Annotated in this window: 55 protein-coding genes (2 of these 55 cut by a window edge); 20 read left to right on the forward strand and 35 right to left on the reverse strand. The window is 71.9% G+C overall.

From position 1 onward, the window contains the following. Positions 1-668: the 5' end (the start) of a Na+/H+ antiporter gene (locus V5E28_RS07325; protein WP_336205627.1), read on the reverse strand. 901 nt of this gene lie to the left of the window's left edge; the window shows 668 of its 1,569 coding nt (coding positions 1-668); its start codon is at positions 666-668; its stop codon lies beyond the left edge, outside the window. Between the two features lie 91 nt (positions 669-759). Continuing rightward, positions 760-2,058, reverse strand: coding sequence for a hypothetical protein (locus V5E28_RS07330; protein ID WP_336205628.1), 1,299 nt, complete (start codon positions 2,056-2,058; stop codon positions 760-762). Between the two features lie 225 nt (positions 2,059-2,283). On the opposite strand from V5E28_RS07330, the gene V5E28_RS07335 reads away from it, so the two are divergent. Next, positions 2,284-4,275 (forward strand): ATP-dependent DNA helicase, encoded by a 1,992-nt coding sequence (locus tag V5E28_RS07335; RefSeq protein ID WP_442945784.1) that lies wholly within the window; start codon positions 2,284-2,286, stop codon positions 4,273-4,275. A gap of 12 nt (positions 4,276-4,287) precedes the next feature. Continuing rightward, positions 4,288-4,413, forward strand: coding sequence for a hypothetical protein (locus V5E28_RS07340; RefSeq protein WP_336205630.1), 126 nt, complete (start codon positions 4,288-4,290; stop codon positions 4,411-4,413). 89 nt (positions 4,414-4,502) lie between these two features. Here V5E28_RS07340 and V5E28_RS07345 read toward each other — a convergent pair whose 3' ends face one another. The 5 genes from V5E28_RS07345 to V5E28_RS07365 all read right to left on the reverse strand — a co-directional run bounded on the left by V5E28_RS07345 (position 4,503) and on the right by V5E28_RS07365 (position 8,841). Further along, positions 4,503-5,261, reverse strand: a complete 759-nt coding sequence (locus V5E28_RS07345) for an SGNH/GDSL hydrolase family protein (protein WP_336205631.1) — start codon at positions 5,259-5,261, stop codon at positions 4,503-4,505. A 133-nt stretch (positions 5,262-5,394) separates the two neighbouring features. Continuing rightward, positions 5,395-6,471: a 3-dehydroquinate synthase gene (gene aroB / locus V5E28_RS07350; RefSeq protein ID WP_336205632.1), complete on the reverse strand. Its 1,077-nt coding sequence runs from the start codon at positions 6,469-6,471 to the stop codon at positions 5,395-5,397. Further along, on the reverse strand, positions 6,468-6,983 hold the full coding sequence (locus V5E28_RS07355; RefSeq protein ID WP_336205633.1) for a shikimate kinase: 516 nt from the start codon (positions 6,981-6,983) through the stop codon (positions 6,468-6,470). Before V5E28_RS07355 ends, aroB begins: the two co-directional genes overlap by 4 nt. Next, positions 6,980-8,161 carry a chorismate synthase gene (aroC, locus tag V5E28_RS07360; protein ID WP_336205634.1) on the reverse strand — a complete coding sequence of 394 codons (1,182 nt, stop codon included), beginning with the start codon at positions 8,159-8,161 and terminating at the stop codon, positions 6,980-6,982. Before aroC ends, V5E28_RS07355 begins: the two co-directional genes overlap by 4 nt. A gap of 44 nt (positions 8,162-8,205) precedes the next feature. Continuing rightward, positions 8,206-8,841 (reverse strand): prepilin peptidase, encoded by a 636-nt coding sequence (locus V5E28_RS07365; protein ID WP_336205635.1) that lies wholly within the window; start codon positions 8,839-8,841, stop codon positions 8,206-8,208. A gap of 120 nt (positions 8,842-8,961) precedes the next feature. Here V5E28_RS07365 and V5E28_RS07370 point away from each other — a divergent pair, with 120 nt between their 5' ends. Next, positions 8,962-9,183: a hypothetical protein gene (locus V5E28_RS07370; RefSeq protein WP_336205636.1), complete on the forward strand. Its 222-nt coding sequence runs from the start codon at positions 8,962-8,964 to the stop codon at positions 9,181-9,183. Here the strand turns inward: V5E28_RS07370 and V5E28_RS07375 are convergent. Both V5E28_RS07375 and V5E28_RS07380 read right to left on the reverse strand, forming a co-directional pair. Continuing rightward, positions 9,176-9,709, reverse strand: a complete 534-nt coding sequence (locus V5E28_RS07375; RefSeq protein WP_336205637.1) for an SseB family protein — start codon at positions 9,707-9,709, stop codon at positions 9,176-9,178. The genes V5E28_RS07370 and V5E28_RS07375 overlap by 8 nt on opposite strands. A gap of 88 nt (positions 9,710-9,797) precedes the next feature. Continuing rightward, the gene (locus V5E28_RS07380) at positions 9,798-9,959 is read right to left on the reverse strand and encodes a hypothetical protein (RefSeq protein ID WP_336205638.1); all 162 of its coding nucleotides are present in this window, start codon (positions 9,957-9,959) and stop codon (positions 9,798-9,800) included. 135 nt (positions 9,960-10,094) lie between these two features. Here V5E28_RS07380 and V5E28_RS07385 point away from each other — a divergent pair, with 135 nt between their 5' ends. Both V5E28_RS07385 and V5E28_RS07390 read left to right on the forward strand, forming a co-directional pair. After that, positions 10,095-10,604: a DUF2243 domain-containing protein gene (locus tag V5E28_RS07385; protein WP_336205639.1), complete on the forward strand. Its 510-nt coding sequence runs from the start codon at positions 10,095-10,097 to the stop codon at positions 10,602-10,604. Beyond that, positions 10,601-11,365, forward strand: a complete 765-nt coding sequence (locus V5E28_RS07390; protein ID WP_336205640.1) for a cytochrome c oxidase assembly protein — start codon at positions 10,601-10,603, stop codon at positions 11,363-11,365. Before V5E28_RS07385 ends, V5E28_RS07390 begins: the two co-directional genes overlap by 4 nt. On the opposite strand, the gene V5E28_RS07395 is transcribed toward V5E28_RS07390, so the two are convergent. Further along, positions 11,333-12,418 (reverse strand): FUSC family protein, encoded by a 1,086-nt coding sequence (locus V5E28_RS07395; protein WP_336205641.1) that lies wholly within the window; start codon positions 12,416-12,418, stop codon positions 11,333-11,335. The two genes, V5E28_RS07390 and V5E28_RS07395, sit on opposite strands and share 33 nt — an antisense overlap. A gap of 150 nt (positions 12,419-12,568) precedes the next feature. Here V5E28_RS07395 and V5E28_RS07400 point away from each other — a divergent pair, with 150 nt between their 5' ends. Beyond that, positions 12,569-13,108, forward strand: a complete 540-nt coding sequence (locus V5E28_RS07400; protein WP_336205642.1) for a TetR/AcrR family transcriptional regulator — start codon at positions 12,569-12,571, stop codon at positions 13,106-13,108. A 7-nt stretch (positions 13,109-13,115) separates the two neighbouring features. Here the strand turns inward: V5E28_RS07400 and V5E28_RS07405 are convergent, their stop codons facing one another. After that, a complete protein-coding gene (locus V5E28_RS07405; protein WP_336205643.1) occupies positions 13,116-13,754 on the reverse strand; it encodes an alpha/beta fold hydrolase in 639 nt (212 codons plus the stop codon). A 157-nt stretch (positions 13,755-13,911) separates the two neighbouring features. Between V5E28_RS07405 and V5E28_RS07410 the strand changes: the two genes are divergently transcribed. Beyond that, on the forward strand, positions 13,912-15,021 hold the full coding sequence (locus V5E28_RS07410) for a ring-opening amidohydrolase (RefSeq protein ID WP_336205644.1): 1,110 nt from the start codon (positions 13,912-13,914) through the stop codon (positions 15,019-15,021). Here V5E28_RS07410 and V5E28_RS07415 read toward each other — a convergent pair. Continuing rightward, entirely contained in the window at positions 15,018-16,184 is a 1,167-nt protein-coding gene (locus V5E28_RS07415) for a pyridoxal phosphate-dependent aminotransferase (protein ID WP_336205645.1), read from the reverse strand. The two genes, V5E28_RS07410 and V5E28_RS07415, sit on opposite strands and share 4 nt — an antisense overlap. Before the next feature lie 51 nt (positions 16,185-16,235). Between V5E28_RS07415 and V5E28_RS07420 the strand changes: the two genes are divergently transcribed. From V5E28_RS07420 to V5E28_RS07435, 4 genes are read left to right on the forward strand one after another with little or no spacing between them, the layout of a single operon-like run. Further along, positions 16,236-17,216 (forward strand): DUF418 domain-containing protein, encoded by a 981-nt coding sequence (locus tag V5E28_RS07420; protein WP_336205646.1) that lies wholly within the window; start codon positions 16,236-16,238, stop codon positions 17,214-17,216. Beyond that, positions 17,176-17,967: a carbon-nitrogen hydrolase family protein gene (locus tag V5E28_RS07425; protein ID WP_336205647.1), complete on the forward strand. Its 792-nt coding sequence runs from the start codon at positions 17,176-17,178 to the stop codon at positions 17,965-17,967. The genes V5E28_RS07420 and V5E28_RS07425 overlap by 41 nt, the downstream gene beginning before the upstream one ends. A gap of 10 nt (positions 17,968-17,977) precedes the next feature. Further along, a complete protein-coding gene (locus V5E28_RS07430; RefSeq protein WP_336205648.1) occupies positions 17,978-18,424 on the forward strand; it encodes a hypothetical protein in 447 nt (148 codons plus the stop codon). After that, positions 18,421-18,813, forward strand: coding sequence for a hypothetical protein (locus tag V5E28_RS07435; RefSeq protein ID WP_336205649.1), 393 nt, complete (start codon positions 18,421-18,423; stop codon positions 18,811-18,813). The genes V5E28_RS07430 and V5E28_RS07435 overlap by 4 nt, the downstream gene beginning before the upstream one ends. Before the next feature lie 20 nt (positions 18,814-18,833). On the opposite strand, the gene V5E28_RS07440 is transcribed toward V5E28_RS07435, so the two are convergent. Both V5E28_RS07440 and V5E28_RS07445 read right to left on the reverse strand, forming a co-directional pair. Then, entirely contained in the window at positions 18,834-20,324 is a 1,491-nt protein-coding gene (locus V5E28_RS07440; protein WP_336205650.1) for a carboxyl transferase domain-containing protein, read from the reverse strand. A 70-nt stretch (positions 20,325-20,394) separates the two neighbouring features. Further along, a complete protein-coding gene (locus V5E28_RS07445) occupies positions 20,395-21,552 on the reverse strand; it encodes a CaiB/BaiF CoA transferase family protein (protein ID WP_336205651.1) in 1,158 nt (385 codons plus the stop codon). 71 nt (positions 21,553-21,623) lie between these two features. Here V5E28_RS07445 and V5E28_RS07450 point away from each other — a divergent pair, with 71 nt between their 5' ends. Next, a complete protein-coding gene (locus V5E28_RS07450) occupies positions 21,624-22,154 on the forward strand; it encodes a uridine kinase family protein (protein ID WP_336205652.1) in 531 nt (176 codons plus the stop codon). A 6-nt stretch (positions 22,155-22,160) separates the two neighbouring features. Here the strand turns inward: V5E28_RS07450 and V5E28_RS07455 are convergent, their stop codons facing one another. Next, positions 22,161-22,832, reverse strand: coding sequence for a histidine phosphatase family protein (locus V5E28_RS07455; protein WP_336205653.1), 672 nt, complete (start codon positions 22,830-22,832; stop codon positions 22,161-22,163). Between the two features lie 95 nt (positions 22,833-22,927). On the opposite strand from V5E28_RS07455, the gene V5E28_RS07460 reads away from it, so the two are divergent. Next, the gene (locus V5E28_RS07460; RefSeq protein WP_336205654.1) at positions 22,928-24,856 is read left to right on the forward strand and encodes a hypothetical protein; all 1,929 of its coding nucleotides are present in this window, start codon (positions 22,928-22,930) and stop codon (positions 24,854-24,856) included. On the opposite strand, the gene V5E28_RS07465 is transcribed toward V5E28_RS07460, so the two are convergent. The 6 genes from V5E28_RS07465 to V5E28_RS07490 form a co-directional block, all read right to left on the reverse strand. Next, complete coding sequence (locus V5E28_RS07465; RefSeq protein WP_336205655.1) at positions 24,838-26,850, reverse strand: outer membrane protein assembly factor BamB family protein; 2,013 nt, start codon at positions 26,848-26,850, stop codon at positions 24,838-24,840. The genes V5E28_RS07460 and V5E28_RS07465 overlap by 19 nt on opposite strands. Before the next feature lie 99 nt (positions 26,851-26,949). Then, positions 26,950-28,122, reverse strand: a complete 1,173-nt coding sequence (locus V5E28_RS07470) for a DegT/DnrJ/EryC1/StrS family aminotransferase (RefSeq protein ID WP_336205656.1) — start codon at positions 28,120-28,122, stop codon at positions 26,950-26,952. 32 nt (positions 28,123-28,154) lie between these two features. After that, positions 28,155-28,880 carry an amidohydrolase family protein gene (locus V5E28_RS07475; protein WP_336205657.1) on the reverse strand — a complete coding sequence of 242 codons (726 nt, stop codon included), beginning with the start codon at positions 28,878-28,880 and terminating at the stop codon, positions 28,155-28,157. Then, positions 28,877-29,596: an amidohydrolase family protein gene (locus V5E28_RS07480; protein WP_336205658.1), complete on the reverse strand. Its 720-nt coding sequence runs from the start codon at positions 29,594-29,596 to the stop codon at positions 28,877-28,879. The genes V5E28_RS07475 and V5E28_RS07480 overlap by 4 nt, the downstream gene beginning before the upstream one ends. A gap of 10 nt (positions 29,597-29,606) precedes the next feature. Further along, complete coding sequence (locus V5E28_RS07485; RefSeq protein ID WP_336205659.1) at positions 29,607-31,622, reverse strand: hypothetical protein; 2,016 nt, start codon at positions 31,620-31,622, stop codon at positions 29,607-29,609. A gap of 91 nt (positions 31,623-31,713) precedes the next feature. Next, positions 31,714-33,711 carry a hypothetical protein gene (locus V5E28_RS07490; RefSeq protein ID WP_336205660.1) on the reverse strand — a complete coding sequence of 666 codons (1,998 nt, stop codon included), beginning with the start codon at positions 33,709-33,711 and terminating at the stop codon, positions 31,714-31,716. 86 nt (positions 33,712-33,797) lie between these two features. On the opposite strand from V5E28_RS07490, the gene V5E28_RS07495 reads away from it, so the two are divergent. The 4 genes from V5E28_RS07495 (at position 33,798) to V5E28_RS07510 (ending at position 38,251) form a co-directional block, all read left to right on the forward strand. After that, positions 33,798-34,601: an amidohydrolase family protein gene (locus V5E28_RS07495; protein WP_336205661.1), complete on the forward strand. Its 804-nt coding sequence runs from the start codon at positions 33,798-33,800 to the stop codon at positions 34,599-34,601. Next, the gene (locus V5E28_RS07500; RefSeq protein WP_336205662.1) at positions 34,598-35,314 is read left to right on the forward strand and encodes an amidohydrolase family protein; all 717 of its coding nucleotides are present in this window, start codon (positions 34,598-34,600) and stop codon (positions 35,312-35,314) included. The genes V5E28_RS07495 and V5E28_RS07500 overlap by 4 nt, the downstream gene beginning before the upstream one ends. Before the next feature lie 55 nt (positions 35,315-35,369). After that, positions 35,370-37,316: a hypothetical protein gene (locus tag V5E28_RS07505; protein WP_336205663.1), complete on the forward strand. Its 1,947-nt coding sequence runs from the start codon at positions 35,370-35,372 to the stop codon at positions 37,314-37,316. A 71-nt stretch (positions 37,317-37,387) separates the two neighbouring features. Continuing rightward, positions 37,388-38,251 carry an NAD(P)-dependent oxidoreductase gene (locus tag V5E28_RS07510; RefSeq protein ID WP_336205664.1) on the forward strand — a complete coding sequence of 288 codons (864 nt, stop codon included), beginning with the start codon at positions 37,388-37,390 and terminating at the stop codon, positions 38,249-38,251. Between the two features lie 127 nt (positions 38,252-38,378). On the opposite strand, the gene V5E28_RS07515 is transcribed toward V5E28_RS07510, so the two are convergent. The 5 genes from V5E28_RS07515 to V5E28_RS07535 form a co-directional block, all read right to left on the reverse strand. Next, entirely contained in the window at positions 38,379-39,266 is an 888-nt protein-coding gene (locus tag V5E28_RS07515; RefSeq protein ID WP_336205665.1) for a dihydrodipicolinate synthase family protein, read from the reverse strand. A gap of 9 nt (positions 39,267-39,275) precedes the next feature. After that, complete coding sequence (locus V5E28_RS07520; protein ID WP_336205666.1) at positions 39,276-40,133, reverse strand: carbohydrate ABC transporter permease; 858 nt, start codon at positions 40,131-40,133, stop codon at positions 39,276-39,278. Beyond that, on the reverse strand, positions 40,130-40,996 hold the full coding sequence (locus tag V5E28_RS07525) for a carbohydrate ABC transporter permease (protein WP_336205667.1): 867 nt from the start codon (positions 40,994-40,996) through the stop codon (positions 40,130-40,132). The genes V5E28_RS07520 and V5E28_RS07525 overlap by 4 nt, the downstream gene beginning before the upstream one ends. A gap of 19 nt (positions 40,997-41,015) precedes the next feature. After that, positions 41,016-42,260, reverse strand: coding sequence for an extracellular solute-binding protein (locus tag V5E28_RS07530; RefSeq protein WP_336205668.1), 1,245 nt, complete (start codon positions 42,258-42,260; stop codon positions 41,016-41,018). Positions 42,261-42,346: 86 nt separating this feature from the next. Then, complete coding sequence (locus tag V5E28_RS07535) at positions 42,347-43,495, reverse strand: DegT/DnrJ/EryC1/StrS family aminotransferase (RefSeq protein ID WP_336205669.1); 1,149 nt, start codon at positions 43,493-43,495, stop codon at positions 42,347-42,349. A gap of 74 nt (positions 43,496-43,569) precedes the next feature. Between V5E28_RS07535 and V5E28_RS07540 the strand changes: the two genes are divergently transcribed. Continuing rightward, positions 43,570-44,775: a hypothetical protein gene (locus tag V5E28_RS07540; RefSeq protein WP_336205670.1), complete on the forward strand. Its 1,206-nt coding sequence runs from the start codon at positions 43,570-43,572 to the stop codon at positions 44,773-44,775. 164 nt (positions 44,776-44,939) lie between these two features. On the opposite strand, the gene V5E28_RS07545 is transcribed toward V5E28_RS07540, so the two are convergent. Continuing rightward, positions 44,940-45,995: a dihydrodipicolinate synthase family protein gene (locus V5E28_RS07545; protein ID WP_336205671.1), complete on the reverse strand. Its 1,056-nt coding sequence runs from the start codon at positions 45,993-45,995 to the stop codon at positions 44,940-44,942. 46 nt (positions 45,996-46,041) lie between these two features. Beyond that, entirely contained in the window at positions 46,042-47,049 is a 1,008-nt protein-coding gene (locus V5E28_RS07550; protein ID WP_336205672.1) for an NAD-dependent epimerase/dehydratase family protein, read from the reverse strand. 273 nt (positions 47,050-47,322) lie between these two features. On the opposite strand from V5E28_RS07550, the gene bla reads away from it, so the two are divergent. Then, positions 47,323-48,249 (forward strand): class A beta-lactamase, encoded by a 927-nt coding sequence (gene bla, locus V5E28_RS07555; RefSeq protein ID WP_336205673.1) that lies wholly within the window; start codon positions 47,323-47,325, stop codon positions 48,247-48,249. A 33-nt stretch (positions 48,250-48,282) separates the two neighbouring features. On the opposite strand, the gene V5E28_RS07560 is transcribed toward bla, so the two are convergent. The 4 genes from V5E28_RS07560 to V5E28_RS07575 form a co-directional block, all read right to left on the reverse strand. Next, complete coding sequence (locus V5E28_RS07560) at positions 48,283-49,167, reverse strand: Gfo/Idh/MocA family protein (protein ID WP_336205674.1); 885 nt, start codon at positions 49,165-49,167, stop codon at positions 48,283-48,285. Positions 49,168-49,313: 146 nt separating this feature from the next. Then, positions 49,314-51,128, reverse strand: a complete 1,815-nt coding sequence (locus tag V5E28_RS07565) for a hydantoinase B/oxoprolinase family protein (protein WP_336205675.1) — start codon at positions 51,126-51,128, stop codon at positions 49,314-49,316. Further along, on the reverse strand, positions 51,115-53,124 hold the full coding sequence (locus V5E28_RS07570; RefSeq protein WP_336205676.1) for a hydantoinase/oxoprolinase family protein: 2,010 nt from the start codon (positions 53,122-53,124) through the stop codon (positions 51,115-51,117). The genes V5E28_RS07565 and V5E28_RS07570 overlap by 14 nt, the downstream gene beginning before the upstream one ends. 6 nt (positions 53,125-53,130) lie before the next feature. Beyond that, on the reverse strand, positions 53,131-53,502 hold the full coding sequence (locus V5E28_RS07575; protein ID WP_336205677.1) for a hypothetical protein: 372 nt from the start codon (positions 53,500-53,502) through the stop codon (positions 53,131-53,133). Between the two features lie 75 nt (positions 53,503-53,577). Between V5E28_RS07575 and V5E28_RS07580 the strand changes: the two genes are divergently transcribed. Next, on the forward strand, positions 53,578-54,216 hold the full coding sequence (locus V5E28_RS07580; protein WP_336205678.1) for a thymidine kinase: 639 nt from the start codon (positions 53,578-53,580) through the stop codon (positions 54,214-54,216). Here V5E28_RS07580 and V5E28_RS07585 read toward each other — a convergent pair. The 3 genes from V5E28_RS07585 to V5E28_RS07595 all read right to left on the reverse strand — a co-directional run. Then, positions 54,213-54,881, reverse strand: a complete 669-nt coding sequence (locus tag V5E28_RS07585) for a DsbA family oxidoreductase (RefSeq protein ID WP_336205679.1) — start codon at positions 54,879-54,881, stop codon at positions 54,213-54,215. The genes V5E28_RS07580 and V5E28_RS07585 overlap by 4 nt on opposite strands. A gap of 64 nt (positions 54,882-54,945) precedes the next feature. Continuing rightward, the gene (locus tag V5E28_RS07590) at positions 54,946-55,842 is read right to left on the reverse strand and encodes a hypothetical protein (protein WP_336205680.1); all 897 of its coding nucleotides are present in this window, start codon (positions 55,840-55,842) and stop codon (positions 54,946-54,948) included. 243 nt (positions 55,843-56,085) lie between these two features. Next, on the reverse strand, positions 56,086-56,089 hold the end of the coding sequence (locus tag V5E28_RS07595) for an SRPBCC family protein (protein ID WP_336205681.1). Its footprint extends 665 nt past the window's final position; only the last 4 of its 669 coding nucleotides appear in the window; its start codon lies off the right edge, out of view; the stop codon is at positions 56,086-56,088.

Genomic DNA, 56,089 nt, shown 5'->3' on the forward strand with positions numbered 1-56,089 from the left:
GCGAACGGGATCAGCAGCATCAGCGTGTTCTCGACCAGCGAGTCGCGGGTGTGGCGGAACAGCCAGGCGAAGGCGAAGGCCAGCGCCAGCCCGATGGCCACGCCGCCGGCCGCCGCGACCAGGAACTCCCTGGCGCCTTCCCACAGATCGATCGAGCCGCCCACTGCCGCACCGATGGCCACCCGGTAGGCCGTCAGCGCGGTGGCGTCGTTGAACAGGCTCTCGCCGATCAGGATCGTCAGCGTCCGGCGCGGCAGCCCGAGTTTCCTGCCGACGGCGACGGCCGCCACCGCGTCGGGCGGCGCGATGATCGCCCCGAGCGCGAACGCCGCCGCCAGCGGCAGGTTGGGCAGCATCAGATGCACGACCAGCCCCACCACGGCGGTGGTGAAGAGCACCAGGCCGACCGACAGCAGCGCCACGGGCCGCCTGACGTCGCGCAGCCTCAGGTAGGAGCTGTCGAAGGCGGCCGAGTAGAGCAGCGGCGGCAGGAACACGAAGAGCACCAGCTCCGGATCCAGCGCCACCGGCGGCATCAGCGGCGACACCAGCAGTCCCGCGGCCACCAGCAGCAACGGGGCGGGCCAGTCCTTGCGCCGCGCCACCGCCGCGACCGCGATCGCGCCACCGGCGAGCAGCAACATTTGCAGGCCCGTAGTCGGATTCACCCGCGCTCCTCCACTCGTGCCGGGGAACCAGGCGGCTCCACGATGCGGCAAGTGTAGGAAACGCGGGCGATCTACGCCTAATGCCCGGAGATCACCACTCCCGGCGGTCGCTCCGATCGTCGTACTGCTGCTCGGGGCGCAGCCGCTCACCGGTGGAGAACATCGGGTCCCCCACGTACGGGCGGGTCATGTCGGGCTCTGACCGGTGGTACGGCTCGGCCTGCTGGCCCAGCGCGAGCAGCGGGTCGACCGGGTTGGGCGGGGTGCGGCCGTCCGCCGCGCCGTAGCGCTCCTGGCCGTACGTCGCGCTCTGCCCGTAGCCGGCGTCCTGGCCGGCGAAGGAGTCACGGAAGGGGTCATGGCGCCGGCCCGCTCCAGGGATGCCGTGCATCGGGGTGCCGAGCCCGGCCGCGGCCTGCCCGCCGGTCTGCGGGGGCGGCTGCTGCCCGTAGTGGTCCTGCCCGCCGTAGGAGTCACCCTGCCTGGACGGGTACGGCTCCGCCTGGCGGGCGGGGTAGGTCTCGGCGGGCTGGTAGGAGTCCGCGGGCTGGTAGGTCTCGGCGGGCTGGTAGCCGTCGGCAGCCGGGTACGGGTCGGGGGCCGGGTACGGGTCGGGGGCCGGGTACGGGTCGGCGGCCGGGTACGGGTCGGGGGCCTGCGAGGGGAAGCCGAGCGGGTCGGTCGCCAGAGGCGCCTGCCGCCGCCTGTCGCCGGGCATCTGGTAGACGGGCTCGCCCGTGCTCGCGCGCTGCTCCTCGGCGTACTGAGGTCCGGTGAACGGCGCGCCGGCGGGCTGCTGGACATAGTGCGGACCCGAGAGCGGGTCGCTGTAGCCGCTGTCGACGTACTGCGGCCCCGTGAAGGGCTCCGCGGGGCTCGGGTCGGCGTACTGGCCGCCGCCGTAGCGGTCGCCGCCGCCCTGGTCGGCGTACTGAGGACCGGAGAACGGCTGCCGCTGCGCCGCGGCCGTCCCGCGCGGCGGGGTCGTCTCGCTGTAGGAGGCCACCAGCTTGTCCTGGCGGGCCGGGGCGCCCCTGGCCACCAGGACGTCGTTGGGCGCCAGCGCGGCCGTGGGCCGCTCGTCGGGCGGCGGCTGCAGCGGATTCGGCGGCCGCTGATACTGGCCGGTGCCGGGGAAGACCTCGGTGCCGGGCTCTGGGGCGGGCACGACGGGCTGCTCGCCGGTGGCCTCGGCGAACCCCTCGTCGAGGGTGTCGAGCAACCGGCCGACATCGTCCATCGGCATGCGGAAGCTCGCGGTGCACATCTCTCCCCGCCACAGGCTGAGCACCAGGGTGCCCTCGTGCCAGGTGACCCGGAGGCACCGCTCCTGACCTCGGGCATCGAAGAAGACTTCGCCGAACGACGGCAACGGGACAACTTCCGACATGGCAGACATACTGCTTTAACCAGCCTTTATCCGTCCACTCAACCCCGGAAAACCCTACTTAATCGGACTTCCCATCCCCACCTATGACCCCCCTGGCCCCATACGCAAGATCGCTTGACCAGTTGGAGTTCCGATCGCCAGTGTGCCATGCGATCCGGCGGAGGGGTCCGGGAACGCCGGGATGCGTATGGACGATCACTCGGCGTTCGGCGCGGCGACCCCGGAATGCGGGTAGCGTTTACTGCCGTGCCGGACTCCCATCTCCCGACCGCGGACTCACTGCTCAGCATCGCCGTCGACGCTCTCGGAGGGAGCGAACGGCAGGGCCAGATCACCATGGTGAAGGCCGTCCAGCAGGCCATCGACGATGAGGAGCATCTGGCGGTCCAGGCGGGCACGGGCACCGGCAAGTCGCTGGCCTATCTCGTGCCGTCGATCCGGCACGCCATGGACACCGACACCCCCGTCGTGGTGTCGACGGCCACGATCGCGCTGCAGCGCCAGCTCGTCGACCGCGACCTGCCGAGGCTCTCCGAGGCGCTCGGCAAGGAGCTGCCGCACGAGCCGACCTTCGCCATCCTCAAGGGCCGCCGCAACTACCTGTGCCGCTACAAGGCGACCGCCGGCTGGCCCGAGGAGGACGAGCAGGACCAGCTCTTCGACCCGCGCGAGGTCAGCGCGACCGGGCGGATGGTGCAGCGCATCCAGGAGTGGGCGGAGGAGACCGAGACCGGCGACCGCGACGAGCTGGTGCCCGGCGTCTCCGAGCCGGCCTGGCGGCAGTTCTCGGTGAGCGCCCAGGAGTGCCTGGGCGCCAGCCGCTGCCCGAGCGGCCCGGAGTGCTTCGCCGAGCTGGCCAGGGCACGGGCCGGCGAGGTCGACGTGGTCGTCACCAACCACGCGCTGCTGGCGATCGACGCGATGGGTGATCTGCCGATCCTGCCCGAGCACGAGGTCGTGGTCGTCGACGAGGCGCACGAGCTCGTCGACCGGGTGACCTCGGTGGTGACCGGCGAGCTGTCGGAGAGCTCCGTCTCGCTCGCCGTGCGGCGCGTCGGCCGCCTGATCGACCAGCCCGTCGCCGACCAGCTCATGGAGGCCGGCGAGGACCTCAAGGCGCTGCTGGCCGCGGCCCCGCCCGGACGCGTCGACGAGCTGCCGGAGGTCCTCGGCCTGACGCTCGCGCTGGTGCGCGACAGCGCGGCCCGCTGCCTGACCGCGCTCGGGCCGCGTGGCGGCGACAAGGACGATCCCGACAAGGCGGGCCAGCGCAAGGCCGCGTTCACCGCCTTGGACGAGGTGCACGACACCGCGGTGCGCATGCTGGAGGCCTTCGGCCACGCCTCCGAGACCGACCGGTCCGAGGTCGTCTGGCTGGAGGGCGCCACCGACCGGCGCCCGCCGATGCTGCGCGTCGCCCCGCTCAACGTGGGCGGCATGCTGCGCGACAAGCTCTTCGGCGACCGCACCGTGGTCCTCACCTCGGCCACGCTGGCGCTCGGCGGCACGTTCGACGGCATGGCGCGGCAGTGGGGCCTCGGCGACAAGGGCTGGCAGGGCATGGACGTCGGCTCCCCCTTCGACCACCCGCGCGCCGGCATCCTCTACGTCGCCAAGCACCTTCCCCAGCCGGGCCGCGACGGCCTCCCGGAGGCCTACCTCGACGAGATCGCCGAGCTGATCGAGGCGGCCGGCGGCCGCACCCTCGGCCTGTTCTCCTCCATGCGGGCCGCCAAGGCCGCCACCGAGGCTCTGCGCGACCGCCTCAAGGTGCCCCTGCTCTGCCAGGGCGACGACTCCACCATGCTGCTGGTCAAGCAGTTCGCCGAGGACGACGAGACCTGCCTGTTCGGCACCCTGTCCCTCTGGCAGGGCGTGGACGTCCCCGGCCCCTCGCTGCGCCTGGTCATCATCGACCGCGTGCCCTTCCCCCGGCCCGACGACCCGCTCACCTCGGCGAGGCAGCGCCACGTGGCGGCCAAGGGCGGCAACGGGTTCATGACCGTGGCCGCCACCCACGCCGCCCTCCTCCTCGCCCAGGGCACCGGCCGTCTCCTGCGCTCCCAGGACGACAAGGGCGTCATCGCGGTCCTGGACCCCAGGCTGGCCACCGCCCGCTACAGCGGCTTCCTGCTGGGCTCCCTGCCGCCGTTCTGGCGCACCACCGACCCGGCCATCCCCCGCGCCGCGCTCAAACGGCTCGCTTCCGAGTCGTGAAACCCTCTCCCCGTGCGCGCTGACGACTTCGCCCTCTCCTACGACACGGCCAAGGGGGGACCGGCCGCCTGCATCCCGCGGGGCGTGGGCCCCAGGAGGGTGGCCGCGCGCCGTGACGGCGCCTGCCTCACCGGCTGAGGGGTGAGGTCGGGACCTTCCGCCCGGCCCCGTGTTCGGACGAGAGCCGTGGACGCGTGCGCCCACCCGCTCTCATGCCGGGCGGGTGGTCAGGAGTCCCAGTGGGAGAGCTCGGGGCGCTTGGGGGTCAGCCCGTCTCCTGAGGAGATGCCGCGGAGGCGGCGGCTCATCCAGGGCACCAGGTGCTCGCGCATCCACTGGGCGTCCTCGCGGCGCCTGGCGCGGGGGTCGACGGTCCTGTCCGGCCACACCTTGTGCCAGTCGTCGAACGGCACGCCCAGGACGTCGAGGACCCTGGCGGCCACCAGACGGTGACCGTCGGCGTTCATGTGAAGGCGATCCTCGCTCCAGGCGCGCCAGTCGCGCAGGCCCTGCATCGACCACTGGTCCACCAGGCGGCATCCGTACAGGTCGGCGATGGAGCGTACGTGCAGGTAGAAGGTCGCGAAGCGGCCGCGCAGCCGGCGCATCAACGGCATGTCGCGCGGGTCGACGCCGGTGAAGAGCAGCACGTCGGCGCCGCTGGAGCGCAGCTCGCGGACGGCCGCGGCCAGCGTCTTCGCCATCACGTCCGGGTCGGTGCCGGGACGCAGCAGGTCGTTGCCGCCGGCGCAGAGGCTGACCAGGTCGGGAGCCATCTGGGCGGCGAGCGGGACCTGCTCGGCGACGATCTGGTCGAGCAGCTTGCCGCGCACCGCGAGGTTGGCGTAGCGGAACGACGAGTCGTCCAGTGCGAGCCGTTCTGCGACCCGGTCGGCCCAGCCTCGGTAGTGGCCGTTGGTGCCGGGGTCGTTGAGACCTTCGGTGAAACTGTCACCGAGGGCCACGAAGGAGCCGTAATGCCTCATGACCTGCTGTTCATCTCCGCGTTCGGGTGCTGCGGCGTGGGCCACGACTGTAGTGGGTAACCCGCGCCGGCGCCCGCCGCCACCCCGACGGCGCGCGCCAACTCTTCGCGCGATCTCGACTCGAGACCGCGGCTCATCCGGTTACCGCCCGGTAGGCGGCTTCGAGGAGCTCCTCGGACGGGTCCTCCAGGCGGCCGGGCCTGGCAAGGCCGTCGAGGACGACGAAGCGCTGCTTGGCGCCCCGGTTCTTCTTGTCCAGGCGCATGTGGTCGCGCAGCTGCGACCAGGCCGACGGGTGGTAGGTGGTGGGCAGGCCGACCGCGGTCAGGATGGATCGGGTGCGGTCGACGAGGTCGGCCCCGACGCGGCCGTCGAGCCTGGACAGCTCCGCGGCGAACACCATGCCGATGGCGACGGCCTCGCCGTGGCGCATCTGGTAGCTCTCGGCCCGCTCGATGGCGTGGGCGAGCGTGTGGCCGTAGTTGAGGATCTCGCGCAGCCCCGCCTCGCGCAGGTCGGCGCCGACGACGTCGGCCTTGACCTGGATCTTGCGCTCGACGAGCTCCCGGGTGTGCCTGCCGTCGGGCCTGGTGGCGGCGTCGGGATCCTCCTCGATGAGCGTGAGGATCGTCGGGTCGGCGATGAAGCCGCCCTTGATGATCTCGGCGAGCCCGGCGACGTAGTCGGCGCGCGGCATGCTGGACAGCGTCGCCAGGTCGCACAGCACTCCGGCCGGGGGCAGGAAGGTGCCGACGAGGTTCTTGCCCTCGGGGGTGTCGATGCCGTTCTTGCCGCCGACGGCCGCGTCGACCATGGCGAGCAGCGTGGTGGGGACGAGCACGACCTGGACGCCGCGCAGCCAGGTGGCGGCGATGAAGCCGGCCAGGTCGGTGGTCGCTCCCCCGCCGACGCCGACGACGGCGTCGGAGCGGGTCACGCCGTAGCGGCCGAGCGCCGACCAGAGCTGCGCGGCCACCTCGACGGTCTTGGCCTGCTCGCCGTCGGGCACCGGCAGCGCCACCACGTCGTGGCCGGCGTCGGACAGGGCGGCGCAGATCGGGCGGGAGATCTCCGGCAGGCTCGCCGGGTGGATCACGGCGACGGTGCGCACGCCGGGCTTGAGCAGACCGGGCAGCTCGCCGAGCACGCCGGTGCCGACCACGACCTCGTAGGGGCTGTCGCCGCGCACGGCGATCCTCGTCGCGGTCACGCGCCCAGCCCCTTGACGATCTCGTCGGCCAGCTCTGCGGCCTCCCGCTTGTCGGTCACGATCGTGAGGACGGCCAGCCGCTCGTAGATGGGCCGCCGCTCCTCCATCAGCTTCTTCAGCTGGCTGCGCGGGTTGAGCACGAGCAGTGGCCTGGCGGAGTTGAGGCCGACCCTGGCGACCGCGTCGGCCAGGCCCACCTGCAGGTAGACGACGGTGTGGCCGGCGAGCAGGGCCTGCGTCTCCTCGTGCAGCACGGCGCCGCCGCCGAGCGACAGGACGCCGTCGTGCTCGCGCAGCGCCTGCCGCACGGCCGCGAGCTCCAGCTCGCGGAACCTGGCCTCGCCGTCCTCGATGAAGATGTCGCCGACGGGCTTGCCCGCGACGGCCTCCACGTCGGCGTCGGTGTCACGGAAGGTGACGCCGAGCCGCCCGGCGAGCAGGCGGCCGAGAGTGGTCTTGCCGGACCCGGGCGGGCCGATCAGGACGGCGACAGGCATCGGTCCGTCGGTCATTTGATCACCATCGATGAGAGGTAGCCGGACAGGTTACGGGCGACTTCCTCGACGGAGTCGCCACCGAACTTCTCGAGCGCCGCGTCGGCCAGCACCAGCGCGACCATGGCCTCGGCGACGACGCCGGCCGCCGGGACGGCGCACACGTCGGAGCGCTCGTGGTGTGCCTTGGCCGCCTCGCCGGTCTTGACGTCGATGGTGGCCAGTGCCCTGGGCACGGTCGAGATGGGCTTCATCGCGGCGGAGACGCGCAGGATCTCGCCGTTGGTCATGCCGCCCTCGACGCCGCCCGCTCGGTTGGTGATGCGCTTGACGCCGTCCTCGCTGGTGTACTCGATCTCGTCGTGGGCGCGCGAGCCGGGCCGGTGCGCGGTCTCGAAACCGTCGCCGACCGCCACGCCCTTGATCGCCTGGATGCCCATGAGGGCGCCGGCGAGGCGGGAGTCGAGGCGGCGGTCCCAGTGCGTGTAGCTGCCGAGGCCGGGCGGCAGGCCGAAGGCGAGCACCTCGACGACGCCGCCCAGCGTGTCACCGTCCTTGTGGGCCCGGTCGATCACCTCGACCATGGCGGCGCTGCCCGCGGCGTCGGCGCATCTGACGGGGTCGGCGTCGATCCTGGCCAGGTCGCCGGGCCCGGGCAGGTCCTCGGTGGGGGTACGGGCGCCGCCGATGGCGGTGACGTGGCTGACGATGTCGACGCCGAGCGCCTGCTTGAGGAAGCGCCTGGCGACCTCGCCGAGCGCGACGCGGGCGGCCGTCTCGCGGGCGCTGGCCCGGTCGAGCACCTGGCGGGCGTCGTCGAACCCGTATTTCTGCATCCCGGCCAGGTCCGCGTGGCCGGGGCGGGGGCGCGAGCGCGGGGCGTTGCGGGCCAGGCCCTCCAGCTCCTCCGGGTCGACCGGGTCGGCCGCCATGACCTTCTCCCACTTGGGCCACTCGGTGTTGCCGATGCGGACGGCGACCGGGCTGCCCATGGTGCGGCCGTGGCGGACTCCGCCGGAGATGGTGACCTGGTCCTGCTCGAACTTCATCCGGGCGCCGCGCCCATAGCCGAGGCGGCGACGGCGCAGGGCCTCGTCGATGGCGGCCGTGGTCACCTGGACCCCGGCGGGCAGGCCCTCGAGGATGGCAACGAGCTCGGGGCCGTGGGACTCTCCGGCGGTCAACCAGCGCAACATGCCTACAAGTCTTCCACGTGCGGCCTAGTGCGATGTCCGGCCGTTCACCTGCCGAGACAGAGCGCCGTGAGCGCGCCGAGCAGCATGAACGGCCCGAACGGGAACTGGCTGTGGCGCGTGCCCCGACGGGTGACCAGCAGGAGGACGGCGTAGAGGGCGCCGAGCAGCTGCCCGCCGAGCGCGGCGACGGTCCATGCCTGCCAGCTCAGCGCCGCGGCCGCCATGCCGATCAGCCCGGCGAGCTTGACGTCGCCGAGGCCCAGGTCGGCGGGCCTGACAAGCCAGAGCACGCCGTAGAGCGCGGCCAGGGCGAGCCCGCCGAGCAGCGCCCTGGGCAGCTCTCCGGTGGATAGCAGGGTGAGCGCGAGTATCGGGTACGACGGCAGGGTGATCACGTCGGGCAGGCGGGTGGTGCGCCAGTCGATGGCGGCCAGCGCGGTGCCGGCCAGCGCGAAGTACACGTACGGCAGACCCGCGCGCCACGCGACGAGCACGGTGACGGCGGCGGTGGCCAGCTCGAAGGCCGGCGGCCAGGCCGGGACGGGCACCGTGCGCAGGACGGAGCGGAGGGCGGCGCGGGCCTCGGCCCGCGTGTCGGCGGGGTCGGGGCCGAACGCGCCGGCCAGGGTCCTGACATAGCGGCCGGCGACGAGGCCGAGGACCGCCAGCAGTGCTAGCACGGGGCAGACTCTACGTGCGGCCCGGATGTGGCGCTATTGCGGCGACATACGCGCCCGACAGACACTTTCCGCGTGACCCGGGATAAATAGGCAAGGATTGCCGTTGTCATCGCGACGTTCGTGCTGGTTCCCGTGCTGCTGGAGATCCTGGCCTGGTACATCGAAGGCGAGGAGTACAGCGTCTCGCGCGCGCCGGCCATGGACCGCGTGCACCTGGCGCTGGTCTTCGAACGCTCGCTTGACGGGTTCGTCGCCGTGGTCGCCCCGGCGATCGTCACCGTCAACCTCGTCCACGCCCTGGCCAACAGGGCCGTCAACGCCTGGGAGCCGACGGTCAGGTGAGCCTTCTGGAGAACCAGCGCCGCTTCCTGACGGGCTCCATCCGGGCGACGGTGACGCCGGAGAGCCGATCGAGGTCGCCCGACTCGATCGCCGCCAGCGCCCGCAGCACCTCGCTCTCGATGACGAACGGCACCGGCCCGGCCACGTCCACCACCACGGCCGCCGCCTGCTCGGCGACGGCCGCCTGGCACACCTGCAGCGCGGTCGCCTGGATGGGCCGCGCGTCGGGACGCCACCTGGTCAGCGCGTCGGTGCCGGTGAAGGCGAGCACAGCCTGCCTGCCGTCCTGGCCGACGAGCTTGGGCAGCGCCATCTCGCTCTCCTTCTCCTGCCGCAGCCCGTGCGCGCCCACCTCGGACTCGGTCAGCATGGCCACGACGGGGACGAGCAGCCGGGCGCCGCTGAGCGCGCCGAGCACCTGGTCCGGGCCGGCCGTCCCGTCCTGGTAGGCGGCGAGCGCGGCGGTCACGGCGGGGGCGGCACCGCCGTCGTCGGCGGGGTCGAGAGGCTGGGGAATGCTCGGCACAACGCCCGAGACTACCCGCGCCCCACCCCGCCCCCTGTCACGGGCCGGAAGTGACGTCTGGATCCACGAGCCGGTGAGCCGTCCGCCGCTAGGTGAGGTCGTCCAGTTTCTTGCCTGATTCCCTCAGTGCCTGCTCCATCGCCGCGCGACCGGGTGTCCTGGGCTCCTCGACGGGCTCCTGGTCGTCGGCGTTCGCGTCCAGCAGGGGCTCGGTGTCGGTCTTGGGCCGGTTCTCGTCGGGCGTGCTCATCGTACGGCATCCTTCCTGGTCAGGGCTGTGATGACGTCCTTTACCCGACACTAACCGGGCAAACCACGCCTTGCCCGCGCCATTTGCCAGGGTGGTCGTGCCGTAGGTGACACCGGGCCGGAGAGGGGGCGCGTGATGACGACCGCGGCCGAGCGGGAGCAGCCCACACGACGGCGGATCGCGCTGCCCGGCGCGCTCCTGGGAGTGGGCCTCGGCGGGTTCGCCGACGGCGTCGTGCTGCACCAGATCCTGCGATGGCACCACGTGCTGTCCGGCGCCGGTCCCGCCACCGTCAACGCCGCGTCCGTGCCGCGGATGAACACGGTGTGGGACGGGCTCTTCCACGCGCTCGCCTGGCTGGCCACGCTGATCGGGCTGGGCCTGCTCTACTCGCGCGTCACCCGCTCGCGCGAGCGGCTGTGGTCCTCGCGGTCGCTGTGGGGCTGGATGCTCATCGGCTGGGGGCTGTTCACCCTGGTGGAGTGCGCCGTCGGCCGCCAGGTGCCCGGCATCCACCATGTGCGTACGGGGCCGGACCAGCTGTGGTGGGACGCGGGCTTCCTGCTGTTGGGCACCCTGCTGGTCGCCGGGGGGTGGCTGCTGCGACGTGGCGGTGCCGAGGCCGAACCGTGCCGCGAGCCATGACGCACGGGCACGGCGCCCACCCGGTGACGATGGCGGTCCTGGTGGCCGTCGCCCTGGTCGCCGCCGGCTACCTGGTGCTGGCCCTGCGGGAGCGGCGAGGGGCCAGAGGGTGGGGGCTCGGCCGGATCGCGGCGTTCCTGGCCGGCTGCGCCCTGCTGGTGGCCGCCCTGACGGGGCCGGTGGCGGCACTGGCCGCGACGGACTTCCGCGGGCACATGCTGCAGTACCTGCTCATCGGCATGCTGGCGCCGCTGGGCCTGGCGCTCGGGGCGCCGATCACGCTGCTGCTGCGCACGCTGCCTCCCGCCCATGGCCGGCGCATCACCGCGCTGCTGCGCCTGCGCGTCCTGCAGGTGCTGTCGAGCCCGGGCATGGCGCTGGTCTTCACCGTGGGCTCGCTGGTGCTGCTCTACTGCACGCCGCTGTACGGAGTGCTCGCCGGCAATCCGCTGTTGCACGTGCACGTGCTGCTGGCCGGTTACCTGTTCGCGTACGTGATCGCGGGCCCGGATCCGGCCCCGCACCGCCCGTCGGTGCCGACGCGGCTGGTCGTGCTGGGCGTGTTCGTCGCGGTGCACCTGACGCTGTCGCAGCTCATGTACGCGGGCGCCGGCCTGTACGTGCCCGCGCCCCCCGAGCAGCTGCATGGCGCGGGCGAGATCATGCGCTACGGCGGCAACGTGGCCGAGCTGCTCCTCGTGCTGGCCCTGGTCATCGGCTGGCGGCCGTCATCCGGGCGCCGGGCCGTCCACCGGGGGTAGGGCGGTCACGGTCTCCTCGTGACCGGCACCGGTGGCTCTGAGCAGGTCGACGACGATCGACCGCAGCTGGGCCACGATCACGCCGGCTGAGAAGCCGACCCGCTCGGGCCGCTGCCGGGTGGCCACGGCCAGCAGGGCCTGCCTGGCGAGGACGGGCTCCCGGCCGGCCCCCAGTTCGAGCTGGAGCAGCAGTGCCGCCTCCGACACCTCGCGCAGCGAGTCGGCCAGCGACGGCGGCGGCGGGTGTTCCTCCCCCAGCGCGGCCAGGGTGCGGCGGGCCAGCACCCGGGCGTTCCTGAGCGCGTGGTCCACCGGCTCGGCCGCCGTCTCGTACCTGGCCAGCCTGGCGCGGCGGTGCCAGTGCATCGGGGAGATCATGATGATCTCCTTGCTGGTCTCCAGCGCCCGCGCGAACTCCTCGACCGCGGACTGGGTGCCGCGCGCCTCCTCCAGGGCCGCGGCGGCCAGGTCGGCGTCGCGCTTCTCGATCGCCTCGGCGGCCTGCTCCAGCGCCGTGGACAGGGCGTCGAGCACTCCCGAGGCGTGCTTGGCGGCGAGCGTGAGCGGGCTGGCGGGCATCAGCGCCACCGCCGCGAGGCCCACGACGCCTCCGGTGAGCGCGTCGAGCATCCGGTCGAGCCCGCCCGAGTCGTCGCCCGGCAGCACCGCCACGACCAGCACGGCCGACGAGGCGACCTGCGCCACGAACAGCGCCCCGCTGTCCAGCAGCACGGCGGTGATCATCGCCAGCCCCACGACCAGGGCGATCTGCCAGGCGCCCGAGCCGATCCGGGTGACCAGGAGGTCGCCGACGCCGACGCCGACGCTGACGCCCACCACCAGCTCGGCCACCCGGCGCAGCCGCTGACCGAGGCCGATGCCGACACTGATGAGCACCGCGATCGGCGCGAAGAAGGGGCGCGCGTGGCCGAGCAGCTGCGTGGCGATCAGCCACGCCACCCCGGAGCCCACGGCGCACTGCGCGATCGAGGGAGCCACCAGCCCGAACGTCCCCAACCGCTCCCGCATGTGATCGCCGAGCTTCGTTCCCACACTTCCCACCTTGGCGGATCTTTATGACATTACGGTCACACCATCCATAGAGGACATACCGTCCGGTACTGCCATCTACCACGTTCAAGACCACTTCAATCGGAAACCACGTCGGCCTCCCGTACGAGATCGGGCCCTATTGTCTTGTCCGTGGAACCAAGGAGCCGTGAGGGCACGCGGCGGCGCATTCTCGACGCGGCTCGCCATCTGTTCGCCACCCACGGCTACGACGAGGTGACGATGCGGATGATCGCCGCGGAGGCGAGCGCCAACGTCGCGTTGATCAACCGCTACTTCGGCTCGAAACGGGAGCTGTTCGCCGAGGTGCTGGCGCTGCAGGGGCGCTTCCCCGGCGTGCTGGACGAGGGCGAGGAGCTGGCCGTGCGGCTGGCGGAGTACGTCGCCGACCGGCTCGGCGCCGAGTCCGACAGCCCGGTCCTGGCGACCCTGGCGCGTTCGGCGGCCAGCCCCGAGATCCGCGCCCTGACGCAGGACCGGATCAGGACCGCGATGCTGGAGCCGCTGACCGCCCGCCTCGGCGGCGCGGACGCCGAGCTGCGCGCCGCGATCGCCACGTCGATCGTCATCGGAGTCGGCCAGTTCCGCCAGATCTTCGGGCCTGTCACCCCGGCCACCCGCGAGCACGTGGTGGAGCGGCTGACCGCGGTGTTCCGCGCCTGCCTGGGCTAGTCGCGGGCTAGTCGCCCAGAAAGCCGTCCACCGCCTGCAGGAACGCCTTCCTGTCGGTGAGGTGGATCAGGTGCCCGACCTCGATGGTGACCAGCTTGGCCCCCGGGATGCGCTCGGCAAGGAGCTCGGCGCGGAACGGGCTCGCGCTCCCGCCCGACAGCACCAGGGTCGGCGCCGAGATGCCGGCCAGGCCCGCCGACCAGGCCGGGTCGGGGTGCAGGAACTGCCGCTCGGTGTCGTGCACCATCCGCCAGTCGAAGCCGGTGGAGCCGTCCTCCACGACGGGCGCGCGGTCCGGCATGGGGTCCGGCGTGACGGCGTCCTCCAGCACCAGCCGCTCGACGAGCTCGGGGTGCCTCATGGCCAGGTGGTAGGCGACCATGCCGCCCAGCGAGTGACCCACCAGCGTGGCCCGCTCGATGTCGAGCTGGACGAGGAGGGCGGCGATGTCGTCGGCCATGGCCGGGATCGGATACTCGCCCGGATAGCCGCTGGCGCCGTGGCCGCGCAGGTCGGGCGCGATCACGTGATGGCGGGCGGCGAAGTGCTGGGTGAAGCCGTTCCAGTCGTTGTGATCGGCGGTCCGGCCGTGCAGCAGCACCAGCGCCGGCGCGGCAGGATCCCCTTCCTCACGAAAGGTGAGCATGATCCCATTAACGACTGCTTTGCGAATCACACCGTGACCCTACTGCCGTGACCGCCCACGTTGGCACACATTGCCGGTGAAAGCTCGTTCGGAGCGTCAGTAGCGTGAAGCCGGGTATGCCGATCAAGGCCAGCCAGCAGGTGTGAAGGGGCGAGCGATGCCGGATCCGATTGAAGTGCGCAAGGTGCCGATCGAGAGCGTCACGGACGCCTCCGGGCTGGAGCGGCTCATCGACGACGGGGTGATCGAGGCCCATCGGGTGCTCGCCGTCGTCGGCAAGACCGAGGGCAACGGCGGCGTGAACGACTACACCCGCATCCTGGCCGACCGCGCCTTCCGCGACGTGCTGGCGGCCAAGGGGCATCCCGCGCCCGAGACCGTGCCCCTGGTGTGGTCGGGCGGCACCGACGGCGTGCTGAGCCCGCACGCCACCGTCTTCGCCACGCTGGACCCCGCGCAGGCGGTCGCGTCGGACGAGCCGCGCGTGTCGGTCGGGGTCGCGATGAGCGAGGTGATCCTGCCCGAGGACATCGGACGGCCCGCCATGGTGGAGAAGGTCGCCGCCGGGGTGCGCGAGGCCATGAAGATCGCCGGCATCGACGACCCGCGCGACGTCCACTACGTCCAGACCAAGACGCCCCTGCTCACGCTGTCCACCATCACCGACGCCAAGAGCCGCGGTCAGGACACCGCCATCGAGGAGACCGGCCCCTCGATGGACCTGTCGAACTCGACCACCGCCCTCGGCGTCGCGGTGGCACTCGGCGAGATCGACATGCCGGGCGCGGACCAGATCCACAAGGACCTGACGCTGTACTCGTCGGTGGCGTCCTGCTCCTCGGGGGTCGAGCTGGACCGGGCGCAGATCGTCCTGGTGGGCAACGTGCGCGGCATCGGCGGCCGCTACCGCATCGGCCACGGCGTCATGCGCGACGCCCTGGACGCCGACGGCATCTGGGAGGCGATCCGCGACGCGGGCCTGCCGCTGCCGGACCGCCCGCACCACTCCGACCTGGGCGGCCGCCTGGTGAACGTCTTCATGAAGTGCGAGGCGGACCCGTCGGGCCGGGTCAGAGGCCGGCGCAACATCATGCTCGACGACTCCGACGTGCACTGGCACCGCCAGATCAAGGCCACCGTGGGCGGCGTCGCGGCGGCCGTCACCGGCGACCCGGCGGTGTTCGTCTCCGTGGCCGCCGTCCACCAGGGCCCCTCGGGCGGCGGCCCGGTGGCGGCGATCGCCGACCTGTCGGAGGACGACGGCTAGACCGACAGGCGCTTGAGGCGGGTCACCGCCTCCTCGATCACCTCGTCCTTCTTGCAGAAGGCGAACCTGACGAAGTGGCCGCCGCGCTCGGGACGCTCGTAGAAGACCTGCGTGGGGATGGCGACCACACCCGCGAGCTCAGGCAGCCGGTGGGCGAACTCCAGCCCGTCGGTGAAGCCGAGCGGGCGGATGTCGGTCTGCACGAAGTAGGTGCCGGCGGGTTCGAACACCTCGAAGCCCGCCGCCGTCAGCCCCTCCATCAACCGGTCGCGCTTGTCCTGCAGCGAGGCGCGCAGCGCGGCGACCCACTCCTTCTCGTGCCGCAGGCCGTAGGCGACCGCGACCTGCCAGGGCGCGCCCGCGGTGAAGGTGAGGAACTGCTTGACCGACTGCACGGCCGTGACCAGCGGAGCGGGAGCGCACACCCAGCCCGTCTTCCAGCCGGTGACCGAGAACGTCTTGCCCGCCGAGGAGATCATCACCGTGCGCTCGCGCATGCCCGGCAGCGTGGCCAGCGGGATGTGCTCGACGCCGCCGAAGGTGAGGTGCTCGTACACCTCGTCCGTGATCGCGATCAGCCCGTGCTCCTGGCAGAGCTCGGCGATGAGCGTCAGCTCGTCGCGGGTGAAGACCGTGCCGGTGGGGTTGTGCGGGGAGTTGACCAGGATCACCCGCGTCCGGGGGGTGATCGCGGCACGCAGCTCGTCCGGGTCGAAGGTGAAGCGGCCGGCGACCGGGCGCAGCGTCACACCGACGAGGCGGGCCTGCGCCAGCGCGATCGAGGCGGCGTAGGAGTCGTAGTAGGGCTCGAAGGCGACCACCTCGTCGCCCGGCTCGCACAGAGCGAGCACGGAGGCGGCGATCGCCTCGGTGGCGCCCACCGTGACCAGGATCTCGCCCGCCGGGTCGTAGTCGAGCCCGTAGCGCTCGGCCCGGTGCTCCGACACCGCCTGCCGCAACTCCATGACACCGGGCCCCGGAGGGTACTGGTTGGCGCCCGACCTGATCGCGTGCACGGCCCGGTCCAGCATCGCGGCCGGTCCGTCGGTGTCAGGGAAACCCTGGCCCAGATTGATCGCTCCGGTCCGGGTGGCAAGGGCGCTCATTTCCGCGAAGATCGTCGTGCCGAAGGAGCGCATCCGGGAGACAAGTGGTTCCGTCACGAGCCCCACACTAGTAGTCCTGGCCCGTGATCTTCGGGCCGCGGTCGTAAGGTGGTTGCCCTGGGCACTGGGACGCGCATTCGTGAGCTCGACGCTCTCCGCGGCTTCGCGGTGGGCGGGATCATGCTGGTCAACACCTGGCAGCACGCCGTCCACGAGCCGGCCACCGGCATCGACTGGGTGATCGACAACCTCTTCCAGAGCCGCTTCTACCCGATCTTCTCGCTGCTGTTCGGCATCAGCTTCGTGCTGTTCCTGGAGCGGGCGGACCGGCGGGTGCTGCTGCGGCGGCTGTTCTGGCTGCTGCTGTTCGGGCTGATCCAGCACACCTGGTACACGGGCGAGGTGCTGACCGACTACGCCTTCTTCGGCGCGCTGGTGCTCGTGCCCGCCTCGTTCCTGCCCGGCGGCGTCCCGGTGCTCGTCCTCGGCCTGGCGCTGCTCGGCTGGAGCATCGCGCATGACGGCGGGTTCCTGCGCTTCGAGGGCGCGCTCTCGATCGTCCCCACCGGCCCCCTGCTCATCCCCGCCGCCTTCCTGATCGGCATGGGGCTCATGCGGCTGCGGCCGCCCAGGCGGCTGCTGGCGCCCGCGTTCACGGTGAGCGCGCCGGCCGCCGCGCTGCTGTTCGCCGTCTGGACCTCCACCGGCGACTGGACGGTCTACCTGGCGAGCGCGGTGGTCTCGGCCGCCGCCTACTCCACCGGCCTGCTGCTGGTGCTGCGCCCGTGGCTGTCGGCCGTGCTGGAGCCGCTGGGCAAGATGGCGCTGACCAACTACGTGTCCGGCACGGTGGTCATCGTCCTGGCCGACCCGCTGATCGACGCCGACCGCACCCGCTGGTCGGTGCTCACCGTGGCGGCCCTCACCGTGGCCGCGCAGGTGCTCTTCAGCAGGTGGTGGCTGGGGCGCTACCGCTATGGCCCGCTCGAGTGGGTCTGGCGCTGCCTGACCTGGTTTCGGTACGTGCCGAACCGGTTAGAGTCGGGCCGTGACGAGAATCGCCCTCTGCCAGATCCCGGTGTCACCTGACCCAGCGGTCAACCTGACAAGGGTCCGCGAAGCCCTGGCCAGAGCCGAAGGCGCCGACCTCGCGATCTTCCCCGAGGCGACGCTCACCCGCTACGGCAGGCGCATCACCGAGCTGGCCGAGCCGCTCGACGGGCCGTTCGTCTCCGGCCTGGCCGAGGCGGCCAGGCGGCACGGCCTCGCGGTGATCGCCGGAGTGTTCGAGCCGGGCGAGGACCGGGTGCACAACACCGCCGTCGCCATCGACGCCGGCGGCGACATCAAGGCGGCATACCGTAAGATCCATCTGTTCGACTCCTTCGGCGCCAAGGAGTCCGAGCTGGTCGCCCCCGGCGCTGAGCCCACGGTGGTGGAGCTCGCCGGGCTCAGGGTCGGGCTGGTCACCTGCTACGACATCCGCTTCCCGGAGCTGACCAGGGCACTGGTCGACCGGGGCGCCGAGCTGTTCGCCGTCATCGCCGCCTGGGGCTCCGGCCCGCTCAAGGAGGACCACTGGGTCACGCTGGTGCGAGCCAGAGCGCTGGAGAACACGATGTGGACCGCGGCCGTCGGCCAGGCCCCCAATCCGGCCGAGTCCACGGACGGGTTCGGGGTGGGCCGCAGCATGCTGGTCGATCCGCTGGGGGTGGTCAGAGCCGACCTCGGCACCTCACCCGGCGTGCAGGTCGTGCGGCTCGAGCCGGAGGCGACCGTCTCGGCCAGGGCGACCCTGCCCTGCCTCGAACATCGGGTTCTCGGCGTCAACCGATCGTAAAGTGGGAATCATGAGCGGAACGCAGATGCAGAAGGTGGTCCCGCCGCGTCTGCTGGTGCCGTACCTGTCGGGCAAGCGCACCGTCATATCCGGATACGTCTACCGAATGCAGGACTGCGCCAGGCTGACCACGCCGGAACAGCTCTACCTCGGGCTGGACTTATCGTTCGAAGGCTCGGAGCTGACCGGCGAGGTGCCCGAGCTCTACGTCATGCGCTGGCACGCCCGCGACGTCGACACCTACGCCGTGCCGTACGGCCCGCACATGGGGGGCGACTGGAGCGACACTCCGCCGTTCGCCGGCAACGGGTTCACCACCTCGCGCGAGCACGTGGTGCCGCAGTTCCACACCATCCCGATGCCGATCCCGGCGGGGGCGCAGATCGTGCACATCACGGGCGAGGGCGAGCGGCCGTTCGCCGACTACGACGGGCTGACCTGGCGGCCCGCGGCATGAACGACGAGATCACACCGATCGCCTCGGGCTTCGTCGCCCGCTTCGGCGAGCGCACGCTGCCCGCCGCGCTCGGCCCCGACGACCAGGTGGTGCTCTTCAGCGAGGAGGAGCTGGAGGGCTTCGAGGCCGCGTCCGGCTACTGGCGGCGCACGGCCGCCCGGCCGGAGCTGGAGTGGCTCGTGCTGATCCGCACGGTCGGCGCGTTCGGCGGCGAGCCCTGCATCGTGCTCGACGAGGACGAGGACGGCCTGCACATCGCCTACACCGGCCACAGCGGGATGAAGGCGGAGGCACTCGGCTACTGGATGGTCGACCACGGCGCCTACGAGGTCGTGGTGCCGCGCGAGGAGGTCTTCTCGATCCGGGTCGAGCGGATCCCCGTCCCCTGACCCACCGGCGCCCGCCCGGCCTAGCCGCCCAGGTGGCGGTAGCGGGCCAGGCGGGCCGCCAGGCGATCCGCCGGGCTGTGCGTCCCCAGGCCGGCGATCTCGTACTCCAGTGCCCGCCCCACGCGCTCGCAGAACGCCCGCTGCTCGTAGGCGGCGTCGGGCAGCTCCGGGATGACCCGGTCGACGATGCCGTCGCGGCGCAGGTCGGTGGCGCGGATGCGCTGCGCCTGGGCGATCTCGGGGGCGAAGTCCACGCTGCGGTAGAGGATCGCCGAAGCGCCCTCGGGCGGCAGCGGCGAGAGCCACGCGTGCTGCGCGCTCAGCACCCGGTCGGCGGGCAGCAGGGCCAGCGCTGCCCCACCGGCGCCCTCGCCGAGCAGCAGGCAGACCGTCGGCGCGTCGAGCGTGACCAGCTCGGCCAGGCAGCGGGCGATCTCCCCGGACAGCCCGCCCTCCTCGGCGGACTTCGACAGCGCCGCGCCCGCCGTGTCGATCATCGTGACCAGAGGCAGCCCCAGGTCGGCGGCGAGCCGCATGCCGCGCCTCGCCACCCGCAGTCCGGCGGGGCCCAGCGGCGAGTTGGCCCGCTGTCTGCGCCGGTCCTGGCCGAGCACCACGGCGGGCGCCGTGCCGAACCTGGCCAGCGCCAGCAGCAGGCCGGGCTCGTTCTCGCCCGCGCCGCTGCCGCTGAGCGGCGTCACGTCGGTGGCGGCCAGCTTGAGCAGGGTCCGCACGCCCGGCCGGTCGTCGCGGCGCGAGCGGGTGATCGCCTCCCACGCCTCGACCGGCCGCAGATCCTCCTCGGGCGCCTGGCCGGCCTCGACCCGGTCGCCGCCCGCGGCCAGCACGGACAGGGCGCCGATCGCGACCTCGCGCGCGTCGTCCGCCGCCACCACCGCGTCGATCAGCCCATGCTCGAACAGGTTCTCCGCCACCTGCACGTGCTCCGGGAACGGGTAGCCGTGCAGCGACTCGAACACCCTCGGCCCCAGGAACCCGATGAGCGCTCCGGGCTCGGCCGCCGTCACGTGGCCGAGCGACCCCCACGACGCGAACACCCCGCCGGTGGTCGGATGCCGCAGGTAGACCACGTACGGCAGGCCGGCGGCCCGGTGCGCCTGCACGGCCACCGTGATTTTGATCATCTGCACGAAGGCGAGCGCGCCCTCCTGCATCCTGGTGCCGCCCGAGGCGGGCGCGGCCAGCAGCGGCAGCCGCTCGCGGGTGGCCCGCTCGATCGCGGAGACGATCCGCTCCGCCGCCGCCAGCCCGATCGACCCGGCCATGAAGGAGAACTCGGACGCCACCACGGCCACCTTGCGCCCGCCGAGCAGGCCCTCACCGGTGATCACGGCCTCGTCGTAGCCGGACTTGACCCGGGCCGCGGCCAGCTCCTCGGCATAGGAGGAGCCCGGCTCGGCCGGGTCGGCGGGCGGCGCGTCCCATGATTTCCACGAGCCTCCGTCGAGGACCGTCTCGATCAGCGTGCGCGCGTCCGGACGGCTCACCATCGCTCCCTCTCGTCCACCGGTGATGCAATGTTGACGCACGAGCCGCCCCGCCGGTGCCACGGAATCCCGATCACCGCTCTCGCTCTTCGAGCCAGCCGAGCACGGCCTCGCCGTCCTGGTCGAGCGTGGGCGGCGCGGTGTGCTCGACGCCGGTGAGGCCGTCGAAGCGCAGCGGCGGCCCGGGCAGCTCGATCCTGCCGAGCACCGGATGGTCCACCTCGACCAGCAGCCCCTGCGAGCGGGTCTGCTCCCAGGCGTAGACCTCGTCGAGCGAGCGGATGGCGCCCGCCGGCACCCCTGCCTCCGCCAGCCTGGCCAGCCAGTGAGCCCGGTCGTGGGCGGCCAAGGCCTTCTCCATGTCGGCGATCAGCTCATCCCGGTGCGCGAATCTCTCCCTGTTGATCGCATATTTCGCTATATGTGGGTCAATGTCGAGTAGCGTGGCGACCTTCTTCCACTGGCCCTCGTTCGCGGCCGCGATCTGCAGCATGCCGTCCGCGCACCGGAAGGCGCCGTAGGGGGCGATCGAGGCGTGGTGGTTGCCGCCGGCGCCCGGCACCTGCCCGCCCACCGTCCAGGCGGTGCCGTGGTAGGAGTGCACGCCGGTGACCGCCGCCAGCAGGGACGTCCGCACCACCCGCCCCCTGCCCGTGTGCTCGCGCTCGTACAGGGCCGCGGCCACGCCGTACGCGCCGTGGATGCCCGCGAGCAGGTCGGCCACCGAGGCGCCCACCCGGTAGGGCTCGTCGCGGGACGGCCCGGTCAGCGACATCAGCCCCGCCTCGCCCTGGGCGATCTGGTCATACCCGGGCCGGCCGCCCTCGGGCCCGTCGTGGCCGAACCCGGTGATCGACAGGATGACCAGCCGGGGGTTCAGCTCGTGCAGCCGCTCGACCGGAAAGCCGAGCCGGTCGAGCACGCCCGTGCGGAAGTTCTCGACCAGCACGTCGCTCTGCCGCACCAGCCGCTCGATGAGCTGCTTGCCCTCGGCGGACTTCAGGTCGACGGCGATGGACTGCTTGTTGCGATTGGCCGCCAGGAAATAAGTCGATATTTCGTGATCTGGGCCTACGAACGGCGGCCCCCACCCCCGTGACTCGTCTCCCCCGTCCGGATGCTCCACCTTGATGACCCGCGCGCCCAGATCCCCGAGCATCTGCGCGGCGTGCGGGCCCGCGAGGGCCCTGGACAGGTCGAGCACCACGATGTCACCCAGCGGTCCGCGCAAGATCGACCTCCAGCCTGGTTCCGAACCGCCATTCTTTCAGCCACCCCATCCCAGTCCCCTACCCTGGGCCGGTGATTTCCCTGGCCCGTCGCATCCGGGCGCTCCCGCCCTCCTGTGGCCCGGTGCGCCTGGTGGCCGTCGACGGCCCCGCGGGCTCCGGCAAGACGACCCTCGCGGGCCGGCTCGCGGCCGCCCTGGACTGCCAGGTGATCCACAGCGACGACTTCCCCGTACCCTGGGACGAAGGCCCCGCCACCTGGTTCGCCGCCCTCGACCGGCAGGTCCTGCAGCCCCTGGGGCAGGGCCGCCCCGGCGCCTTCCGCCGCTACGACTGGGTACGCGCCGCGTACGCCGAACGAGTCGTGGTCCCTCTCGCCCCGGCGCTCATCGTCGAAGGCGTCGGCACGGCCCGCGCGTCGGCGGCGCCCCTGCTGGCGTACACCATCTGGGTCGAGGCCCCCGAGGACCTCCGCCTGCGGCGCGTGCTCGCCCGTGACGGCGCCGAGCTGGAGCCGCGGTGGCGCGCCTGGTTCGACGCCGAGCGGGCCTGGTTCGACGCCGACGGCACCCGCGCCAGAGCGGACGAGGTCATCACCACCTGAGGCGTCTCAGAGGTGGTGGATGGCGTTGAAGTGCAGGAGCCGCAGCCGGCCCGCCACGGTGTGCCAGGTGGAGACCGAGGCGTTCAGGATCGGCGCGAACTCCTCCAGAGCCGCCAGGTCGGCGTCCGGCGTGTCGGCGATCACGTGCCGCAGGACCAGCACCACCGCGTCGTGGGCGACGATCAGCACGCGGCGGCCGTCCGCCCGCTCGCGCAGGTCGGTGAGCAGGTCGCGCAGGCGGACCGCCACGTCGCCGAAGGACTCGCCCCGCGGCGGCCGGTAGCGGTATTCGCCCTCCGCCCGCCAGCGCTCCAGCTCGTGGGGGAAGCGCTGCGCGATGGCGGCCTCGTTGTAGGCGCTCAGCAGCCCCCACCCCCGGTCCCGCAGGCGCTCGTCCACCGTGACCGGGAGCGGATCGGCGCCCCAGGACCGCTGGGCGATCGCCCAGGTGTCGAGGGCGCGCAGGTAGGGGGAGCACCAGACGAGCTCGGGCGCCTCGTCGGCCGGGAGCGCCGCCAGGAGCCCGCCGAACGCCGCCGCCTGCTCGCGGCCGAGCTCGGTCAGCGTCACCTCGTCGTCGCCGCGCTCGTAGACCAGCGGGTCGGTGCCCGCCTGCCGGTAGGCGAGGTTCGCCTCACTCTCGCCGTGTCGCACGGCGACGATCCGCACCGGGCCCATGGGGCACATCTTGTCACGGCACGGCTTTCGATATTACGGTCAAGGCCGTTATAGCAAATCCACAGGAGGCGCTTGTGCGTATTCTCTTGGCGGCCATGCTCGCTGCCTTAGCCATCGCTACACAGGCCCAGGCCGAATCCAAGGCAGCCCCGCCGACCGGATGCGGGTTCCAGAATCTCGGCACGCTGCCGCTCACCGGCGCCACCACGGCGGGCACCGCACTCGACGGCGACCGCGTGTACTCGGTCACCTCCAGCGCGTCCGGTCCCGCCATGCTCGCCATCAGGAACGCCTCCGACGCCACCCTGATCGCCGAGAAGCCGCTGCCGCTCGCGCTCGGCTCCTGGGCCGTGACCGTGGCCCCGGACCACTCCGTCTACGTCGGCAGCTACAACGCCACGGCCGGAGCCATGGGCAGGCTGTTCCGCTACGACCCGGCGAGCGGCCAGGTGAGCGAGCTGGGCATCGCGGTGCCCGGCGAGACGTTCGTGTGGACGGTGGCCGCCAGCCCCGACGGCTCCGCCGTCTACGGGGGCACCTCCCCCAACGGGCGGCTGTTCCGCTACGACACCGCCAGCGGGCGGATCGACGACCTGGGCAGCCCGGTGCCGGGCGAGCAGTACCTTCGCGACCTGGCCGTCGGCCCCGACGGGACCGTCTACGCGGGCCTCGGCGCGCAGGGCATGAAGGTCGCCGTGCTGAAGCCGGACGGCACCCTCATCAAGGTGATCGACCCGCCGGTGAGCGGAAACGGGTACGCCTACGATCTCGACGTCGTCGGCCGGCACCTGCTGGTGCGCTTCACCACCTCGACCGGGACCAACCCGATGGGCGTGTACGACCTGGCGAAGAAGTCATGGAAGGGCGTGGTCGACGACGTCGACAGCCTCACCGTGGGCGGGGGCCGGCACGGGCACGCGGTCTACCTGGTCCAGGGGGACGAGCTCGCAGAACATGACCTCAACACCGGCAAGACCACGAAACTGGGGTTCAGCGACCTCGGAGGCGGCGCCGCCAGGCCGCTCGGCTGGATCGGCACCAAACTCGTCGGCACCTCCTCCACCGGCCGCATCTGGCACTACGACCGCAAGACCGCCAAGGGCACCCTCTTCGAATCCACGGTGACCGGCCAGCCCGTCAGCATCCGATCCATGGGTGTCGGCCCAGACGGCCGCATCTACGCCGGCGGCTTCTTCACCGGCGGCCTGGCCGCCTACGATCCCGGCACCGGCGAGTCCCAGTTCTGGCCGAACGTCGGCCAGAGCGAAGGCATCGTCACCCACAAGGGCAAGCTCTACCTCGGCGTCTACCCGGGCGCCCGCATCTACGAGTTCGACGGCACCGCCCCCAAGGAGCTGCTCAACCTCACCGACCAGGAGCAGGACCGGCCGTTCGCGATGGTGTCGGCAGGCGACCTGCTGGCGTTCGGCACCGTGCCCAAGTCCGGCGTCCTCGGCGGCGCCCTCGGCCTGTACGACCCCGCCACCGGCGAAGCGGTGATCAAGCGCGACCTGATCCCCGGCCAGAGCATCATCGGCCTGGCCTACAAGGACGGGGTCCTCTACGGCACGACCTCGGCGTTCGGCGGCACCAGCACCCCGCAGGGCGAGGCGCAGGCCTTCGCGTACGACATCGCCACCGGCACCCTCAAGTGGCAGACCACCCCCGTCGCCGGCGACCTGGCGCTCGGCTCGATCACCTTCGACGGCGACGGCAAGCTGTGGGGCCTGAGCCCCGACACCCTGTACGAGCTGGACCCCGCCACCGGCCAGACCCTGCGCCAGGTCAAGCACCAGACCTACCCGTGGTCCACGGCGACCCAGGTCTGGCTCGACACCAACATCGAGCTCGGCCGCGACGGCCAGCTCTACGGCAAGGTGCAGGGCAAGGCGTACAGGATCGACCGGGCGACGATGAAGCTCACGCTCATCGCCCGCCCGATCTCGATCCTGCTCGAAGGCCCTGACGAGCACATGTACCTGTCACGCTTCGAGAACTTCTACACCTACCGCCTCTGCGGCTGATACCTGAACAGCTTCGGGCCTTCCGCGAAGTAGACGTCACCGGACCCGTGCACCGCGAGGTGGTGCACGGGTCCCTGCTTCACCACGACCGCGGCTTCCGTTCTCGGGCTGATCGTGAACACCTCCTTGCCGGCGTGCGCGCCGTACAGGAGCCTGTCCTTGGGGTTGAAGGCGAGCTGGCCGCTCGCGCCGGCGTTCGCGGACAACGTGACGCGGGAGACCACCTTGCGGGCCGCGACGTTCACGCCGAACACCTCGCCGCCCGCGACACCCCACAGGCGCCCGCGGTCGTCGAAGGTCAGCGCGGGGATGGCGGGCTTGCCCGGGGCGGGGACGAACTCCCACAGCAACCGGTTGTCCTTGACCGACCAGGCGAACAGCTTGGCCTCCGGCTGCGTCGGCGGGGTGGCCGACTGGCCGCTGTAGATGGACGTGCCGCCGTAGAGGACACCGTCGCGGTAGGCGAGCGACACGATGCTCTGGTCCTGGACGACGTTCCGCTGGGAGTGCTTCAGCTTGCCCGTGGCGGGATCCCAGACGGCCAGGACGCCGCCGAGCTGCCCGAGGTCGGGCATGGTGCCGGTCGCCACGTACCGGCCCGCCGAGACCAGGGCGCGCGGCCTGATCTGCTTGTCGGCGGCCAGGTCGAAGAGCCTGACGGGGTTGGGCTCGGGTCCCGGCTCGGGGCTGGGCGAGTATTCAGGGCTGTTCCACGGCAGCTCGGGATCGTAGGCATAGACGCGGGCCTCGGGGTAGGCGCCGACGTAGAGCTTGCCGCGATGCGTGGTCATGGCCTCGGACTGGGAGAAGGTGTGGAACTCCTCGACGCTCCCGGTCTTCGCGTCGAGCGCCGCGAAGCCGCCGTTGAGGAAGCCCCCGGTGTAGACGCGGCCGTCGGGGCCGCCGGAGATGGCGGTGATGTCGATCGGCTCGCCCCTGATCCCGGTCTGGACGAACGCCTTCGCCCCGGTCTGCGGGTTGTAGCGGAACATCAGGCCGCGCCAGAGCAGCCCGACCAGGCTCTTGCCGGGGTAGTCGGGCAGGCCGAGCTCCGCCCAGCCGATGCCGCGGGTGTTGGCCACCCGTCCGGTGACGGGCACGCCGGTGGGGGTGACGGCACGGGTACGCGGATCGTAGCTGACGAGCTCCCCCGCCTTTACAAAGTAGACCTTGCCCTGCTCGTCGGGCGGGGACACGTCGAGTCCGTGCGCCGCGTCGAGCGCGTCCACCCACTGGCCGGCGGCGATGTCCCAGACGTGCAGCGGTCCCGGGAACGCGCTGCTGAACCTGACGAACACGAAGCCCTCGGCCACGTTGACGTCGTAGGCCCACTTGTCCTTCACGTCCAGGCCGGACGGAGTGGGCAGCTGCTTGACGGTGCCGTCGGCGGCGTCCACCTCGAAGAGGGCCGCGGGGTTCTCGGTGCCCGCGTAGATCTTGCCGTCGGCGTAGGCGATGCTGCGGACGTAGGAGTGGGTCGCCGAGAGCTTGCCGTAGTCACGCACCCCGGTGGCGGGGTCGTAGCCGAACAGGCGGCCGCCCGGGGAGGTGCCGCCGTAGACGGTCGCGCCCTCGCCCGCGGCCACGGTCCAGATGAAGTTCTCCGAGGCGAGCGGCCGGCCGAGGTCGGCGACGCCCGACTCCCGCGTCCACCGGTAGAGGTGGCCGTCGCCGTAGGTGCCCGCGTAGACGCTGCCGTCGGGGGTCGCGTCCACCGCCCACGCGCCGGCGGCGCCGGGCAGGTCGAACCGGGCCACCTCGGCGCCGGTGGCCGGGTCGACCGCGTTGAGATGGGCCGGAGCACCGGACGAGGCGCCCCAGAGCACGGGGGCGCCGTCCGGGCCGGGGGCGACGGTGCCGCCGAGGAGCAGCACGTCCTGGAGCGGCACGCCGAGATCGGTCAGCTTGCCGCCCGCCGCGTGCGCGGGGGCCACCGGTCCGAGCAGCGCGAGGGCGGTCACGCCGGCGACAAGCGCCCGTTTTATTAAGGTCATGACCGAAACTTAGAAATCAATGCGCCGGTCGTCAATAGGGCATTTACGGTTAGGGCCGAAATCGTTGCAGACGGGTGGACGAGCAGGGAGGATCTGAGATCAGGGACGGAAGGCCAGCACTTTGGCCAGGGCCTCGGCGATGTCGGCGGCGCGGGCCGGGTCGTCCATGAGCATCGACTGGCGCACCCAGACCACGCTCCTGGCGGCCGCCTCGGACGCGGGGCACGGCTCGGCCCGGGCCCCCTCGGCGGTGAGCGCGGACATCGTGCCGAGCGGCGGGTAGCCGGCGTCGATCGGCACCCCTTCCGCGGCCATCGCGGCGAGCAGGAGGTCGCGGTCCACGGGCGCGTTGACGCGCAGCATGAGCAGGTGGCGGGAGTCGCGGGTGGTGCCCGGCGGCTGTGGCACCAGCGTCACCGCCCCCGCGTCGGGCAGGTGGGCGAGCTCGCGCTCCAGGGCGTCGCAGAAGGCGTTCCTGCGGTCGATCTCGTCGTCCAGCCGGTCCAGCCAGGGCAGCAGGAGCGCCGCCTGGATCTCGGTGAGGCGCAGGTTCCAGCCGACCGACGGGTGGCCGTACCACTGGCCGCCGAGTCTGCGGCCGAGGTTGCACACCGACCAGATCGCCTCGTGGGCCGCCTCGTCCCGGCAGACGATCAGGCCGCCCTCCCCGGCGGTCATCGCCTTGCTCGCCTGGAAGCTGTAGACGCCCGCGTCGCCCAGGCCGCCGACGGGCCGGCCTTGGTAGGTGGCGCCGTGCGCCTGGGCGGCGTCCTCCACGACCGCGAGGCCGTGCCGGGCGGCCAGGGCGTTCAGCGGATCCATGTCCGCGGCGCTGCCCGCCAGGTGGACCGGCATGACGGCGGCCGTCCTGCCGGTGACGGCCTGCCCGACGGCCTGCGGCGACAGGTGCAGATCGCCCGGGTCCACGTCCACGATCACCGGGACGGCTCCGGCAAGCAGGACCGCCGTGGCCGAGGCGACGAAGGTGTAGGCGGGGATGATCACCTCGTCGCCGCGGCCGACGCCCAGTCCCTTGAGCGCGGCGAACAGGCCCAGCGTCGCGTTCCCGACCGCGATCCCGTACGGCACACCGGACGTGCGGGCGAACGCGGCGGTCAGGTCCGCGACCACGCGGCCCCCCTGGGTGGCGCCCCAGAGCCCGCTTTCCAGCACGCCGGTGACGAGCTCGCGCTGCGCGGCGTCGAGAGGTGGCGGCCAGGTGGGCCACGGGGTGGAACGGACCGGGGTGCCGCCATGGAGGGCGAGTGTCACGGGAACGTCCTTCCGCCCGCCTGGGCGGCGGGCTAGCTGATCGGAGCGGGGAGGTTGAGCAGACGGGCCAGGTTGCCGCCCTGGACGAGGGCGCGGTCGGCGTCGGTGAGCGGGGCCAGGGCGATGCGGCCGTAGCCGGTTCGCAGGTCGAGGAAGCACGCGTCCGAGCCGAACACCACGCGCTCGGCCCCGGCCAGCGCCACCAGGCGGGCGATCCAGCGGCCGGTCATCTTGGAACCGCACACGTCCAGGTGGACGTTCGGGTGAGCCTCGACGGTCCGGACCGCGCGGGCGAAGCCGTTCGGCCACAGGCCGGTGTGTCCCAGGAGGAGCGGCACGCCGGGGTGGCGGGCCGCGACGGCGGCGAACTGGGCGGGGTCGCTCCAGGGCGAGTCCGTCTGGCCGTGGGCGAGCACGGGCAGCCCGAGCTCCCAGACCGGTTCGTAGGCCGGGTCGTCGAGGCGGCACTCGTGCACGTCGGGGTGGAGTTTGACGCCCCACACGCCGTCGCGGGTGAGCGGGGTGCGGTGGTGCGGGTTGTAGACCTGCCAGACGCCGAACCGGCCGGGGAAGCGCTCGGCGATCTCCATGGCGAGCCGGTTGCCGCGCACCGCGTCGGGCCCGACGGCGAGCAGGTGGCTGATGCCCATGGCGGTGACGCCGATCCGGTCCATGGTGGCGAGGAGCCCCTCGGCGGTCGGGTCGGGGATGAGGAAGTCCGGCCAGGTGCCGACATGGCCGTGCGCGTCGAGAATCACAGGGAACTGTCCGAAAGGTCGAGCAGCCGGTCCAGAGAGCCGGCCGCGATCGCGTCCACCTCGGCCGCGGTCAGGTCGAGGTGGTCGAGGAGGAAGCGCGGCCCGCAGTCGTCGCCCACCGGGGCGCCGGTGCCGAACACCAGCCGCTCCGCGCCGAACCGCTCCGCCAGCCATTCGACGCCGCCCTGGGTGTTCACGGTGCCGATCTCGGCCATGACCTTGGGCGCTTCGGCCATCAGCTCGGCCAGCGCGCGCAGCCTGCGGTAGCCGGTGTTGAGCAGCAGGATCCGCTGCTCCGGCAGCCGCTCGGCGAGGGTGCGGAGCTGGGCGGGCGTGGCCTCGTCGAGGTCGACGGCGATCGGGAGGCCCACCTCGGCCAGCCAGCGCAGGGCGATCGGGCCGGTCAGGTCGAAGCGGTGCCGCTGCGGGCAGAGCCTGATCAGTCGCACCCCCCAGTCCAGGACCTCCCCCGGCGCGTACGGGACGGACGCCCCCGGCACGCCCGGCACCACGACGGGCACCGGCACGAGCCGGGGGTCGTCCAGCGCGAGGAGGGCGTCGTTGCCCGCCTGCGGGTCGGAGTAGAGGCTGAGAGTGTGGGTCACGCAGGCTCGCCCGATGCCCAGCCGGTCCATGTCGGCCCTGGGGTCCACCGGCAGGTCGTCGAACGGCACGGGACCGACCAGCCGGTGAGCGTCCACCACTAGTTTCGGCACAGACCGAAACCTAACCATCTCCGGCGGTGGCGGTCAAGGGCGGGCAGCCCGGGTCCAGCCTGATCCTGGCCAGGTCCCGGCCCACCAGCGCCCAGGCGTTCCAGGAGCCGGGCTCGAAGTGGAGCTGCGGGTTGGTGTGCCATTCGTCGCCCAGGCCGGTGGCCAGCGGCCTGGCCCCGCCCTCGACGTCCGCGCCCAGCTCGTAGGCGTTGCCGCCGCCCCGGAACACCGAGGTGAAGACCCTGCCCCGGTGCACGGTCAGCTCACCGTACCCGGACAGCATGCCCTGCTGGACGACCTGCCGCGTCGCCAGGTCCATGGCCATCCAGGCCCCGGACTCGCGCTTGTAGGAGGCGTACAGCAGGCCGTCGTGCACCTTGATGTCCTGGAACGTGCGGTGACCCGGCAGCGGGTCCACCTCCCAGAGCACCTTGCGGGTCTTCAGGTCGAAGGCGGCGATCGAGGCGGACGTCCTGGTGGGCGTGACGCCTCCCCCGCCGAGCACGTCGCCGCCCAGGTAGACGACGCCGCTCTCGCTGTCCAGCGACAGGCTCATCAGGCTCTGGCCGGTGATGACGTCCAGGTACACGTCCATCTCGCCGGTGTCGGGGTCCACCACGGACAGGGCGCCCTTGAGCTTGCCCGACAGCGGGGCGGTGGCGACCAGGAGCTTGTCGGTACGCGGGTCGTACTCGATGTCCCACGGCCGCTGCTGGTCCTGGCCGAGGTAGCCGAGGGTGCGCACCTCGTCGGTGCGGAGGTCGACGGAGACGATCCCACCGGTGGGATACATGGCGGCGTAGATCTTGTTCCCGCGCCGCACCATGTCCTTGGGCTCACCCGGCACCCGGATCCTGCGTTTCACTCCGGTGCGCAGGTCGCGGATCTCCATCGAGAAGTGGCCGCCGACGTAGACGGCGCGGTTGGGGACGAGCAGCATGCTCTGCGGCCGCTCGGCGCCCTGCGGCAGGCCGGCGTCGATCAGGTCGACGAACTCCGACGTGCCGGCGGCCGGGTCCAGCCACCAGACGCCGCCGCTGCCCGCGAAGGCGAGCAGGGTGCCGTCGTCCAGCACGTGGAGCAGCCTGGTCTCGTCGCCGCGCGAGGGCGGGCCGATGACCTTCGTCAGGCTGGTGTCGCCGGTCCGGTAGCGGTACACGGTGCCGTCGGGGCGGGAGGCGGCGTAGACGGTGCCGTCGCTCGTGGGCGTCAGGGCGTCCAGGAGGCCGGAGTCGACGCGGACGCGCCTCAGGTCCGTGCCGTCCTTGCGCACGTCGATCAGCTCACCGCCGCTGGCGGCCAGCACGCGGTCGCCGTTGACGGCGACCACCCCGATGCTGGCGCTGCCGGCGGCGAGCTCCTGTACGGCGCCGCTCACGCGGTCGACGCGCATGAGCCGGTACTTCTCCAGCAGGCCCGCGTAGACGTACCGGGCGTCGGCCGCGACCGCGCGCACATAGTGCTCGCCCTGGACGAGCACGTCGTACCTGCGGACGGCGCCGGTGCCCGGCACGTACTCCCACACCCGGCCGTCAGGAGAGGTGCCCACGTAGAGCGTGCCGTCGGGGGCCGCCGCGAGGGACCAGACGAAGCCGCCGTTCTTGCCGAAGGAGTGCAGATGCTTCACCTCGCCGGTGGCGATGTCGAAGCTGTAGAGGTCGGGCACCGGGTAGGTGCCGACGTACACCTTGCCACCGGCCACCGCGACGGCCCAGCCGCCCTCGGACTCGCCCTCAGTCGGGACGTCGGGCAGCGTGACGCTCCTGACGACCCTGCGCGTGGCCAGGTCGAACTCGGCGAGCACCGGCGGCTTCGGGCCACGGGTGACGACATACGCCCGCCCTTCGTGGACGGCGGCGCCGACGACGGCCCCGGTCACCGACGCCGGGCCGTACGTCCGCACCGCCGGTCCCGGACAGCGGCCCGGCACGGTACCGGACACGGGCGCCTGCGCGGCCCCGGCGGCAGGGGCCGCGACGAGCGCGGGTAACAGTCCCGCTATCACGACCAGAAGAGCTCGGATCATGGGAGACCTCTCGTTTCCTCGCTGCTCGATCGCGGCCCCGACCGGCCGGCGTCCCTGGCGAGTTCCGGTACAGACCGGAACTCGGGTTGTCTCAGGAGGTGGCGGTGAAGGGCGGGCAGCCCGGGTCCAGCCTGATCCTGGCCAGGTCCCGGCCCACCAGCGCCCAGGCGTTCCAGGAGCCGGGCTCGAAGTGGAGCTGCGGGTTGGTGTACCACTCGTCGCCCAGGCCGGCCGCCAGCAGCCTGGTCCCGCCCTCGACGTCCGCGCCCAGCTCGTAGGCGTTGCCGCCGCCGTAGAAGGTGGAGGCGAACACCCTGTCCCGGTGCACGGTCAGCTCGCCGTACCCGGACAGCGTGCCCTGCTGGACGACCTGCCGGGTCCGCAGGTCCATGGCGATCCAGACGCCCGAATTGCGCTTGTACACGCCGTACAGCAGGCCGTCATGCACCTTGATGTCCTGGAACGTGCGGTGAGCGGGCATCGGGTCCGCCTGCCACAGCACCTTGCGGGACTTCAGGTCGAAGGCGGCCACCGACGCGGCCGTCTTCGTCGGCGGCGTCCCTCCGCCGCCCAGCACGTCGCCGCCCAGGTAGACGACGCCGCTCTTGCTGTCCAGCGACAGGCTCATCAGGCTCTGGTCGGGGATGACGTCCACGTACACGTCCATCTTCCCGGTGTCCGGGTCCACCACCGACAGGGCGCCCTTGAGGTTGGCGCCGAGCGGCGCGCTGGCGACCAGCAGCTTGTCGGTACGCGGGTCGTACTCGATGTCCCACGGCCGCTGCTGGCCGTGGCCCAGGTAACCGAGACTGCGGACCTGGTCGGTGCGGATGTCGATGGAGACGATCTGGCCGCTCGGGTAGATGGCCGCGTAGATCTTGTTCCCGCGCCGGACGAGGTCCTTGGGCTCGCCTGACAGGCGGAACCTGCGCTTGTCGCCCGTGCGCAGGTCGCGCACCTCCATGGAGAAGTGGCCGCCGACGTAGAGCGCCCTGTTGGGGACGAGCAGCATGCTCTGCGGCCGCTCGGAGCCGGGGGTGAGACCGGCCTCGATCAGGTCGAGGAACTCCGACTCGCCGGTGCGCAGGTCCAGCCACCACATGCCGCCGCTGCCGGAGAAGCCGACCAGGGTGTTCTCGTCCTGCAGGTGGAGCCGCCGGGTCTCGTCGTCCTGCGACGGCGGGTCGGCGACCTTGGTCAGGGCCGTGTCGCCGGTGCGGTAGCGGTGGACGGCGCCGTCGGGGCGCGAGGTGGCGTAGACCGTGCCGTCCGCGGCGACGGTCAGCATGTCGAGGCTGCCCGTCTCCAGGGCGACGGTCCTGGCGTCGGTGCCGTCGTCGCGCACGTCGATCAGCGTCGCGCCGCTGACCGCCAGCACCCGGTCGCCGTGGTCGGCGACGACGCCGATGCCCGTCGGGCCGGTGGCGAGGTCCAGCTTCTCCCCGGTCGCGCGGTCGATGCGGACGAGCTTGCCCTTGTCCAGCAGGCCCGCGTAGACGTACTGGGCGTCGGCCGCGATCGCTCTGACGTAGCGCTCGCCGGCCGCCAGCACCCCGAAGTTCCGCACGGCGCCCGTGCCGGGCAGGTACTCCCAGACCCTGCCGTCCGGGTAGGTGCCCGCGTAGACGGCGCCGTCGGGGGCCGCCGCGAGGGACCAGACGAAGCCGCCGTTCTTGCCGAAGGAGTGCAGGTGCTTCACCTCGCCGGTGGCGATGTCGAAGCTGTAGAGATCGGGCACGGGGTAGGTGCCGACGTACACCTTGCCACCGGCCACCGTGGTGGCCCAGCCGCCCTCGGGCTCGCCGGTGGCGGCCGCGTCGGGCAGCGTGACGCTCCTGACGACCTTGCGCGTGGCCAGGTCGATGTCGGCGAGGACGGGCGGCTTGAGCCCGCGGGTGACGACGTACGCGTGGCCCTCGTGCACGGCGGCGCCGACGATGGCCCCGGTCACCGACGCCGGGCCGTACGTCCGCACCGCCGGTCCGGTGCAGCGACCCGGCACGGAAGCGGCCTGCGCGGCTCCGGCGGCAGGGGCGGCGACGAGGGCGGGTAACAACGCCGCCAGGACGACCAGCAGGGATCGGAGCATGCGCGGGACCTCACGTTCATTGCTGCATGGTTTTGGCCCAGACCGTAACCAAATGAGCATCACTAGTCAATGGCATGATGTCGCGCATGACTATTAAGGAGGGGACCGGATTGGCTTTCGACGCCTGGAGTCTGATCGGCGGGCTGGAGGTGGCCCTGGACGTGGACGTGCTGGTCGGCGTCTATCCGGACCGGGACGGCCCGCCCGGCACGCCGGAGTCGGTGGGGGCCCTGCTCGCCGGGCACCGCACCCGCGCGGGGGCGGTGGCGAGCCTTCGCGCGGCCCTGTTCGACGTGCGCACCGGCAACGACGAGGTGCTCGCCCTGGCGGGCGGCGGCGTGCCGGCGGGACCGGGCGACGAGGCGCTCGCCGGGCCCGGCTGGGTGCCCGTCGGGGCGGTGGACCTGCGTGACCCCCTCAGGGCCGGCAGGGAGCTCGACCGGCTGGCCGGTGCCGGAGTCAAGGCCGTGCGCCTGTTCCCCGACGAGCAGGGCGTGGAGCCCGGTTTCCCCTCTGTCCGGCATGTCGCCCGGCAGGCGGCGCGCCTCGGGCTGGTGGTCCTCACCGGCGGGGACGTACGCAGGTTCTGGCAGCCCTTCGCCGGCCTCGGGGCTCGGGTCGTCTTCCTCGACACGCACTTCTACCACCTGGGCGACTTCATCGTGGCGGCCGCCGACGAGCCCGGGTTCCACACCTCCACCCGCCTGCTCAACTCCCCCGACGCACTGGAGATCGTGTCGGCCGAACTGGGTGCCGAGCGGCTGCTGCACGGCTCGCGCGCCCCGCACTACGAGCCGCTGGTGCCGCTGCTGAGGCTGGCCACCAGCGGGCTGACACCTGACGAGATCGCCGCCGTGGCCGGGGGCAACGCGAGGAGGCTGCTGTCGTGATCATCGATGTGCACGCGCACTGGGGCCCGTGGTTCTTCACCATGGACGTGGCCGCGGCGAACCTCGCCACCATGGACCGCTACGGCATCGACCGGGCGATCGTCTCGGCGACCGAGGCCGTCATCTACGACGCCCCGGCGGGCAACCGCGCCCTGGCGAAGGTGCTGGAGGAGCAGGACAGGCTGTACGGATACATCACGATCAACCCCCGACGGCCGCGCGAGGCCGAGCGGGACCTGCGCGAGCTCCTTCCCTCCGGCAGGTGGGTCGGCGTGAAGATCCACACCGACTACAGCGGCTCCCCCGTCACCTCGCCGCGGCTGCGCGACGCGCTGGCCATGGCCGCCGAGGCGGGCTTGCCCGCGCTCGTCCATACCTGGGGCGCCTCGGTGCTCGACCTGGCCCAGGTCTGCCTGGACACACCCGGCCTGCGGGTGATCGCCGGGCACATGGGCGCCGACGGGTTCGAGCACGCCATCGAGGCCGCGAACGCCTGCGACCGCCTCTACCTCGAACCCTGCTGGTCGCACGCCCCGGCGGGGCGCATCGCCAGGGTGGTCGCGGCCGTGGACGACAGGCAGCTCCTGTTCGGCACGGACGCCACCCTGATCGACCCGTCGTCGGCCTTCGGCGCGGTCGCCGCGGCCGGCCTCACCGGCGAGACCGCCGAGCGGGTCGCCTGGCGGAACGCGGCCGCACTCTTCGCGATCTAGACATTACGGCCCCGTCCGTTATAGCGTGCGGCGAAACTTAACCAGGGAGCCGCACATGATCCCCCGCCGTCGATTCCTGCAGGCGGCCGCCGCCACCACGGTGGCCGCCTCACTCCCCGCCACCGCCGCCCAGGCGGCCACCACCACCGTCCCCGCCGAGGGAACGCTCACCGACCTGGGCCCCGCCAGCGTCGCCAGCCCGCTGGGCAACGCCGAGTTCGTGGGCGGCATCCTTTATGCCGGATCCCGCGGCCTGTCGCCCAACGTCGTCGGCGCGTACGACCTGGCCAAAGATTCGGTCACGGCCCATTTCGACATCCCCACGGGCATCGGCGTCTGGGCGATGTGCAAGACGGGCACCGACGTCTACGTCGGCACGCACTCCAAGTCCGACCTGTACAAGCTCGACACGCTCACCGGCACCGTCACCAAGGTCGCCTCCTATCCGGACCACTTCATCTGGACCCTGGCCGCCTCCCCCGACGGCAAGATCTATCTGGGCACCTCCGAGCCGGGGAAGGTCAAGGAGTACGACCCGGCCACCGGCGCCAGCCGCGACCTGGGCGAGGCCGCCCCCGGCGAGGCCTACGTCCGCAGCATCCAGGCCGACGACACGCACGTCTACGCCGGCGTCGGCGCCAACGCCCACCTCATCGCGATCGACCGGGCGACCGGCGAGAAGAAGGAGCTGCTGCCCGCCGCCCTCGCCGACCGCGACTGGGTGTCGAGCATGCACATCTCGGACACGCACATCGCGGGCGGCATGAACTCGCTGGCCGAACTGGTCGTCATGGAGAAGGCCGACCCGGCGGGCTACAAGGTCGTCAAGGCGACGGCCCCCGGCGAGAAGTACATCGTCTCGGTGCTCATCCACGACGGCTACGTCTACTTCGCCGGCCGCCCCTCCGGCACCTTCTACCGCTACAGCCTGGCCTCGGGCGAGCTCGAAGTCCTGGGCGTGCCGTACTTCGAGGCCGCCACCCACCGGATCCTCGCCCACGAGGGCCGCATCTACGGCGTGCAGGACAATGCGGTGTTCGTCTACGACCCGGCGACCGGCGCGCTGGAATACCGCAACCTGGTGCAGCGCGGGTTCAATGCCGCGCCCGAGGAGCCGATGTCCGTCCACAGCGACGGCAAGATCGTCTACGTGGGCGGCAAGAGCGGCGCAGACATCCACGACCTGGCCACCGGCAAGGTCACCCGGCTCGGCATCCCCGGCGAGCCGAAGACCATGATCACCGTCAAGGGCACCACCTACCTCGGCGTCTACACCCAGGCGGCGCTCTACTCCCACCGCGCGGGCGACGCCGAGCCCAAGCTTCTGGCCCGCGCGGGCAACGACCAGGACCGCCCGCGCGACCTGGCCTACGACGCCAGGACCGGCCTGATCGTGATGCCGTCCCAGCCCGAGCCCGGCGAGATGAACGGCGCCCTGTCCTTCTACTCCCCCCGCACCGGCTCCTTCGTCACCCAGCGCCCCGTCGTCGAACGCCAGACCGTCTACTCGGTGGTCACCAGGCACGGCACCGCCTTCCTCGGCACCCTCACCCAGGAGGGCCTCGGCCTGCCGCCGGTCACGACGACCGCCCGGCTGGCCGCCTACGACCTGGCCAAGCGGAAGCTGCTGTGGGAGCTCGAGCCCGTCGCCGGCGCCCGCTACATCAGCGCGCTCGCGCTCGGCCCGATCACCCTGTACGGCATGACGAACACGGGCGTGGTGTTCGAGTTCGACCTGCTGCGCAAGAAGGTGGCCAGGACGCTCAAGGTCGGCGCGAAGGGCGGCGATCTGTTCGTCCTCGGCCGGGTGGCCTACTGCACCGACGGCGACAAGGTCTACAAGATCGACCTGGTCTCGTTCACCGCGAAGCCGATCGTCGAAGGGCTGGCCGGGCAGTGGTTCGGCGGCGAGCCCAAGCTGGCGCTGGATCCCTCGCGGCGGGCACTCTATGGGGTGAAGGGCCGCAACCTGGTCAGGATCGACATCAACGGCCGCCGCTGACCGCCTTCCATGACTTCTCCCGCCGGGTCGCTAGCGTGGAGGGCGAAGGCCGCGATCATTGGGGGGAAACGATGGCAGGCGTGGCAGTGCTCGGCACCGGGATCATGGGCGCGCCGATGGCCCGCAACCTGCTCACAGCAGGTCTGCGGGTCACGGTGTGGAACCGCACCAAGGACAAGGCCCGGGCTCTCGAAGCCGACGGCGCGGTGGTCGCCGGCTCGCCGGCGGAGGCCGTGGAGGGCGCCGACGTGGTGATCACCATGCTCAGCGACGCCGAAGCGGTCCACGCCGCCATGACGTCGGCCGCTCCAGGGCTGCGCGAGGGCCAGGTGTGGGCGCAGATGAGCACCGTCGGCGTCGCCGGGGCCGAGCGGCTCGCCGCGCTGGCCGACGAGCACGGGCCGACCTTCGTCGACGCCCCCGTCCAGGGCACCAAGCAGCCCGCGGAGCAGGGCACGCTCATCATCCTCGCCGCCGGTCCGCAGCAGGCCCGCGACACGCTCGCCCCCGTCTTCGGCGCGCTCGGCCAGCGCACTCTCTGGCTGGACGAGGACGGGGCGAGCGGGGCCGGCTCCAGGCTGAAGATGGCCACCGTGAGCTACGGCATCTCGCTGACCGCCGTCGTCGCCGAGTCCCTGGCGCTGGCCAGGGGCCTGGGCCTGGACCCCGACCTGGTCCGGCAGGTGATCACCGGCGGTCCGATGGACAGCGCCTACTTCCAGCTGAAGTCCAGGGCCATCCTGGAGGGCGACTTCGCGCCGAGCTTCACCGTGCACAACGCGGAGAAGGACACCGGGCTGATCGTGCGGGCAGGCCAGTCCGCGGAGGTCCAGCTCGACGTGGTCGCCGCGACCCGCGAGCGCCTGCGCCGCGCCGAGTCCCAGGGACACGGCGACGAGGACATGTCCGCGACCTGGTTCGCCAGCTTCGACTGAAGCCGCCTGCGAGCTGTGCGGGGGCCCTCCACGCGATGAGCCTTTCGTGCTGTGGGCGGGGCCTGTCGTACGGCCTGCGCGGCCTCCCGCGCGATATGCGTGGCCTGCGCCCTGGCGGGTGACGCGGTCAGGTGGCCGATTTGAGCACGTCGGCGCGTTCGTCCTCCGGCAGCCCCGGGCCGTACGGGTCGTGGGCGTGGGTGTCCGGGATGCGGCCTTCGGCGGCGGCCAGCCAGAGCATGCGCTGGACGTAACCTTCCATCGGGTCGGTGAAGGTGGCCGTGGCCAGGCGGTCCAGGCGGGCCGACGCCTGGTCGAACTCGCGCAGGTCCGAACCTGCGAAGGCCCTCAGCACCGCGGCGGTCAGGTCCGGGTGCGCCGCCGCGATGCCGACCAGGGCCGCCTCGGCGCCCCAGAGCAGGGAGGGGCCGAACATGCGGTCCTCGCCGGTGATGGCGAGCCTGCCGGCTTCCCTGGTGAGGGTGATGGCCCGCTGGCAGCCCATCGCGTCCGACAGCAGGGCCGTCTTCAGTCCCGCCACGCCGGGGTGGCGGAGGATCTCACGCATGACGTCCGGCGGGCAGGGCCGGGTGTAGAGGTCGAAGGCGATCATGGGGAGGCGGGCCGCCTGCCAGATCGCGTCGTGCTGCGCCGGCCGGTCACCTGCCGACGGGAACACCAGGACTCCGGCGGCGCCGAGGTCCGCGGCGACCCGGGCCTCGCCGATGGCCCCGTCCAGGTCATCGGCCGCCGCCCCGCCCACTCCCACCAGCACCGGGACGCCGAGCGCGACCGCGCGTCCGATCACCGCGGCCCTCACCGGCGGCGTCAGGAAGGGGCCGCGGCCCGTGTGGGCCAGGACCGCCAGGGCGTCGGCGCCGTCCGCGACCAGGCTCGCGAGGTAGCGCGAGACGATGTCCAGATCCACCTCGCCCGCTTCGGTCATGGGGGTGGCCGCGGCGGCGACGAGGGAGCCACGGAGACGGTCGCGGAGGACTTGTGCCGAAATATCCACGCGAAGAGCCTATTTGAACCCGGTCATCGCGATGCTGTTGACCAGATACCGCTGCAGCAGGAAGAACACCAGCAGGCACGGCACCACCGAGACGGTCGCCGAGGCCATCAGGACGGACAGCTGCACCTCCTCCGTGCGCAGCGTGGTCAGGCCCACCGTGAGGGTCCTGGTGGCGTCGCTCTGGCCGACGACCAGCGGCCAGAGGAAGTCGTTCCAGTGCCACAGGAACACGAACACGCCGAGCGTGGCCATGATGGGCCGGGTGAGCGGCACCACGATCGTCAGGTAGACCCGCAGCTCGGAGGCGCCGTCCACCTTGGCCGCGTCGAACAGCTCGTCCGGCAGGCCCAGGATGAACTGGCGCATCAGGAAGACGGCCTGCGAGTTCGCCAGCGTCGGCACGATCAGGCCCCAGAACGTGTCCACCCCGTCCAGGCTGTTGACCAGCACGAACGTGGGGATGAGGGTCGCCTGGAACGGCACCATCATGGTGGCGAGGAAGGTCCAGAACATCGCGTCGCGGCCGGGGAAGCGCTTCTTGGCGAAGGCGTAGCCGGCCATCGAGGCGGTGATCAGGATGATCAGCACCGAGATGACCGAGTAGACCAGCGAGTTGATCGTCCACTCCACGAACCCGGAGGCCGACAGCACACTGGTGAGGTTGTCCAGGGTGAGCGAGTCCGGCCACTGGGTGGGCAGGGTGGGCTTGCCCGCCGGCGTCAGCGCCACGACCAGCATGGCGATGAACGGCGCGACGGTCAGCACCGAGAGCACGGCCAGCAGGGCGACGAGCGGCCACTTTCCGCGCCGGCGGGGCGCCCGCTCGGCCCGGCCGCGGGTGAGCGGCCTGGATGCGGTCAGGGTCATGTGTTCCCCCGGTCGAGAAAGCGGCGCTGGATCAGCGACACGACCAGCACGATGGCGAACAGGACCATGCCCCAGGTGGCGGCGTAGCCGAAGTCGAACGACCTGAAGCCGTGGTCGTAGATGCCGTAGATGAGGGTGTAGGTGGCCCTGGCCGGGCCGCCGCCGGTCATCACGTAGATCGTGTCGAAGACCTGGAAGGCCTGGATCGTCTCGATCACCAGGACGAAGAAGAGCGTGGGCTTGAGCAGCGGCAGCGTGATCCTGCGGAAGCGCTGCCAGGCGCTCGCCCCGTCGACCGTGGCCGCCTCCAGGTAGGAGGCGGGGATCGACTTGAGCCCGGCGAGCAGGATCAGCATCGAGTAGCCGAAGCCCTTCCACACCGACACCACGGCCAGCGCGGGCAGCACCAGCGACGTCTGCTCCAGGAACGCCACCGGGCCGAGGCCGGCCTTGCCGAGCAGGCCGTTGATCAGCCCGTCGAACTCGTAGATCCAGCGCCAGATGATGCCCGCCAGCACGAAGCTGGTCACGTACGGCAGGAACAGCATGCCGCGGAACAGGCCGCGCATGAACACGACCTGGTTCAGCAGCAGTGCCGTGCCGAGCGACACCAGCAGGGTGAGCGGCACGTAGATGGCGGCGTACACCAGCGTGACCCGCAGGCTGAGCCAGAAGTTGACGTCGTCGAGCAGTCTGGCGTAGTTGTCCGCGCCGACGAAGCTCCACTCGCCGCCGATGTTCCAGTCGGTCAGGCTCATGCCCGCCGCCCCTAACGAGGGGAAGATCCGGAAAATCAGGAAGAGTACGAGCACGGGCAGTACGAACAGCAGCCCGGTTACCGGGTCACGCAAGCGGTGGCGCACGGCGTTCCTTTCTTGAGTGTCAGCCGCCGCTGCTCAGCAGCGTGTCGGCCTCCTTGGCCGCCGCGTCCAGAGCCGTCTTGGCGTCTTCCTTGCCGAGCAGCGCGGCCTGGATGTGGGGCGCGATGAGGCCCATGACCTGGCGGGCCTTGGGGTGGGTGTCGCCGGGGAAGGCGTACTGGAGCGACTTGGCGAACTCCTTGGCGGCCTCCGACTGGCCGGGCACGGTCACGTCCGTGCGCGCCGGGAAGAAGCCCGACTCCTTGGCCAGCTCGGCGGTCACCTCGGGGGAGGCCAGGTAGGTGGCGAACTTCTTGGCGGCGTCCTTGTTCTCGGAGTGCTTGGCCATCACCAGCCCGCCGGGGATGCCGAACGCGACCCGCTTGGCGCCCTCGATCGGCAGGCCGATGCCGACGTTCTCGGCACCGATGGCCGCGCCGAGCTGGTCGGCCTGTGCCGCGGTGGCCGCGTGGTACAGGGCGGTCTTGCCGCCGGCCAGCGGGCCGCCCTCGATGTCGTTGCCCTTGCTGGCGGCGTTCTCCGGCAGGCCGCCGGCGGCCTTGAGGTCGAGCAGCAGCTGCAGGCTCGCGACGCCTTCCGGGCCGTTGAAGGCGACGCTCTTGCCGTCGGCGGCGAAGACGCTGCCGCCGTTGGCCCACAGGAACGGGTAGAAGCTCTGGTTCAGACTGACCTCGGGCTTGCCGGGGTAGTCCAGGACCGCGACCTTCTTGGCGGCCAGCTTGGGCGCGGCCGCCTTCAACTCGTCCAGCGTCTCGGGCACCTTCTCGACGCCCGCGTCGGCGAACAGCTTCTTGTTGTAGATGGGGGCGGTGATCGTCTGATAGATCGGGACACCGTAGAGCTTGCCGTCGACGGTGAGCGCGGTGAGCGAGTTCGGCAGGTAGTTCGCCTTGGCCGGGGCGACCAGGTCGTCGACCGCCTCGATCGTGCCCTGCTGCGCGTACTGGGGGATCTGGTCGGGGCCGAGCACGACCAGGTCGAAGCCCTTCTTCGACACCAGCGCGGTGGTGACCTTCTCCTGGCGGCCCTCCCACGGCTGCTGGTCGATCTTGAGGTCGATGGCCGGGTTCGCGGCCTCGAAGTCCTTTTCGACCTTGCCCCAGAACGCCTGGCTCTTGGCCTGGTCACCGATGACGGGGTACATCCACAGGGTCACGGCGCTCTTGTCCGAACCGCTGGATGATCCGCACCCGGCGGCGGCGACGCTGAGAGCGGCCGCGACGCCGACTGCCGTCAACTTCCTCATGGCGGCATCCTTTCCTTTAATACCGGTCCTGACCGAAACCTAGTGAGCCCCACTTGGTGGGGTCAATGCTTGATACATGACCGTAACTACGGTCGAGCCCGAAATTTCGTCATTTCCTGGGCGATGAGGTGGACGTGATCGGGCGTGTAGTTCTCGTTCCAGTCGATGACCAGCAGCGTCTCGGCGACCAGCCGCTCGGCCTCCGGGCACGGGCGGGGCGCGTAACCCTCCAAAGGGTAGCGAGAGGCCCCGTAGACGGGTCCGTTCCAGACGGGCGCGTGGTTCAGCGGCTCGTTGAGGTATCCGGCCCGCGCCGGTATCCCGGCCTGCCGCAGGTGCTCGGCCAGCTCCGGTGCCTGTCCGCCGGGCAGCACGACGGGGAACAGCCACCAGGCGTGCCCCTCCGGCCGCGGCAGGCGCAGCCCCGGCAGCCCTTCCAGGGCGGCGAGAAGCTCTTGGGCGGTCCGGCGGCGGGCGGCGACCACCCCGGGCAGCTTGGCGAGCTGGGCGCGGGCCACGGCGGCCTGGAGCTCGGTCATCCGGTAGTTCAGGCCGAAGGCGGCGTGCGAGCGGCCCGCCGCCCGGTCCCAGCCCTTGTCCGAGAACAGCCGCATCCTCCTGGCCAGCTCGGCGTCGTCGGTGAGCGTCAGGCCGCCGTCGCCGCAGGTGATGTGCTTCCACTGCTGCAGGCTGAGGCAGGCCACGTCGCCCACCGTCCCGGCCGGCCGCGGCCCCGTCCCGCCGGCGGGCAGCTCGGTGAGCCAGGCCTGGGCGCAGTCCTCGATCAGGGCCAGGCCGTGCGCGTCCGCCAGCACGCGCAGCTCGTCCACCCTGGCCGCCGCCCCGAACAGGTGCACCGCCATGATGGCCCGGGTGCGCGGCCCGATCAGCTTGGCGACGGCGTCGGGGTCGAGGTTGCCGTCGGAGGGATCGACGTCGGCGAAGACAGGAACGGCGTTCTGCGCCAAGATGGGGGCCACAGTCCCGAAGTCCGTGATCGGCGTGGTGATGATCTCGTCTCCGGGATCCGGCGCGGCGGCCACGACCGCAAGATGGAGGGCCGCGGTGCCGGAGCTGCACGCGATCGCGTGGCGCATGCCGTACATCTCGGCGACCTCGTGTTCGAGCGCCCGGGCCTCGACGCCCCAGACGGAGTTGAGCATGCCGGAGCGGATCACCCGCTCGGCGGCGGCCACCTCCTCGTCGCCGAGGGTCCGGCCGTCCGCCTCTGCCATGGACGGGAACTTCACTGAGCACCTCACAGGATAAGATTGCGGTCTTGACCGTAATGAGCGAGAGGGAGGCGTGCGTGGCAATCGTCATCGGTGTCGTCGGTCCGCATGATCTGGTCGACCAGGTCGCGGCCACGTGCGAGGAGCAGCCCGGCGTCAGCGCGCTGCGGCTCGACTACGACCACGAGTCGCAGGCGCCCGCGATCGTGGAGGCACACGGCTCCGGCGTCGAAGGCTGGCTGTTCACCGGCATCGTGCCCTACATGCTGTCCCGCGACGCCGAGACCCTGACCCGCCCCGCCGCGTTCGTCGACTACACGGGCGCGACGCTGCTCAGCGCCCTGGTCCGGCTCCAGCACGAGGGCCAGGACGTGACCCGCCTGTCGATCGACACGCTGTCGGCCGCCGACGTGACGGCGACGTTCGCCGAAGCGGGACTGCCCACCGAGGACCTGCGCACGCTCCCCTACCGGCCGGAGGTGACGTCGGCGAAGGCCATCGCCTTCCACCGCCGCGGCCCCGCCCACCCGGTGATCACCTGCCTCAGCAGCGTGCACGAGGCGCTGCGCGACGACGTGCACGTGCTGCGCCTGGCGCCGTCGGCGCACTCCGTGCGGGTGGCGCTGCGCCAGCTCCTGCTCACGGCCGAGGGCCAGGCCCAGGAGGACGCGCAGATCGCGCTCGGCCTCATCGAGGTGGAGAACGACGACGGCCTGCTGCGCGAGGCCACCGCGCTCGGCGGCACCGTCGCGGCCTTCCGCGGCGGGACGCACCTGCTGGTCACCACCCGCGGTCCCCTGCACGACGCCACGGTCGGCTTCACCGGCCTGCCCATGCTCGCCCGGCTCGCGGGCCAGAACCAGGTGGTGCGCGTCGGCTTCGGCCTGGGCCGCAGCGCCGCGGAGGCGGAGAGCCTGGCCCGCCGCGCCCTGGCCCGCGCCCGCCGCATCGGCGACGTGGCGGCCGTCCTGTCGCTGCGCGCCGACACCGACATCGTCCTGGAGTCGGTCCCCACCGGCCTCGCCGCCGAGCAGAACCTCACGGTCATCGCCCGCCGGGTCGGCCTGTCGGTGCCCACGCTGGAGAAGCTTCTGGAGGCGCGCGCCGCCGCCGGCGACGAGCCGCTGACCACCCGCGAGATCGCCGACCGCCTCGCCGTCCAGCAGCGCACGGCCCGCCGCATGCTCCACCGCCTGGAGCTGGCCGGTCTGGCCGAGCGCACCGGGAACCTCACCAGCGGCTCCAGCGGGCGCCCCCTGACCCTCTACCGGCTCACCCTTTGAGATCGACCTCGCCGCACGGCCGGGCGCGTCGCCGGCCGTCGCAGGGGTGAGATCCGGGACCGGAGCGCGCTTCCCCTCATGCGCCGGTCCCGGGGCGCCCTCTCCGGCGCCGTCGCGGCGCGGAGTGCGGCGGGGCTCGGCACGAGGTGGACGGGCGGGCATGGTCAGGAAAGCCAGCGGCTGAGACCGTCGGCGACGAAGTCGTCGTCCCGCAGCCAGGGGTAGGCCGCCCAGACGCGGTCGAGTTCGGCCAGCTGGCCCGGGGAGAGCTCCTCCGCCGGGTCCAGGCACCAGCGGCCCTCCAGCAGGCCCTGCCTGCGCAGCACCTCGTGGATGCCCGGGATGCAGCCGTGGAAGCCGTTGGCGGTGTCGAAGATGGCCGCGTTCGCGTCCGTCAGGTGACCGTCCAGGGTGAGCAGCCGCCTGACCGCGGCGTCGTCGCCGCCACGGGCGGCCTTGGCCTCCTCAAGGAGCTCCACCGCCCGCCGTACCCAGACGGCCCACTGGCCGAGGAGGCCGCCGACGAACTCCACCTCCACCTCGCGCCCGTCCACCACGACGCGGTGGGGGGTGATGAGGTCCGCCAGGATGTGGTCGTCGTTGCCGGTGTAGAGGGCGACCTCCGAGGCCCGGCCGGCACGCACCACGCCGTGCAGGACGTCGAGGGTGCGGTAGCGGTCGAAGGGGGCGACCTTGATGCCCACCACCGACTCGATCCCCGCCAGGCGAGTCCAGAAATCTCGGGACAACGCCCGCCCGCCCACCGCCGGCTGCAGGTAGAAGCCGATCACCGGCAGCACTTCACCCACCGCGCGGGCCCGCTCCACCAGCTCGTCCTCGTCCAGCTCCCGGTAGGGGCTGAGCAGCACCATGTGGTAGCCGAGCGACCTGGCCAGCTCCGCCTCCGCCACCGCCTGGGAGGTCGGCCCGGTGGCTCCGGCGACCAGCACCACCTCGCGCTCGAACTCGCCGGCCGTCCGGGCGGCGAGCTCCAGCACGGGCGCGAGCAGCCCGGTGCCGTGGATGGCGAACTGCGTGGTGTGCACGCCGACCGCCAGCCCGCCCGCCCCGGCCTCGACGTAGTAGCGGGTCAGAGCCCGCTGACGGCGTTCGTCGAGTTTCCTGTCCGATGTCAACGCCAGCGGGTGGGCCGGGATCACCAGGCCACGCCTGAACAGGTCACGCACCGACGTCTGCGCCTCTGGAGCCGTGCTGAGCACGCGAGGTCCCCCTCATCATGAAATAAGCCAGACAATGAGCGAATAATCAGAAACGGCCGTCGCGCCGTTCGAACTTGGTGGGCTTGCCGAGCAACGGCCCGCCGTCCGTCACCCAGCGGGCGACGTGCTCGATCAGCTCCAGGGGCGTGATCTCGGGATAGCCGAACAGCCGGTGGCACCTGGAGGCGTTCGACAGCAGCGCCGTCGGCGCCTCCTCCCCGGTGAACACCGGCTCCTTGCCCAGCTCGGCGCCGAGCGCCAGGGCCGCCTGCCGTACCGACACCAGCTCGGGGCCGGTGACGTTGAGCACGTACGGCGGGGTGCCGGCGAGCAGCAGCGAGCGGAGCGTGACCTCGTTGGCGTAGCCCTGCCACACCACGTTGACCTGGCCCGTCGCGAGGTCGATCGGCTCCTGGGCGAGGATCTTCTGCGCCAGGTCGACCAGCACGCCGTAGCGGAGCTCGACGGCGTAGTTGAGGCGGATCAGCGACAGGCGGGTGCCGTACGTCTCCGAGAAGTGCGACAGCACCCGCTCCCTGCCGAGGCAGCTCATCGCGTAGTCGCCGACGGGGCCGGTCGGGTCGTCCTCGGTGCTGCCACCGCTGGTGACGGGGACGAGCGGGTAGACGTTGCCGGTCGACAGGGCGGCGATCCTGCTGTCGCGGAAGCGGTCGGCGACCCGGCCGGGCAGGTAGGTGTTGGTGAACCAGGTGGCGTGCTCGCGCCCCTGGGTGCCGAACTTGGCGCCTACCAGGAACACCACGTTCGCCGCGTCGGGCAGCTCGCGCAGCGCCCGCTCGTCGGCCACGTCCGCGCTCACCACGGTGGCGCCCTCGTCACCGAGCGCCTCGGCCAGCCCGGGCTCGGAGAACCGGGACACGGCGATGACGCGCCGGTCGCGCCCGGTGGCGTTCAGCGCCAGCCGCACCAGGCTGGGCCCGAGCTTGCCGCCGGCGCCGAGGATCATGATGTCGCCGTCGAGCCCGGCGAGGTCGTCGACGAGCCCTGCGCTCGGCCGTGCCAGCCGTTCTTCGAGTTCCGCTGTCGTCCGCACGCGGTCTCCTCCTCCGTTATTTACGGTCCAGACCGTAACTGTGCCAGATGGCCGCTGTCAACGGGAAGCCCGGCACGACGGGCCGGAGCGGCCCCGCCGGCGCGCCGCGGGGCATGGCGCGCCGGGGCCGGCATGGCCGGTGGCGGGCGAAAGCGGCTGACCAGCACTCATATGGAACCGATATCAAGGGATTCCTGATATCGCTATTAGACGTCACCCGATCACATCTGCTTTGCTCCTGCTCTCTGACTGACGACGAGCAAGGATTCCGACATGCGACACTTCCGCGCCCGCCGGCTCGCGACCGTCCTGGCGATCCCCCTCCTGTCCGGTGGCGCCCTCGGCGCCGGCACGGCGTCGGCCGGGGTGGTGGTGGCGGCACCGGTCGCCGGGCAGGCCCAGGCCGGCAAGGACCTGCGCGAGCTGGAGGCGTCCTTCAAGGGCCGCATCGGCGCGTACGCCCTGGACACGGCCACCGGCAGGACGGTGACGTACCGGGCGGGCGAGCGTTTCCCCCTGCTGTCCACCTTCAAGGCGCCCCTCTGCGCGGCCGTGCTGCACAAGGCGCGCACCGCCGAGCCGGGCCTGATGAGCAGGCTCGTCAAGTGGACGGCGGCCGACATGAAGCCCAACTCGCCCGTCACCGAGAAGCACGTCAAGGACGGCCTGACCGTCGCCCGGCTGTGCGAGGCGGCCATCACCCGGAGCGACGGCACCGCGTCCAACCTGCTGCTCAAGCAGATCGGCGGGCCCGCCGGCCTGACGAGGTACTTCCGCGCGCTGAAGGACCCGACCTCCCGGATGGACCGCTGGCACCCGGGGCTCAACGACTGGACCCCCAAGGACGAGCGCGACACCACCACCCCCGCGGCCATCGGCGGCGACCTGCGCGCGCTCACGACCGGGCGGGCGCTGCACGCCAAGGACCGCGCGCGGCTCAACGGCTGGCTGATCGCGAACAAGACCGGTGACGAGCGCATCCGCGCGGGCCTGCCCAGGACCTGGAAGATCGGCGACAAGACCGGCACCAACTCCGACGGATTCGGCGGCGGGAACGACATCGCCGTCATCTGGCCGGGGAAGGGCGCCGCCCCCATCATCATGGCGATCTACACCAACCGCTCGCCGGGCCTCGCCACCGACAACAAGGCCATCGCGAAGACCGCCACCATCCTGGCCCGCGGGCTCGGCAGGCTCTGATCCCCGCGGCGAGGGCTCAGTCCGGGGCGCGGGTCAGGCGCTCTCGCGGGCGGAGACGAGGATGCCGAGGACGGCCCTGGTCTCCGCCCAGGGCACCGGGCTCGGCGCGCCCCGGACCATGTCCAGGAAGGCCTCGATCGTCCCGGCGTAGCCGAGCCCGTGGACGGGATCGTCACCGCTCTCGATGACGATCCGCTCGTCGCCGTCGCGCCGGTGTACGGTCACGGTGTAGGCCTCGCCCTCGGACACGCCGATGATCTCGACGGTGCCGACGACCCCGCTCTCCCACTGCAGCGCCATGACGGCGGTGTCCTCGGACCGCAACGTCGCGTAGTGCCGCTTGGCGCCCGCGGCCCCCACCAGCCGCACCCGGGGCCCCAGCAGCGCCACCAGCAGCTCCACCCCGTGGATGCCCATGGTCACCATGGTCCCGCCGCCCTCGGCCGGGGTGTCCTGCCAGGCGTTGTAGCCGCCCGCCCACAGCCCCACGTCATGCCGTACGGTCGCGCGCACGGCGAGCACCTCGTCCGGATCGGTCTTCACCCCGGCGAAGGCCGGCGCGAACCGCAGCACCGATCCCGACATCACCCGCCCGTGGATCGCCAGCCGGTCCAGCCTCTCGAGCTGCTCCCGCGTCGCCGCGGCGGGCTTGTTCACGAAACACGCCACCCCGGTCTCCAGGACCGCCGCCAATGCCTCGGGAACCTGCGGGTTCGGCACGGTCAGCACCACCCCGTCGGGCCCGGTGGCGAGCGCCTCGTCGAGGCTCCCCGCCACCCGCGCCCCGGGGTGCTCGTCGGTGAAGCGCCGCAACCGCTCCGGGTCCGGCTCCCACACCACCAGCTCGGCCACCTTGGCCAGCGTGCGGGCATCTGTGTAGGGATGGCTGGTGGCCAGGCCGGCGAGAGCGATACGCACGGCGTCCTCCATTCGGTCGGCTCCGTAAAGTGCAGCCCATCATGACAGCCACCGGCCGGCCACGTTCAGGTGACAGCGCGCCCCCGGGCCGGGCGCAGGGCCGCGCCATCGCCTCGGTGAGCTCGTCATGCCCAGTGGCCGTCTCCTTACAGTTCGTCCACCTCGGCGGAGGCGCGGCCGCCAGAGAGCTTCGGGTAGCCGGGGCCGCGGTCGAAGAAGCGGTCCGTGGTGGGACGGAGGTTGGCGCGGAGCTCGGCGGTGCCCTGCTCGTCGATGCGGTCGCCGTCCAGGACCACGCCGTAGTCGCCGAGGGCGCCCGCGATCGAGACCTTGCCGTCGCGGACGTCGGCCGCCACCGCGCGTGGGTCGCGGTCGTAGGGGGAGCCCCAGCCGCCGCCGCCCGTGGTGCGGATGCGGATGAGCTCGCCCGCCTGCACCGGGTGGTCGTCCACCAGGCCCTCCATCTCCTTGCCGGCGATCTCCACCCGGAAGGGCCGGCCGGCCAGTCCGCCGTTGACGCCCCAGCAGGACAGGATCGAGCGGTCGGCGATGGACATGTACGACGCGTCCCGCAGCATGCGGATGTGCTTGTCGTAACCGAGCCCGCCCCGGAACATGCCAGGGCCGCCGGAGTCGCAGGCGAGCGCGAGCCGCTCCACCCTGAACGGCCAGCGGGCCTCGGCGAACTCGACCGGGATGTTGCGGGAGTCCGGCACCACGTGGATGGTGTCCTCGCCGTCGGCGTACCAGCGCCCGCCGGAGCCGCCGCCGAGGACCTCCCTCATCAGGTACGGCTGCCCGTCGGCGTCGGCGCCGTGGACGCCGGTGTAGCGGATGGTCTCCTGGTCGGCGGGCATCCGGCCGCCCGTGGCCTTGGCCAGCACGCCCGCCAAAACGCCGAGCAGGCGCAGGATGACGAAGGTGCGGGCGTTGGTGGGGGCGGGGAAGATCGGAGTGAGCAGCGTGCCCTTGTCCGGGAAGATCATCTTGATCAGGGGGACGACCCCCTCGTTGACGTCGAGCTCGGCCATGCGCTCCGGGGTGTCGGCCAGGTTGCGCAGGACGGGGGCGAGCCACTTCTTCAGGAAGACGCCGTCGGCGTAGTCGCCCGCGTGGTTGATCGGTCCCTTGGCCTGCGGGGACGTCCCGGTGAAGTCGATCGTCAGCGGTGTCTCGGCGGACTGGTCGACGGTGAGGGTGATGCGCTGGGCGTGCAGGCGGGGCTCGTCGACGCCGTCGTGCTCGGCGTAGTCCTCCCAGGTGTACGTACCCTCGGGGATCTTGGCCAGGAGCTCCCTGCGGAACGTCTCGGTGGTCTTGTCGATGATCGCGTCGAAGCACTCCACCACGGCCGCCCTGCCGTATCTGGCGAAGAGCTCGGCCAGGCGGCGGGCGCCCATGAGGCAGGCGGAGCATTCGGCGTCGAGGTCACCGGCGAGCGAGTCGGGCATCCGGGAGTTGCGCGTCATGATGCGCAGCGCGGCCTCGTTCGGCACGCCCTCGTCCCACAGCTTGATCGGCGGGACCATCAGGCCCTCCTCGTACACCGACCGCGCGTGCGACGGCATCGACCCCGGCACGGCGCCGCCGATGTCGTCGTGGTGGCCGAACGCCTGGACGAACGCCACCACCTCGCCCTCGTGGAAGACCGGGACCGTGACGCACAGGTCGGGCAGGTGGCCGATGCCGCCTTCGGACAGGTAGACGTCGTTGTGGAAGTAGACGTCGCCCGGCTTCATCGTCTCGATCGGGAAGTCGCGCACGATCGGCTGGACGAGCGCGCTGTAGGAGCGGCCGGTCAGCTTGCGCAGCCGTACGTCGTGGATGCCCGCGCGGAAGTCGTGCGCGTCGCGGATCATCGGCGAGCGCGCGGTGCGCGCGATCGCGGTCTCGACCTCCCTCTCCACCGAGGCGAGCGTGCCTTCGACGATCTCCACCAGGATCGGGTCAGCTGCGCTCACGCCGCACCTCCACGTTGCCGAACTCGTCCACTTTCGCGGTGAAACCGGGGTGGATGGGGATGGTGGAGCCGTACTCCTCGATGACCGCGGGCCCCTCGATGACGGCGCCGGGCTCCAGCGCGGCGCGCTGGTGGATCGGGGTGTCGGCCCGCTCCTCGAAGTGCGCCTTCCTGGTCGCCGGCACGGGGTCGACCTTCTGGTACGGACTCCGCCGGATCACCGGCCGGGTGATGGGCCCGATGCCGGAGACACGAAGGTTGACCCATTCGATGCCGTGGCGTTCGTCGTCGCGGTAGGCGTACCCGTACAGCTTCTCGTGGGCGTCGTGGAAGCGGCCGGCGACCTCCTGCCGCCACCCCTCGTCGACCGGGCCGGCCGGGGCGGGGACGCGGACCTCGTACGCCTGCCCGTAGTAGCGCAGGTCGGCGCTGCGGACGTGGACCGGCTGGTCGAAGCCCTCGCGGTCGAGCGCCTCGGCGGCCTCGGCCTCCAGCTCGGCGTAGATCCGGGCGGCCTTGTCCAGCGCGAGGTCGCGGGTGACGTGCGTGCGCACGTAGTCGTTCTTGACGTCCACGCTGAGCAGCCCGAACGCCGACACGTTCCCCGGCTCGGGCGGCACGATCACCGCGGGCAGCCCCAGGATGTCGATGAGGCGGCAGGCCAGCAGCGGACCCGATCCGCCGAACGTCACCAGCGGGAAGTCCCGCACGTCCAGGCCGCGCTTGACGGTGAGCTGGCGGATGGCGTTGCTCTGGTTGAACGCGCTGATCTCCAGGATGCCCGTCGCGGTGCGCTCCGGGGTGAGCCCGAGCTTGTCCGCCAGCGCCTCGATGCCCATCCGGGCGGCGTCGAAGTCGAGCGGGATCTCGCCGCCGAGCAGGTGGGGCGGGATGCGGCCGAGGTAGACGTGCGCGTCGGTGACGGTGACCTCGGTGCCGCCCCTGCGGTAGCAGAGGGGGCCGGGGTCGGCGCCCGCCGAGCGGGGGCCCACCTTGAGCGTGCCCTCGGGCGAGATCCAGGCGATCGAGCCGCCGCCCGCGCCCACGGTCACGATGTCGATCATCGGGATCTTGCACGGGTAGCGGCCGACCGCGCCTTCGGTGGTGATGGACGGCTCGCCGTCGATCACCACGGCCACGTCCGTCGAGGTGCCGCCGCCGTCCAGCGTGATCAGCGACGGGTGGCCGGCCTTGCCGGCGATCAGCGCCGCGCCGAGCGCGCCCGCCGCCGGCCCCGACAGGACCGTGGTGATGGGCTGGTTGACGACCTCGCGGGCCGACAGCACGCCGCCGTTGGACTTCATCACCGAGAACGGCTTGCCCAGGCGGCTCGACAGGTTGGCGATGTAGCGTCGCATGCCGGGCTTGACCGCCGCGTCGACCAGCGTGGTGACCGCGCGCTCGTACTCCCGGTATTCGCGCAGCACGTCGCTGGAGATCGAGACGACCGCCTCGGGATGCTCGCGCGCCAGCACCTCCCGCATCCGCCGCTCGTGGTCGGGGTTGGCGTAGGAGTGCAGGAAGCAGACGCCGATGGCGTTGACGCCCCTGGCCCGGAACCAGCGGGCCACCTCGGCCGCCTGCTCCTCGGAGAACGGCCGCACCTCGGCGCCCGTGTGGTCGAGCCTGCCGCCGACCGTCTTCACCAGGTGCACCGGGACGATGCGCGGCGGTTTCACCCAGAAGTAGGAGTTGCCGTAGCCGTCGGGCACGCTCTGCCTGGCGATCTCCAGGATGAACTCGAAGCCCTCGGTGGTGATCAGGCCGAGGTTCGCGATGCGCTCTTCGAGCAGCTGGTTCGTGGCGACGGTGGTGCCGTGCACGATCGAGGCGACGTCGAGCTCGCCGAGTTTTCCGATGCCCGTGATGAACCCGTCGGCCGGGTTGGCGGGCGTGGAAGGGGTCTTGGTCGTGACGATCTCACCGGTCTGCTCGTCCACGGCCACCACATCGGTGAACGTGCCGCCGGTGTCGACTCCAATACGGACGCTACGCATGGCTCCTCAGCTTCGGCGCCGGCCGAGCACTTCGTCGATGACCTTTGGCGCGTTCTCGGTGCCGACGTACGCCGCCAGCCGCACGACCATCTCCTGCGCCCTGGCCAGCTCGGCCTCGACTCTGGCCTTACCCGACTGACCGGCCTGCACGCCGAAGTAGGCGCCGATGATCGTGCCGATCACCCCGGCCACTCCGGCGAAGAGGGCGGCGAACTCCCTGGTGGCGAAGACGGCCGCGCCGAACGCGACGAGCACGGCGAGGATGCCCGTCACCACCACGAGGAAGCCATAGCGCCACCTGGCGGCGTCGGCCTGCGCGGCCGTGACATCGTCGGGTTTCATCATGGCGTCCAGTGTGGGCGGTTTGTCGGTGACCACAGATTCCTCCTGTTGTTTCAGAGGAGAAATCTCCCATGAGGTCATAGAACTAGCCAAGCGATAAGGTGGCACCCCGTGACCGATCTGTCTGCCTTGTCTCCTGTGCCGTCCGGGTCCCGCGCCGCCGTGCTGAAGTTCTACTTCGGCCCCATGGACTGCGGGAAGTCCACGCTGGCACTGCAGATGAACTACAACCACAGCCGCCAGGGCAGACGCGGGCTGGTGCTGACCAAACATGACAGATCGGGCGGCCCGAGGGTCACCAGCAGGATAGGGCTCGGCCTGGAGGCCGTCGAGGTGGTCGACGGGCTGGATCTGGCGGAGCTGGTGCGCGGCCACGACAGGATCGACTACGTGATCTGCGACGAGGCCTGCTTCTACACCGTGGAGCAGATCGAGCAGCTCGCCGACCTGGTGGACGAGCACGGCGTCGACGTCTACGCCTTCGGGCTCGCCTCGGACTTCAGGTCGGTGATGTTCCCGGCGGCGCAGCGGCTGTTCGAGCTCGCCGACGAGGTGTGCCGGCTGCAGGTCGAGGTGCTGTGCTGGTGCGGGCGGCCCGGGCTGCTCAACGGCCGGATCGTCGGCGGTGCGCTGGTGCGCACCGGCGAGCAGGTGGTCATCGGCGACACCGACGCCTCCCCGGTCCGCTATCAGGTGCTCTGCCGCCGCCATCACCGTGCGGGGCTGCTCGGCGAGGGCATGCCCGTCTAGACCGCGCAGTAGCCGTCGTCGCATCCGTCCGCGGGGGCGGCGAGCTGCGTGATCGGCGTCTGGCCCGTACGCTCGGCCACCTCGTCGATCGCGGCCGCGAACGTCTCCACCGGCTGCGCCCCCGACACGGCGAACTGACCCTCGAACAGGAACAGCGGCACCCCGCTGATCCCCAGCGCCTTGGCCCTGGCGAGGTGCTCGCGCACCTGCTCGGCGCCTTCGCCCGTGTCGCGCACGCCCACCTCGGCACCAAGCTTGGCCAGCACCTCCGGGTCCCCGACGTGCAGCCCCTCGGTGAAGTGCGCGCGGAACAGCCGCTCGGCCATCGCCGAGCCGAGCCCCTGCGCCGCGGCCACTTCGACCAGCCGGTGCGCCTGCAGCGTGTTGGCGCTCACCGCCCTGTCGAAGCGCACGTCCAGGCCCTCTTCCGCGGCCACGTCCGTGACCCTGGAGGTCATCTGGGCGACGTTGCCGCCGAACTTGCGCTCCAGCGCGGCGAGCAGCGGCTCAGCCTCGTCCGGCGCGTCGGGATTGAGCTGGAACGGGCGCATCGTCACCTCGAGGACGCCTCCCTTGGCCCGGAACGCCTCAGCAGCGCGGGCGAAGCGGACGTGGCCGATGTAGCACCAGGGGCAGACGACGTCGGAAAAGATTTCAACCTTCACGAACCATGACAACCGCCGACTCATCACCGGCATTCCGGCCCCCTGTGCGGTGGCCGTCCGGCCTTCAGCCCGAGGCCAGCTCCTGCAGCCGGTAGGGGAGGTAGGCCGAGCCGTCCACGAGGGCCGACGCCCCGCGCCACCAGCCGAACCATTCGCCGCTGCGCCACATCCAGTCCACCCGTTCGATCGCGGCCACCACGTCGCCGACGTCCGACCACCGCTCGCCCAGCTGCTCGGCCGTCGCGCCGTGGCGCAACGCCCAGTCGCGCAGGATCCCGGCCGCCGCCTCCTCCACCGGCTTGGCGTACGGATCGGGGTCGTCGCCCGGCAGCCGGTGCGGCCCGAGGCCGGCGGCCACCCCCCAGCTCCACTGCGCCTCGGCGGGACGGGAATAGCGCAACGACTGGAAGTCCAGGTTGGAGCCGAGGTCCTCGTCGGGCCGCCGCGTGACCACCGCGTCGAGCCGGCCCCCGGCGTCGAAGTGCACGACCAGCCGCTGCCCCGGACGCACTCCGGGCGGCAGGGCGAAACGGTCCTCGGCCTGCCAGGAGTTGAGGTCCACCTCGGCGACCGGTTTGCCCCACAGCTCGTCGGCCGCGTCGTCGGACACCCAGGCGGCCAGCATCTCCAGCGCGGTCAGGTCCGTCCAGGGCTCGATCGCGACCGCCGTGCGCAGCACCTCGTCGGGGGCGGGCAGCTTGCCGCCCCTGGGCCGCGTCCACCAATCGCCGCTCAGCTCCCGGGTGCCGACGAGCAGCGCGGCGATGGCGGCGAGCTCGGCGGACCGCCGGGTGAGCGAAGCGCCGAGCGCCAGGCCGACGCAGCGCTCGACGCGATCGTCACCGATCACCGGGCGCGCATCGGCGATCAGCGCGTCGGCGGTCGGCTGCTCCTCGCCGAGCAGGTTGCGGACAACTCGTCTGGCCTCGGTCCGGGCGTCTTCAGCGTGTGCCTGCCGCATACCGCCACGCTACGCCTGGAGATCCTTTTCCGCGAGAGCCCGACCTGGACCGCTCCCGCATCGCTGTTCATCGCCGGGTACTGGACGCCTCCGGCGCGGGGGCGGGGGGCGGTGATGGGGCCGTCGGGCTCGGGGAAGAGCACGATGCCGCACTGTGCGGCGCGGGACCGGCACGCCGGCCCGACGTCGACCCGACGTCGACCCGACGTGCCCGCAGGCGGTGTCGGGCAGTCCACCGTCCGGCTAG

This window comes from Nonomuraea sp. LPB2021202275-12-8, from assembly GCF_037044575.1.
Taxonomy (GTDB): domain Bacteria; phylum Actinomycetota; class Actinomycetes; order Streptosporangiales; family Streptosporangiaceae; genus Nonomuraea.

Coding starts and splice junctions, on each gene's coding strand:
- V5E28_RS07330 (WP_336205628.1), bottom strand. CDS start 2,058: ATGTCGGAAGTTGTCCCGTTGCCGTCGTTCGGCGAAGTCTTCTTCGAT.
- V5E28_RS07335 (WP_442945784.1), top strand. CDS start 2,284: ATGCGGGTAGCGTTTACTGCCGTGCCGGACTCCCATCTCCCGACCGCG.
- V5E28_RS07345 (WP_336205631.1), bottom strand. CDS start 5,261: ATGAGGCATTACGGCTCCTTCGTGGCCCTCGGTGACAGTTTCACCGAA.
- V5E28_RS07355 (WP_336205633.1), bottom strand. CDS start 6,983: ATGACCGACGGACCGATGCCTGTCGCCGTCCTGATCGGCCCGCCCGGG.
- aroC (WP_336205634.1), bottom strand. CDS start 8,161: ATGTTGCGCTGGTTGACCGCCGGAGAGTCCCACGGCCCCGAGCTCGTT.
- V5E28_RS07380 (WP_336205638.1), bottom strand. CDS start 9,959: ATGAGCACGCCCGACGAGAACCGGCCCAAGACCGACACCGAGCCCCTG.
- V5E28_RS07385 (WP_336205639.1), top strand. CDS start 10,095: ATGACGACCGCGGCCGAGCGGGAGCAGCCCACACGACGGCGGATCGCG.
- V5E28_RS07390 (WP_336205640.1), top strand. CDS start 10,601: ATGACGCACGGGCACGGCGCCCACCCGGTGACGATGGCGGTCCTGGTG.
- V5E28_RS07405 (WP_336205643.1), bottom strand. CDS start 13,754: ATGCTCACCTTTCGTGAGGAAGGGGATCCTGCCGCGCCGGCGCTGGTG.
- V5E28_RS07410 (WP_336205644.1), top strand. CDS start 13,912: ATGCCGGATCCGATTGAAGTGCGCAAGGTGCCGATCGAGAGCGTCACG.
- V5E28_RS07430 (WP_336205648.1), top strand. CDS start 17,978: ATGAGCGGAACGCAGATGCAGAAGGTGGTCCCGCCGCGTCTGCTGGTG.
- V5E28_RS07435 (WP_336205649.1), top strand. CDS start 18,421: ATGAACGACGAGATCACACCGATCGCCTCGGGCTTCGTCGCCCGCTTC.
- V5E28_RS07440 (WP_336205650.1), bottom strand. CDS start 20,324: ATGGTGAGCCGTCCGGACGCGCGCACGCTGATCGAGACGGTCCTCGAC.
- V5E28_RS07455 (WP_336205653.1), bottom strand. CDS start 22,832: ATGGGCCCGGTGCGGATCGTCGCCGTGCGACACGGCGAGAGTGAGGCG.
- V5E28_RS07460 (WP_336205654.1), top strand. CDS start 22,928: ATGCTCGCTGCCTTAGCCATCGCTACACAGGCCCAGGCCGAATCCAAG.
- V5E28_RS07465 (WP_336205655.1), bottom strand. CDS start 26,850: ATGACCTTAATAAAACGGGCGCTTGTCGCCGGCGTGACCGCCCTCGCG.
- V5E28_RS07485 (WP_336205659.1), bottom strand. CDS start 31,622: ATGATCCGAGCTCTTCTGGTCGTGATAGCGGGACTGTTACCCGCGCTC.
- V5E28_RS07490 (WP_336205660.1), bottom strand. CDS start 33,711: ATGCTCCGATCCCTGCTGGTCGTCCTGGCGGCGTTGTTACCCGCCCTC.
- V5E28_RS07495 (WP_336205661.1), top strand. CDS start 33,798: ATGACTATTAAGGAGGGGACCGGATTGGCTTTCGACGCCTGGAGTCTG.
- V5E28_RS07505 (WP_336205663.1), top strand. CDS start 35,370: ATGATCCCCCGCCGTCGATTCCTGCAGGCGGCCGCCGCCACCACGGTG.
- V5E28_RS07510 (WP_336205664.1), top strand. CDS start 37,388: ATGGCAGGCGTGGCAGTGCTCGGCACCGGGATCATGGGCGCGCCGATG.
- V5E28_RS07520 (WP_336205666.1), bottom strand. CDS start 40,133: ATGACCCTGACCGCATCCAGGCCGCTCACCCGCGGCCGGGCCGAGCGG.
- V5E28_RS07530 (WP_336205668.1), bottom strand. CDS start 42,260: ATGAGGAAGTTGACGGCAGTCGGCGTCGCGGCCGCTCTCAGCGTCGCC.
- V5E28_RS07535 (WP_336205669.1), bottom strand. CDS start 43,495: ATGGCAGAGGCGGACGGCCGGACCCTCGGCGACGAGGAGGTGGCCGCC.
- bla (WP_336205673.1), top strand. CDS start 47,323: ATGCGACACTTCCGCGCCCGCCGGCTCGCGACCGTCCTGGCGATCCCC.
- V5E28_RS07570 (WP_336205676.1), bottom strand. CDS start 53,124: ATGCGTAGCGTCCGTATTGGAGTCGACACCGGCGGCACGTTCACCGAT.
- V5E28_RS07590 (WP_336205680.1), bottom strand. CDS start 55,842: ATGCGGCAGGCACACGCTGAAGACGCCCGGACCGAGGCCAGACGAGTT.